A 57,671-nucleotide genomic window follows, 5' to 3' on the forward strand; every position below is an offset into this window, starting at 1 on the left:
CAAAGAAAATAGTACTTCGTCAAAATTTGCCTCCTTTTTCATCTGATTTCTCCTTTCACTTATACAACGTTTCAACTAGGGAAAAAGTGGACAGTCCTTCGTTCATTATTTTTATGTATTTTTTCTCTCAATAAAAAATACTCCTGCTTAGGCAGAAGCATTTTTTGTTTTTGCTTATTTATCATTTTCCAATGACTAATCTTCGTGTATAAACGGCTTGCCCAGAATGCATCACTGCATCATCAATCACTGAAACTAAACGCACTTGTCTAGTCACCGGCGGGGTCCAATTTTTATCAATCACGTCTGACAATTGTTCTTCTTTGATTTGGTCTAAATAGCTTTTGGTAAGTGCCACACTAGCAGCCAAATAGTCACTAAGCAATTGCTTTTCTGCCACCACGACTTTCGCCGCTTCTTCTGGTGTGTGATGCCAGTCTTCTGTCTCATCTGGCAAATCCAAGGCAAATTTTTCTGTCCAGTGTTGGCTAAGCCATAACGGTTCACTATGATTAAGTGCGGAAATTTGTAGGTCTAATTCTCTGGCTGTGTGCCACATCAGCCAAGTAACAGACTTGATTAATGGTGCGGGCATCGTGTTTGCTTCGGCAACGGTCATTTGCGCAAGTGTTTCTTCAAAACGTTCGTGCGCTCGGTCAAGGGTTTCACTAGAAAGTTGAGTGACTTTCATAAAAATACCTCCTTTGTGTTGGTGCCTGTTCTTTCGTTTCTATTTTCTATTATACTGCAAAAGAATCCGTTGTAGTTCTTTTTTGGCTGCGGTATCTGCGGAAAGGGTAAATGTTTGAATAGGCCTTCCATTTTCTTGCCGATTGCCTTTATCATCCATCTCATAAAAACCATCTGTAAAAGAACCACTACTGTGATATTCATAAATTTCACCATCATCACCAAGTAAATATTTTATAATTGGTTTTCCTAAATCAGCAACTTCATTATAGCCTGCTGCTAAAGCCGAAGTCATTACTTTATCAGACCGGCCCAAGGTGCCATCTTTCGAAGTATAAAATGTTACCCCACCCAAGGCTTGAATAGGGTAGCTATTTTGTCTAGATGAATCTTGCCGCTGAACTAAAATAGCTTGCCAATCTGGTGTTAATGCATACCAATCACCTTTACCACTAGCTCCATGATCAAAAAATCTAGTGGTAACAGCCATTCCACCAATTTCTGCTCGCTTACTAGCCCAGAGCAGAAATTCATTAGTTATTGCTCGCTTCTCTGACTCCGTATAATTCCTTTCGTTTAATCTTGTTGAACTATTTTGCTGTGAACTCATTGTTTGAGGTATGGTTTTCAAGCTCTCTTTACTAATTTTTGTTGTTTGGGTTGTTTTGCTGGAACTTTTTGTTTGTTTTTCAGAATTTGTCCCACCAGTAACAATAATAAAAATAAGTAAGCCAATAATGACTAGTAGCAGTATAATCACAACAAAGAAGTATTTATTTTTTTGGTGACGATGATTAAACATACGCTTTAACTCCTTTTCTAAATCAGTGCTCTATTACTTTATGACAATCTGATCCGCCACTCGATTCATACTACTTAAATCACCCACATCAAAAAAATTTTTCCAAATTTTATTCATATTAGCTTGTCCCAAGTTTATCGCTGTTGGTTGAGCGGATGAATTATCCAGTTTCGTTTTAACAACATAATAGTAAATCATTTCCCCATCACGTCCGAACGCATAGATTTGCGAAGGAACACCGCCAGCACCTTGTATATTTTTTCCAGTTGCAAAAAACATTTGATCATTTTCACTAGTATTATCACTTAACTTACTACTTACTTTGGTTAACGTTATAGTATTCATATTGGATAAAGCAATCTCTTGAACTGATTGATTCGAATTTTCTTGAGCTGGATAGCCATTAAACCGCCATCCTGAAGGCGCACCCAAAATAACTAACGCCGCACGTTGGCTAGTGGAGAGTTTTTTTACTGCTTCTGCAGCCACATTTTCTTCATCTGAAATAGTAGTAACTGCTGAACTACTTTCACTTTCTTTCACCACTGAGGTACTTGAATAACTGCTAACGGTCTTTGTAGAGGAAGATGGTGTTGCATCTACTTCTTCTACCGTCTTTCTTTTTAAATTTGTTTGCCCATTCACTAAGATGAATACTAATAATCCAATAATAACAATTAATAATCCAATCACTATTCCTAAATACTTGTTATTATGATGTCGATCACTTCTCATTAAAAATACTCTCCTATCATATAGAAAGGTAATATTTCCTTTCACTTATTCTACTAATGATTATTTTAACACAATCATTAAACAAAAAATGAAAAACGTCTGTTTCTTTCCTTTCATTTCTTCAAAAATAACACCCCCCTAAGTAAAAAAGAATTGACAATTCTCGTAGTTTCCCTTAGTATGTGGAAAAGTACCTTTAAGATAGTCCGAGAGGCTAACAAGGCAAAGTTCTGTAAAATTCTGTATTTTTGTATAGTGAATGATACGAGATGTCTTGCCCTTTTTTTGTGTGCAAGGCTTTTTTTGCGCGGTGCTTAATCAATTTATTTGGGAGGCAACAAAGTGGAAAAGAAAAAACGTGAAGTGAAAGGTATCTCATTTACCAAAAAAATGGTGATTTCATTGGTGGGAGGTTTAATCGTTGGGCTCGGCTTTTTATTTTTAAGAGAGCACCTTATTCGCAGCAATCAAGGCGCTGTGTGGCAGACAATCAATCAGATTCTTTTCCAAGATATTTCAGATCCTGAAAAAGGACAATCTGCGATTGGGCTTTTCTATATTATTGGTCAACTATTTATCAACGGCCTACAATTAGTGATTGTGCCGATGGTCTTTACTTCAATTACTTTAGCCATTTGTCATATTACCGATACGCAAAAATTAGGACGAATTTCTTATAAAACAATTTTTGGCTTTTTATCGATGTCACTGATTGCTCTATTAACGGCAGGAATTGTGGGCTATAGCGTATATTTAACTGGCGCTTTTAATGTGTCGTTATCTGAAACGCTAGCTCCTGTCGAAGTAAGTACAAGCGGCAACCCATTAATGGTGATAGTCAATGCTGTCACGAAAAATATCGGTTCTGCATTTAGCGACAATGGTGCGATTTTAGCTGTTGTTGTGTTGGCAGTGATTACTGGTTTATGTATTAATGCATTAGGGGATAAAATTCGTGTTTTCAAAAAATTAATTGAAGAAGTCAATGCGATGGTCACGTTATTTTTAACCTTTGTAATTACTAAATTTGCTCCTATCGCCGTCTTTATGTTGTTAGTTCGGACGTTTGCTTCTTACGGGATTGATTATTTAAAACCAGCGTTAGTCTACGTCGTAACAACGACAGCGACGCTCTTAGCCTTTTTGATGATCGGTTACCCATTATTTATCTTATTTGCGACAAAATTAAATCCTGTTCCTTTTATTAAAAAGATTATGAAAGTTGTGGTCTTTGGATTTTCTACTTCTTCTTCGGCAGCCACTTTACCGTTAAATACAAAAACAACGGTTGAAGAGTTAGGTGTCGACAGCGATGTTGCCGCCTTTGTCTTGCCGTTAGGAATGACTATTAATATGAACGGCACAGCGATTATGCAAGTAATTGCGGCTATTTTTGTGGCGGGCGTAGCTGGTTATGAAGTGACACCAGCTAATATTGCCTTGATTGCCATTTTAGCTTTAATGTCATCCATTGGTACACCGGCGGCACCTGGCGCTGGCGGGATTATCCTTTTCACTATTTTAACTGGTTTAAACTATAACAATGAGATTGCGATTGCGACGTATTCATTGATTTTAGCCATTAATCGTCCAATCGAAATGCTCGTTACTAGCCTAAACGTGGTTGGTGATAGCGCCACTGCGATTTATGTTGCACATTCGGAAGATTTGTTGGATGAAGCCACTTATCTGACTGATGTCGCTGACTTGCAAAATGCGGAAGCGGAGTAATTAATGAAAAAGCAGACTTCTTGTATGGAAGTCTGCTTTTTTATTATGTTTTTAGTGAATCCGTAATTTTTTACTTCTTCGATTTACTTTTACGAAAAACTAAAAGACACCCACTGGCGATAACTAGAAGACCAATAATCACAAGCGCGATCGATTTCTTTTCTCCTGTGCTCGGTAAAAATTGGCTAGCTTTTCTGAAACCACCTTGGCTTGATGGCTTAACTTGTTTCGTACCAGTTTGATCAACTCCTGTACTAGTATTTAAGTGTCCATTATTCCCCCCCATTTTTTTGCTCCTTTTTATTTTCCCCACTATTTTTCAATGTTAATTGCTTCACTGCCGAGCGTAGCTCTGCTTCTGCTTGATCTACTTCTGCTTGCGTTGCTGTTGTTTGATCTGCCACAGTTTGTGCTTGTTTCAACGCTTCACTGTAGACTTTCCAACTGCTTGCGGTGTAGTCTTTTTCTTGGTGTTTCTCGTTTTCTTTGATGATTTTCAACAAGTTGGTTTTATCTACTTCTTTAGTTGGCACTTTTGCCAATTGCTTCACTGCCGAGCGTAGCTCTGCTTCTGCTTGGTCTACTTCTGCTTGCGTTGCTGTTGTTTGATCTGCCACAGTTTGTGCTTGTTTCAATGCTTCGCTGTAGACTTTCCAGCTACTTGCGGTGTAGTCTTTTTCTTGGTGTTCTTTTTGTTCCTGAATTAATTTTTCTAACGATTCTTTCGTTACTTCAGGAGTTGTTTTAACTGTGATTGAACGCGAGCTGCCATTTAACCCCGCACTATTTAAAGTGATAATATTTTGGTCAACAGAAATTTCTGGGTCCGCTGCGACTACTTCAAGAATGCCCTTATCAAATTCAATAGAAACGGATGCATTATTTTGTAAAGGATTCGCAAGAGTTAAGCGATAAACACCGTTATCAATTTTTTCTGAAATAATCGACATTGGATCATACGCATACAGTCCTGCAATTTCTTGGTCATTATTCCATGTATTCATCATGACATAATTACCTGCTTCAATGGCTTGTAAGCTTGCTGTATTTTCTAGAACAGTATAGCCTTTGTTTTTAGAAAGAGCTGCGATTTCTTCATTCGTTTTCCCAACCACTGTTAAATATTCGTAAGTACCATTTTCAACAGTCTTGCCATAATTTTTACTAATTTTAGCAAATGTATTTGTATAGGTTTTATCATTAACAAAGTATTCGTTAATATCTCCGTAGCGACCAGAGCGTTCTTCTATTTGAACATCAAGCGTATTCATTGAATTAGGAAAAACATAGCCAATGTTATTCAATGGATTCGCTGCGCTTAAACTAATCCAAGAATTATCTTTGTCTGAACCTTGGTTAAGCTTCACTTCCTGTGGATGAATCATCCGATTATCGAGGATTGTTTCAATCGAAGCATCTGTCGTACCAGTAATGCCACTTCCCAAATTAATGATTTGACCATCTAATAAGAACCAAGATTTTTTAGCAACTAAGTTCATTCCTTCATTACTTTTATCTAAAAACATTCCTATAGAGGCAACCTGTCCATTATTTGAGCCACCTACCCATGACTGGGGACTGCGTTTCCCTGTATAAGCACCATTTGCCAATTCTCTTGTGTCAACTGTCGTTCCTGGTAATCGATATGGATCGATCGTTGCCCAGTATCCTTCATCAAACTGAGCAAAGTCTTGATTGTATAAATAAAGCATGCCGTCTGCTGTATGCCAGCCTTTTTTATTTTCCGTATTCCCAAATTCATAGTTTCCGACACGTTGTGAATACATACTGATACCCACCGCATATTCGTTATTTTTCTGTAGGACTCGATCCATCGAACCATATACATTTAAAGATTGCATTGGTGTCGCTTGGGCAGGTGACGCACTATTCACCACATTTTTCAAGTCAATTAACGCTTCAAAATCTCTTGGTTTTTTAAAGAAATGATAGTATGACCCACTTTGTTGAAGCCATGTTTGGATAGATGTGTAAATGTCATTTCTTAAATTTTCTGGGGCAAATTTTGCAATTAAGGTTAAATTAGCTATTGTTTCTTTACCCGATTCAAACTCTGTAGTAAAAGGATTCGTTTCTGGCGCTCTGGAAATACTTCTACCAGAAACCATCGATGGCATTTTTCCATTCACCATCAATTGTAAGTAACCTTTATCAACAACATTAAATAAATTACTAATGTTAGGGTCATTCATCTCCCAGTCGGAACCTTGTAAAATAGTCTGAATTCGTCCAAACCCCTTTAGCAACTCATTCCCGTAACTGCCGTTGTACGGAAAATAACCATGTTGAATCAAGGAACCATCAGGATATAAGCCATCACCAGAGGAAACACTTTTTAAAACGGACGGAACAGCTTCTTGTACTTGTACTAGGCGTTGATTATCTTCTAACAAAAGTCCAGTACCTAAAACGGTGATTGAAATATCTGTTAAGTTAGCCCCTGTTGCACGATAAATTGGCCATTGTATGTTTGGATCTTTTGCATATAGCATCAGCGGAGCAGTAAATTTATTTAATTTTTCTGCATCTGTATTCAATAGGTCATCATGTAATAAAATCAATGTATCTGTTAGCGGCTGCGCGGAACCAATTTGCCAATCCCACCAGTTACCTGTGTAATACGTTCCATTGTATTTTTTTGTATCAATCATAAATTCAATGCCTTTAACAATCGCATCATAAACTTCCGGTTTTTCAAAAAGCTCACTTGATGGTTCATAGTAGCCTAACGCTAGTTTTTTAATATTGGTAAATTGAGTCGTGTAATCAGCAGACACTGTATCCGATGGTTTTCGTTCCCACAGATACCCACGATCTGCTGCTTGATTAAGCGTTTGCCATAATGCTAAACTCTCCGTAGCAATCTGGGCACGATACTGTTGCACATCTGCATCGTTATCATACTGCGTTGTACCTAACAATCGCATTTTCCATTTTGCTCGCATTTCCGCATATTGTTTATTTTCTGCTACAACAGTCACAGGAATTGTATCACTAATTTCTGTTCCTTTAATTTTGACTGTTACCTTCGCTTCACCACTCTTAACTGCTGTTAAATTACCCGTTTGGTCAACCGTCACAATGGTAGGATCACTACTCGACCACTCAATCTGATCCTCTGTGATATCTACTCCAGCTGGTGACACTTCAAAGGCTAGCTGTTGCTTTCTTTTTTCACTAATAGTCAGGTTCTCTGTTAAAAGTTTAATCGCTTCTGGCAGTCGTTTTTTTCATATGCTTCAAACGAAATAATACTTGAACTGTAAAATTGCTTATTTGTGTGTTGCCACATTTTCATCTGCTGATATTTTACAAAACGTGCTTGTACATTATTGCCATCAATATATTTTTTAGTAGGTTGGCCACCTTCCCCATTCTCTTCTTTAAAGATAGATTGATAGCTTTCACCATCTGTTGAAACTAAGATTTCATACACAGGACTTTCTGCATGCAACTGTAAAACGAGTTCGCCAATGTTTTTTACTTCACCCAAATCAACAATTAACCATTGTTCATCTTGCTTATCAGCGGACCAGCGTGTTGTTTCATCGCCATCAACAGCTTTTTCGCCAACAAATTGAGGGTATTTCCAATTCTCTCCAATTTTTCCTCCTTCTACACCAGAATATGTCACTTCTTTTTGTAAAAATAAATCAGTTATTTCTTCTGCAGATGCACTCATCGCAGTTAGCGAGAAGCCTGTAAGCATGAAAGCAACAACGACTATTATTTTTTTAATCATATTTTTCCCCATATCTTTCTATTTTTAAGCAACCAATCCGACTTTTCCAAACACTTTTTTCTGATAATTTAATCAACTTCCTCCTCTACTAAGTATTCTATATAAAAATTAGGCATGAAAAGACAACCTAAAGTAATTACTTCAGACAGACTTTTCATGCCTAGTTTTCCCTAGTCACATGAAATATTATACATGTTTACGCTTTCACTTTAAGGTAGTTTTTGGTTACTGTCAATAGCGTTTTCTTCATTGAAGAGCTTATTCAACTTTTCACGTTAAAAATATTGATTTTTATGATAATCCCTTAATTTTTTCTCATTTTAAAATAATAATCATGGGTGCTGAACCTGTTTCTGAGGCACAACAATTGGACAATTTTTTTGAAAAAACGAGAGGAATGAGCATTGTTTTTTGCCATTCCTCTCATTTTTATTTATTGTTTGAACGGTAACGTTGCTCTCAAACCAGTTTGATTGAATTTTTTTATTTTCTATCAGACAAACAGACTAAAGATATTTTACTTCATATATTTTTCAAGCAATGACTTGATTCATAGAAATTACTGAGCAACCAGCCTACTTCCTATTTATGATACGGTTCCCCTTTCATAATCCGAAAACCGCGATAAATTTGTTCCACTAATACCAAACGCATTAACTGATGTGGATAAGTTAAGCGGCCAAAAGAAATTTGTTTGTTACTTCGCTGAAGGACTGAATCACTGAGACCTAAGGAGCCACCAATGACAAAGGTTAGATTACTTTTACCACTAATCCCTAATTGTTCAATTTCTTTTGAAAATTCTTCACTAGATAATTGTTTGCCATTAATGGCTAAAACAAAGACGTATTCGTTGTCATTAATTTTCCCCAAAATACGTTGGCCTTCTTTTTCTTTGACTTGAAGCATTTCAGCGTCACTGAGTTTTTCCGGGGCTTTTTCATCTGGAACTTCAATGATTTCCATCTTGGCATAGCTATTTAAACGTTTCAGATATTCATTAATGCCTTGAATCAAGTATTTTTCTTTCAGTTTTCCGACTGTTACTAGTTTAATTTTCACCTATTCCACTACTTTCTCGTTTTCTCTTCTTTCTTATTTTAGCACGAAGTTTAACTACTTTCCACAACGTTTCCACATACTTATACACATATACACAGAGTTATCCACAGAAGAAACTAAAAAATTACTTTATTTAACAGCTTTTTCAATACAAACACATATTCGCCACTGATTTGTCCACATTATCCACATTCTGTGGATAACTTTCCTGAAAACTGTACACAGAGTTATTCCCGATTTGTTCACATTTTTCTGTGTATAACTTTTTCATTCGTATTTTTTCTGTAATTTTTCCCTAAGTTGTTCATAAAAAATTCAAAGCTATTCGATAGACTAAAGGAGTAGGAAACAGATATACTTAATATAGAAAATTCAGATGCACTTATTGGGAGGTTATTTTATGCAACGAAAAGATGTTACACCTAATTCAGATAAAAAAAGTTTATTGCAAAAATTTGGGATTGGTTTAGCTGGCGGCTTACTTGGTGGCGCCCTTATTCTAGGAGGCGCTTATTCTGGGATTATTCCCACACCCAACGGCGGAAATAATGCGGCGACGACGACGTCCACTAATCATGGCGACACAAAAGTCAGCAATGTGAGTTACAATGTTTCTAGCGATGTCACAAAAGCCGTGAAAAAAGTTCAAAATTCTGTGGTTTCTGTCATTAATATGCAAAGTGCTAGCAACAATTCTTCGGCAGATGATCCTTTTGGGGGATTGTTCGGTGGGAATGAAAGTACTCAAGACTCTTCCGGCAACAATGGTAACGATTTAGAAGCAGCCAGTGAAGGTAGTGGGGTTATTTATAAGAAAGATGGTAAAACGGCTTATGTCGTGACAAATAACCACGTCGTGGATAAAGCACAAGGATTGGAAGTTGTTTTATCTGATGGTACCAAAGTGAAAGGCGAGTTAGTCGGAACCGATGCTTACACGGATTTAGCCGTGATTAAAATTTCTTCCGACAAAGTTGATCAAGTCGCTGAGTTTGGGAATTCTAGTAAAATCACAGTCGGTGAGCCTGCGATTGCGATTGGTTCCCCTCTAGGTTCTGATTATGCTAACTCTGTCACACAAGGAATCATCTCTTCTGTGAATAGAAATATTACCAATAAAAACGAGTCTGGTGAAACCATCAATATTAATGCCATTCAAACCGATGCTGCTATTAATCCAGGAAACTCTGGTGGTCCACTAATCAATATTGAAGGACAAGTCATTGGAATTAACTCAGTAAAAATTGTGCAATCAACTAGTCAAGTGAGTGTTGAAGGGATGGGCTTTGCCATTCCAAGTAATGACGTAGTCAACATTATCAACCAATTAGAAAAAGATGGTAAAGTGACGCGGCCAGCTCTCGGGATTACGATGTCTGATTTAACAGGCATCTCTTCACAACAACAAGAACAAATTTTAAAAATTCCAGCTTCTGTAAAAACTGGCGTAGTGGTTCGTGGCGTTGAAGCAGCGACCCCTGCTGAAAAGGCTGGATTGGAAAAATACGATGTTATCACGAAAGTTGACGGCCAAGACGTAAGCTCTACTACAGATTTACAAAGCGCGCTTTACAAGAAAAAAGTTGGCGACAAAATGGAAGTGACTTATTATCGTGGTTCTAAAGAAATGAAAGCAACCATCGATTTAACCATTGATAAGTCAGCTTTAACACAACAACATAATCGCAGCAATCAATAAAAGAAAGAAACGACCTGTTGTCTGAACAACAGGTCGTTTCTTTCTTTTATTCTCCTACCGCAAATGCAGAACCAACTTCTGCATCAAAAGGCAATTCTAAGATTCCTTTTTTAGCAGGTGCATTTGGTAAACGTAATTCTTTTGCTGAACAAATCATTCCAAAACTTTCTTCCCCACGTAAAACCCCTGGCCAAATCATTAAACCATCAGGCATCATTGCGCCTGGTTTGGCCACAACTACTTTTTGTCCTGCTTTGATATTCGGTGCGCCACAAACAATTTGTAAGATTTCGCCGTTGTCTACTTCTGTTTGTGTGATAGATAAATGATCTGAATCTGGGTGTTTTTTACATGATTTGACAAAGCCGACCACAATTTTAGGGGTGTCGTCTTTTTCAAGGGTTTCTGAAAATCCCGCATCTTTAATCGCTGTATTGACTTTTTTGATTTGCTCGTCTGTTAAAGTCACTTGGCCGGTGCCATTAATGTCACCTAGAAGCGCTGAAGCATTGAAAATATTCCAAGCTACCACTGTTTCTGGCGCCTCAACTAAACTTACACGTGCCACATCCCCGACACGTTTTACTTGGTTTTCCGCACCTTGATCGTCCGCAACGATGACAAGTAAGACATCGCCAACGTATTCTTTGTTATATGCAAAAATCATTTCTGTTCCTCCTCTGTCGTTTTCCTGTCTTATCTTATCAAAAATTGACCCCTTGTGCATACTTTTTTGTCGAAAAACTAAAAGACTTGGAAAATATGTCGCTACGACTTATTCTCCAAGTCCTCAATTTTGAGTGACAAGCCGCTGATCCTTTGAAAAAACAAAAGAAACGTTAGGTCAACTCTCTATTCAATCAATAACTTTTTTTGCTTATTTTTCTTCAGAGTGAACAATTAAGACATCGCAAGGGGCTTGACGAATAATGTAGCTACTGACGCTTCCCATGACCACACGTTCGACTGCGTTTAATCCTGATTGTCCCACCATAATTAAATCAACATTGTATTTTTCAGGTAATTCATGACTCATGACTTCTTTGGGTGAACCAAACATGGTAACTGTTTCAACATTATGAAAATCAACGCTTTCAGCATACTTTTTACAATCGGCCATTAATTCTTCCGCAGCGGCTGTTTCTTGATCAATTAATTGATCATTTAACGTCGAATACCCCATCATTGTATACACTTGATTTTCTAAAATATTTGCAACAATGACTCGGCTTCCGTTTCGACGAGCAACCTCAATTGCACGTTCATAAGCTAAATTGGCTTGATCACTACCGTCTACGCCGACAAGAATATTTTTATACATTTGTTCTTCCATTTTCGTCACCTTCCCGATGGAGGCTGATCTAAAAGGCTTCTTTGACTAAGAAACTAGAGTCAAAAATGAATTTAGGACCCTTGCGCAGAACGCCCTTTTGTCCAGCTGATTCTCTCTTAATTTAATGGTTCCTCTGGTTCATGAAAATTAGCCTAAGCTAGTTAAAAATGCACTGATTTCTTCTTTTGTTTTTCGATCTTTATTTACTAAGCGTCCTAACTCTTGACCGTTTTCAATTACGACAAAACTCGGAATACCAAAAATATTCCACTCGGCAGCCACGTCAATAAACTGATCACGGTCGACTTCGATAAATTGAAAAGCTGGAAATGCTTCTTCAATTTCAGGCATGACTGGTTTAATGAAACGACAGTCTCCGCACCAATCAGCAGTAAAGAAGAAAACATTTTTACCTTTTTCAACATAAGTTGCTAGTTCTTCTAATGAATTGGGATAAATCATTTAAACATCCTCTACTTTCCGTAAACAATTGTATTAACTGTTGATTTATCCAAGCCACGTAATGCTTGTAACAACATTTCCCGCGCTGCTTCATAATCCGCAATACTAAACATTGTTTGATGCGTATGGATGTAACGACCACAAACGCCGATGACTGTACTTGGTACACCATTATTAGTTGTGTGCGCTGCCCCAGCATCCGTTCCGCCTTTAGAAACAAAATATTGATACGGAATATTGTGTGTCGCAGCTGTATCTAATAAATATTCACGTAAGCGAGGCAATGTGATCAAACCTGGGTCGAAAATCCGTAATAACGTTCCTTCACCTAAATGACCATACGTCCCTTTTTTCGTATGAATATCATCTGCCGCTGAACAATCCACCGCAAAGAAAATATCTGGATTAAATTTATGAACAGATGGTTTAGAACCACGTAAACCAACTTCTTCTTGTACGTTTGCTCCAGCAATTAATGTGTGGCCTAATTCTTCATTTTGTAACGTTTCCAATGCATCTAATACCAACGTACAACCATAGCGGTTATCCCATGATTTACTGATAATATTTTTGCCATTGGCTGTTTTAATCGTTTCTGTTTGTGGAACAATGGAATCCCCTGGACGAACGCCAAAGCTTTCAGCTTCTTCTTTTGAAGAGAATCCTGCATCAAATAACACATCAGAGACTTCTAATTGTTTTTGACCACTCGTACCACGCAACAAGTGTGGCGGAATAGATGAAGAAATACATGGATAGTTCCCTTTACTTGTTTTTAACGTAAAACGTTGTGCTGAAACAACATAGGGATTCCAGCCACCTAAAGGAACCACTTGGAATAAACCATTATCGTTAATTTGAGTTAACATGAAGCCAACTTCGTCCATATGGGCTGCTACCATTACGCGTGGCGCTGCTTCCACTTTTGAACGTTTAATCCCAAAAATACCACCTAAACCATCATATTGGACATCGTCCACTAATGGGGTGATATGTTCTTTCATGTACGCGCGAATGTCGTCTTCAAATCCGCTGGTTCCTTGTAATTCAGTTAATTCCTTGATTCGTTGAAATGTTTTTTCTTCCATAGATGTATGTCCTATTGCTTTTGATTTGTTGGAAATTACGCCAACCAAGCGTCACTTTTTCTCTAAAAAGTCACTTTATCCTGTCGATAAAAATAGGTACTCCTTTCATATGATTTCACTCTTATTATAACGCAAATACTAGAAAATGCACATCGCTTTCTCTTTTTAAACGTGACAACGAGAATGCCCTAAAAGAATGATTGAAAAACTTTTTTTATTTCTCAGCGGCCCCTTCTCTATGGTAAAATAAGAGTGATACTGACAAAAGTAATAGTAAGCAGAAACCGACCAAGGGAGGTCATACAAATGAACGAAGAAAATGAGTTGACATACTTTAAAGGCGGCTTAGCGCTAGGCGTTGGTCTTGGTTTAGTAGGCGGCATTGCCTCAACCTTGTTCTACCATAAGAAAAAAACAATCTCCGCTGATCTCGTCTTAGAAAATGTAAAAGCTGCTTTTTTAAAAGAAGGACCGATTGAAGGTTCGTGGATTGAGTTTGAGAAAAAGCCCTTGCGGAAATTCGCCATCCACTCCAAAACATATACTGGAGGAATTTGCCGCATTGAAGACGACGGCATTGTTCAATACGAATTCACTGCAGATGCCTACACAGGAACTGTCATTGACATTCAACGATTAAAAGATTAAAAAGATTGTTACAAAAGCACTTATTTGCTTTTGTAACAATCTTTTTTTCTTCTCATTTGTTTTTTGTAAAAGGGATGTTTATTTTATGTCAAAAAAATCAAATCAATGATGAATAAATACTCAAAAATCGAATGCTTTCTGCATGGAAATCAGCTTAAATCTTTACTTATCAACGTTTGTCCACTTTTTTCATAAAAAAGATTAGACATTTTTTAAAAATTGATAAAAGAATAATCATTTCTAACGATTTTTTAATTTCTCCTTTTCATTTTTACATTATACTGAGAGTATTGCTAAAAATGAAAAGGAGCGTGTCAAATGAAGAAATCTGTTTTATTTACTTCATTACTTGTATTATCAAGCTTAGCTTTAGCGGCCTGCGGCGGTGGCAGTGACGATAAAGGAGCAAGCAACGGCGGCAGCGACAACCAAGTATACACAATGGTTGAATCCCAAGAAATGCCTAGTGCCGATCCGTCCCTTGCGACAGATGAAGTGAGTTTTACCACTTTAAATAATGTCTACGAAGGAATCTATCGTTTAGATAAAGACAACAAACCCGCGCCTGCTGGTGCAGCCGAAAAAGCGACTGTTTCAGAAGACGGTTTAGTTTACAAAGTTAAATTACGTGAAGAATCAAAATGGTCTGATGGCAAACCAGTTACTGCTGCAGATTACGTTTACGGTTGGCAACGAACAGTGGATCCTGCCACTGCTTCAGAATATGCCTACATGTTTGAACCAGTAAAAAATGCTGAAAAAATTTCTAAAGGGGAACTACCTAAAGAAGAATTGGGCATTAAAGCAATCAATGATCATGAATTAGAAATCACCTTAGAAACAGCAACACCATATTTTGACGATTTATTGGCTTTCCCTTCTTTCTTGCCGCAACGTCAAGATATCGTTGAACGTTTTGGTAAAGATTATACAAAGAGTAGCGATAAAGCAGTCTACAATGGTCCGTTTACGCTAACTGAGTTTGATGGTCCTGGAACAGATACTAAATGGTCTCTAACTAAAAATGAAGAATATTGGGATAAAGAGACTGTCAAGTTAGATAAAGTCGCTATCAACGTGGTGAAAGAAGCCCCAACTGCCTTAAATCTTTATGAAACCGGTGAAGTGGATGATACGTATTTATCTGGCGAACTGGCCCAACAAATGCAAAACTCGCCTGACTTGGTCCAATTAAAAGCCGCTTCTTCTTTCTATTTAGAAATGAATCAAGCAGATGAAAAATCACCATTGACCAACGCAAACTTACGTCGTGCTATGTCTTATGCCATCGATCGCGATTCATTAGCTAAAAACATTTTAGCCAATGGCTCTCTTCCTTCACAAGGCTTCGTCCCTGTGGATGTCGCGAAATCACCAAAAACGGGTGAAGACTTTGTTAAAGAAGCCGGCAGCGACAAATTAGTCAAATACGACAAGAAAAAAGCTGTGGAATACTGGAACAAAGCGAAACAAGAACTTGGTGTTTCCAACTTAACGGTTGATTTAATGGTAGACGACTCTGAAGGCGCTAAAAAAATGGGCGAATATCTTCAAGGATCACTGTCTGATACTTTGGAAGGCTTAAAAGTAACTGTGACGCCTGTCCCTATGGCTGTTCGCTTAGATCGTACCTTAAAAGGGGATTTCCAAATCGCTGTTCGTGGTTGGAGTGCCGACTATTCAGACCCAATTAACTTCTTAGATTTATTAGAAAGCTCAACTTCTAATAACCGTGGACGTTACAGCAATCCTGAATACGATAAATTCATTGCTGCGTCCAAAACCACAGATGTTAACGATCCTGAAAAACGCTGGGAAGATCTAATCAACGCTGAAAAAACAGTAATTGCTGATATGGGTGTTGTGCCAATTTACCAAAAAGCAGAATCACACTTACGTGCACCAAACGTGAAAGAAATTATTTATCATCCAACAGGTGCTAAATACGACTTCAAGTGGGCGTATAAAGAATAATCACTCGATTAAATTTAGAAAAAGATTTGGAACAATAGCGATTTTGGCTATCATTCCAAATCTTTTTTATATAATTCCGACTAAAGAACCTAACAACCCAAAAATCACAGTAAAAATAATTAAAGCAATCGGCGTGCGTCCTTTTTTCAACATAATAAAACAAAACAGCGTAAACACTAAAGGTAATAAATTGGGCATGATTGTATCAAACAATTGTGTTTGAAGGTCTAACTTAGTATCTTTCAAGCGAAAAACAAAAGTTGTCGTTAATTGTACACTCTTCGGAATCAACGCGCCCACCACGGAAATTCCTACAATTGTTGCTGAACGAGATAATTTTTTAGTACTTTCGCTTAAAACTGAAATTGCTTTGACACCCATTTTATAGCCTAGATTAATTAACCCAATTTTGGCAGCCATATACGGAATATTAAATAACAACAAGAAAACAATTGGTCCTAAGATATTGCCTTCTAATGATAGTTGTGAACCAATCGCTGCTGCAATCGGCAAAACGGTTAAATAAAATAACGCATCCCCAATTCCGCCTAACGGGCCCATCAACGCTGTTTTAATCGCTTGAATGGATTTTGGTGATTCTTTTGACTCTTCCATTGCAATAATCACACCATGCATGAACGTCACCAATTGTGGATTCGTGTTCATAAATTGTAAATGATTTTCCAAAGAAAGAGCTAAATCTTCTTTATCACGATGGATCTTTTTCAATCCTGGAATTAATGAGTAGGTCCAGCCGCCTGCTTGCATTCTTTCATAATTAAATGAAGATTGTAGCAGATACGAACGGAACATTATTTTTTTTAACTCTTTTTTTGTTATTACTTTTTCGGATATCGTATCATTATATGTTTCTTCAGATGCCATCTTCTTCAAACCCTCCATTATTATTTGATGCAGTGACTGTATTATTTCTTTGTGCGTAAAATTCATATAAAGCAATTGCGACAGCTAAACCTGCAACCGCTAATGTATCTAATCCTAAATAGGCAGCCATAACAAAACCAAAAATAAAGAACGGTACGTAGGATGTTTCCCACATCGTTTTTAATAACATGGCGAAACCTACTGCTGGCATCATACCACCTGCAACGCTCAAGCCATGAATACTCCATTCAGGTAGAATAGAAATGAAACTAGATGCTTTATCAGCACCAAAGAAAATACATAAAAACACTACAAAAAAATAACAAATGAATAAAACGATTGGGACAAAACTAGACAATCTTTCGATCCCTCTTGTATCTGCTTTTTTTGCATAAGCATCAAATTTATGCATAATTGGTGACATCGCTGTATATAACAAGGTAATTAACGCTTGCGCTGCAACTGCGAAAGGAACAGCCAACCCTACGGTTACTTGTGGGTCAGATTTTGTGATAATTGCTAACGCTGTTCCAATAACTCCTCCAATTACTACGTTGGGTGGTTGCGCACCGCCGATTGCTACTGCACCAATCCAAACTAACTCTAGCGTTGCTCCAGTGATTAACCCTGTGTTGACATCTCCCAATATTAAACCAACAATCAGCCCTGTAACAATCGGACGATGAATATGTGTCTGTAAGACAAGCTTATCAACCCCTGCTATCCCAGCCCAAATTCCTACCAAAATTGCCTGTACTAACATTTTTTTCCTCCTATTAGACTTCGTCTACTTTTTATAAACTGTTTCACCATTTACTAAGGTTTCTAACACTTCGTATTTCTCATCAATAATTGTAAAATTACCTAAAAGCCCTAGTTTGATTTCTCCCATAGATTCGTTCACATTCAACAAACGAGCTGGATTTTTCGTGACTGAATTAATAGCAATCACTTCTGGAAGTAATGCTTTTTCAACAAGGTTGCGAACCATATTATTTAAATGGTTCGTACTTCCAGCTAACTTGCCATTCGCTAAACGGACCACATTTTGTTCATCAATAACCATTTCGATCCCTTTTTCTGGTTTTGGATAAACGCCTGGTTGACACCCTTTGGCCCAGATAGAATCTGTCACAGCAATTAAATAGTCCTTGCCTTTTAGTTTGGCTAACACACGTACTAATGAATAATCAACATGTACCCCATCAGCAATAATTTCAGCAAACGTTTCTTCACTATCCAAAGCAGCAACTACTGCGGTTGGTTTCCGGTGACTGATATCTTCCATTCCATTAAACGTATGGGTAAAACTTTTTGCACCTGCTTCGACAGCTGCCATTGCTTGTTCATAGGTCGCAGCCGTATGGCCAATTGAAATGACTACATCATGTTCATGACAATATGTAGTTAAGGCATTCTCTACATCATTTTCTGGTGCCAACGTCATTAATTTTATGTGCCCTTTTGCTAACTCTTGCCATTTTTTAAATGTCTCAACGGATGGTTTTACTAATAACTCTGGATTATGAGAGCCACGAAATTCTTCAGAAATCATTGGTCCTTCCGCATGAATCCCTATGATTTGTGCCCCGTTGGTTCCTTGGTCTTCCTCAATAAATGAACCAATCACTTCAAATGAATGTTCCAAGTCTTTTGGAAATGTGGTTGACGTTGTTGGTAAAAAAGCTGTAATCCCTTCTTCTGGAAGGTAAGCTTGCCACTCTTTGATAAATTCATGATTGGCATGATTGGCATCCCCACCATGCCAACCATGATCATGAATATCAATAAATCCTGGAAGAATGCGATTTTCTCCGTATTCTTTGTCGACAGCTTTTTCATTGTACGGTAGAATTGCAACAATTCGTTGTTCTGACACTTCCACTTGAGCTGGTTGAAATTGTTCGTTAATCCATACGTTTTTACTTTGAATAATCATTCTTCCCACTTCTTCTCTTCAAAATTATTGTCCAACATTACTTTTTTATGAAAATAATGCATCTAAACTTTCTTCTGGCGTTGACGGGACACGTTGAATCGAAAGTTTAACACCTAATTCTTGTAGCTTTTTAAAGGCGTCTACATCTGTTTTATTAACCGCAACAGCGGTAGCTACTTGTTTTTTGCCTTCTTCCATATGCATATTACCAATGTTTAATTTTTCGATTGGCACACCACCTTCTACCAAGCGCAATGCATCAACAGGATTATCAACTAACAGAAAAATCTTTTGTCTTTCTGAGGCTTTATGAATGACCTCAATCGTTTTCTTAATGGAGAAAAAACGGGTTTGTACTTCTGCAGGGGCCGCCATGTTTAACAATTGTTGGCGCATTGTATCCTCAGAAATTGCATCATTTGCGACTAAAATTAAGTTGGCGCCTAAAGAACCGTTCCATTGTGTTGCGACTTGACCATGAATCAAGCGGTTATCAATTCTTGTTAATAAAATATTCGGCATAGTGCTTCCTCCTCTTTTCTAATTGGTTAGATTCCGTCTGCTTCTTCTTGAGTAGTTGCTTGTGGTTGTTCTAGTTTTTTATGAACAATCCCGTCTCTGGCTGAATCTGTGACCATTGAAACAAAATCTTCTACGTTCGTGCTGATTGTGCGTAATGCAAGCCCTTCAAGAACCATCGGTAAATTTGTTCCTGCTAACACTTCAACATTTTGATAATTACTTGCGACAGTCATTGAAATTCTAAACGGTGTACCCCCTAAAAGATCAGTTAAAATGACCACTGCTGGACACGTCTCCAGCATAGAGTCAACGGCTTTACGAATGTTTGACTCTAATACATCAAGCCCTGTATCATTGAAAAAAGGGACCGCCTGAATATTTGGTTGTTCTCCTGCAATCATACTAACTGATTGATGCATTCCAGTTGAAAATACCCCATGTCCCGTTAAAATAAGACCTATCATTTATTCTTTCTCCCCTAACTATTTACTGAGCTTACTATTTAATTGGATAAGCAGAACTTATTCCTCAAAGAGTGTAACAATTCTTGTAACAATTGAGTATGCTTTCCCATGATTTTGGACGATGATTTCTATTTAAGAACATGTCCCTATACAGATACAAAGCGTCCCAACTTAAAGATGCTTTTGAAAAAATGCTCGATTACAACCGTTAACCCAAACGAGCCAACAAATGTACCCATATACAACACAAGAATAACCAAGCTGACTGGTTGATTGGTTAAAAACGGATGGACCAGTTTCAAGACCAATTGAAAAACAAAAACATTCGCTAAATAACTACGATACGCATAAGTGGCTATCCATTTAACCATTGGTAAAAGACGAATCTTTTTGGCTATTCCTTGTGTTCCCAAATAAAAAACCAACCCGATAATCAGTAAACTATAGGCACTTTGAAGAAGATCCAAATAAGGTAGATCGTTCGGTGTCATCTGTGTTCCATCAAATAAATTCCCTTGGACTGCCTGCCAAAAAATAAAAAGAAACAACAGAAATAGCGCCACTCTCGTCTTTTTCAAGAAAGTAAAAATTTCCCCTTGATACTTCGCTGTGATGACCCCGAAAATACCATAAATGAGATAACTAAGCCCTGAACGATCTATTAAGTACCAAAGAGAAGTTTCTGCATATGGAAAAATCATTTTCTGGTACCAGAAGCACCAAAGGATATGCGCACCGATTGTAAAAAAGACAATTGGTAAAATCACTTTTTTGTTTTTTGTAATTCTTGTTGCCAACCAAATAAAATACGGCATAAATAATTGGAATTGCAACATCATTACGGCATACCATAGATGTGCCGCGCCATCACCACTGAGAACTTTTCCTAGAAATCCTAGGGGCGTTTCATAGGGCATTCGTTGTTGTAAACTAGGAAAAGCATATAGATAGAGACTGGACCAGACCACATAAGGAAGCACCAATTCATAAAATTTTTCCTTTAAAAATTCAAGATACGATTTAGCTTGACTCTTTAACACCATGTTGTAAATAATTGCAAAAATAAACATGGGTGCCGAATATTTAGACATTCGGTAAAAACTACCGATTGAATTCATTGCTTCCGTTTGCGGAGAATGTATCAACACATATGATAAAACCGTTTGTAAAATAACTGATGCTACAGCGAAAACTTTTAAAAAATCGCTGATATTCAGATTTATTGGTTGTCCTTTACTCATGTACGTCCTCTTTCTTTCAATAATTTAGCGTGTAAGTAGGCGCTCTGATTAAGAACTTACTCACACGCTATTCACGCTTCTTTGATTTACATTGCTAGCGATTCATAATTGGCTAACAAGATGCCGCGTTCTTCAATCGCTTCTTTGACTTCTTGGGACGTTAATATTTCCACTTCACGAATTCGAGGCATACAATACCCTGATTGATTTTGTAAAATAGTATCGATAAACGCAGGATGACAATTGATTTCAAAGACCTCTCCTTCACTAAAAACAACCATATCAAGCAATTGCAAGATGGTTTCAGTTGAAATCGCCTTGTCATAAAATTGGTACAACATTTCATCTGGCGTGCGAACATCCTGATATAACTCTAAATAGTCTTTTGTTTCAATACTTCTTGAAGCGTTACGTAAAGGTAATTGATATTTGCGAGCAAGTGCCAAAGCTACGCCTAATAACTTTTTATTTTTTCCGTGAACGTTATGATGAGAATCAATATGATCAGGGCGTCTGCCACTTTTCATAAATGAAATAATTTGAGCATCCCATTCGTTATAAACCTCTTCTAAATTGACTTTTTCTTCAAAAATCGATTGATGCCAAAAATAACCAGCTTCATCTACTAAGGAAGGAACCATTTCTCGAGGTAAAATAGGTTTTGCTTGGTTCAATGTCAATGTTAAATGGACACCAATAGCTAAAGTCGGTGCACTGATTCGAGCACTCTCCATGGCCTCTAAAAAATAAGGAGAAGTTGGTAATGCGGTTGTTGAAGTAACCACGCCACGTTTGTGTGCTTCAATGATTCCTTGCGTTACCGCTGGCGTGTAACCAAAATCATCAGCGTTGATAATTAATTTTTTATTGCTCATTTTTCCCCACTCTCTCTTCTGTTTCATGAATTTTTAGTTGTTTCTCTATTGATTGTAGCTAAGTGACGCCTTTTTTTATAGCTAGTTTTCTGATTGAGTGCTATAATCTACAAATAAGACCATGTCCCTAAAAAAGGACATTACGTTCACAAATGACAGGAGGGATCAGCATGATGTTTTTAACCTATGATCCACAATTAAATCCAACAGAATTAGAGATTTACAAGTATATTAGCCACAATATTGAAAAAGTTCCTTATATGACAATTCGAGAATTAGCAGATGAAATTCATTTCAGTAAAACGGCAATCTGGCGTTTTTGTCAAAAATTCGAGTGTGAAGGCTATACAGATTTTAAATTTAAATTGAAGAATTATCTAAGCGAACGAAAAAAAACAGCCCAACCAAAATCTTTAGATGAAACAATGCTGATTCATTTTTTGCAACGCTCATCAGAAGAATTATTAGAAGGACGGATTGTTCAAGCTGCGGAATTGCTGGCAAAAAAAGAATTTGTTCTTTTTATTGGCGAAGGAACGTCCAAAGTCCTAGCTGAATTTGGTGAAATTTATTTTTCCAGTATCTACAATTTATCTGCTTCTGTATCCCACCTTTTTTCCCATCCCGTTAGCAAATTATCCGAAGAAACGGCTAAAAAAGTGGGTGTTATCGCCTTATCAGTTTCGGGTGAAACACAAAAAGTTCGGCAAAATATTGATTATTTTATCGAAATGGGGATTGATGTAATTGCTATTACAAATAGTGAAAAAAGCACGATTGCTCAACTTTCAACAGTCACGATCCCCTACTATATAACAACCGAGAAAAGTTCCATTGCAGACGTAACGTCCCAACTACCTGCACTATTCTTAATAGAAAAGTTGGCGAAAACTGTTTCAACGATGTTAAATGAGTGTCCATAATCACTGCAAAAAAAGGAAGGAACTAGCCATTCGTTTTGCTAGTTCCTTCCTTTTTAATTCTTCTATACTTATTTATACTGACACGTTTCTAAATGATCATTCACCAAACCCGCCGCCTGTAAAAAGGAATAGACTGTCGTGGCACCTAAAAATTTAAATCCTCGTTTTTTTAACGCTCGACTAATCTGTTGCGATAATTCCGTGGAGGCTGGAACCTCTTCTGGGTGCTGCCAGTGATTAACGATTGGTTGCTGATCGACAAAGTTCCAGAGGTAGCGATCAAAGGACCCAAATTCTGCCTGAACTTCTTGAAAAACTTGCGCATTCGTGATGGTCGCTTGAATTTTTAAACGATGACGAATCACACCAGGATTTGCTAGTAAAGCTAAAATTTTTTCCTCATCATATCGCGCAATTTTCCGATAATCAAACGCATCATAAGCTGCTCTGAGCGTTTCTCGTTTATTCAAAATAATCGCCCAGCTTAAGCCCGCTTGCATACTTTCCAAGGTCAATAACTCAAATAACTGTTGCTCTTCATGAACTGGACGTCCCCATTCATCATCATGATAGGCTTGCATCTCTTCAGTTGTATTCGTTGCCCAAGTACATCGCTCCATTGTCCTGCCTCCTTTTATTTGCTAAAAAAGATGCGAACAAAGGGTACTGCCTGTTGTTCCACACCTTTTCTTATTCCTAATAAAATGCCCAGAAGTTTAACGCTTCATTCATCACTTCTTCGGCTGTAAATGTCCGTTTTGAATGGCCCTTTTCTTCTGAATCGTTTGGATCATTAATCCAGAAATCGCCTTTTTCATCCACACCACTCATCACCATAATGTGACCAGTTGTAGTGAAATAGCCCGGTTTTACAGAAATAATGACTGGATGACCTTCCTTCAAGAAAGCTGCCACTGTTTCAATATCCCCAATTTCTTGACAGTTATAGCCTTTCATTTCAGCATATGCACTAAAAATAGACCACGCCGTTCCTTGCCCTTCCATAAAGAAGTCATTTTTTGCCCAAGCTAATACATCTAGTGGGGTAACTTCTTGGTGATCCATGTATGAACCAACCATTGCAAGCGACACAATCGCACAGCCATTAATTTCGATTGTATTCGGCTTATCTACATTGCCAAATCCGTACGCGGTGTCTTTCCATTTAGCATCTGTCTGCAATTCTAACGGCAAATCCAGATGTCCATCATATTGCTTCTTTTCAATTTCTTGATTGACCTGTTGTCCATAGCTTAAAGGTTTGACTTTTTTCTCAATTTTAACTGGTGCTGGTTCTTTTGTTTTACTTGATTCAGCACTAGCTTTGACATATGAATCATCAAACCAACTTGAAAACCCACCTGATTTCATCGGCGAAAACTGCGCTAACAACCCGCCAAAGCCAAACGATACCAACAACACCGTGAGAACTTTTTTTTGGTAACCTGATGGTTTTTTTGACATACTATTCATCCTTTTCTATCTATTGACTACATCCGATAATCTTATGTATTTCTTATATGCTCACACATTATACTACTTTCTTTTTCGAAAAACAGAAACGTTGGTAAATTCTCATAATTATTGAAGGCGAACATATTTTCTTGAATTTTATCACAAAATTAGGTAAAATACAGGTAATTAGTCATTTGAGTTTTATTCTATTTTATTCGTAAAGGAGGCAGAAGAATGGATCAACATAAAGCTACCATCAAGAGCATTTCTAAACTGATTACGCTCTCTTCCCAACATTTCTTTTCGGCATTTTTAGAAGATTCTCAAGATCAAAAGAATAAAGAAAAGGAACGCAGTGCGCTTTTACAAGAGCTCCAAGTCGCTGCCGCCCAAAAATCCTTAGTGGTCTTACAATTGAAAGAAGTCCCTACAGCGCATAAATTCGAAACGGTGATCGGCTGGATTGTCTCAAAAAATATTTCGGACAATATCGTCGTTCGTTTACAAACGGATGAACAACAGTTGCGCATGATTCCTGTTGCTTCTGTCATGAAAGTCAGCACGTTAGCCAATCGTCACCAACGTCAAATTCACTAGAATATTGAAGTCTTTATAAAATAAATGGAAACCACCAACCCTGGCGATTGCAGGTTGGTGGTTTCTTTTATTTATGACTTTAGTCAAAATCCCATGAAACTTCTGACTTAGGACTCAACTTATTTCTTAGGAACAAATAATTGCGGTGCTACTTTTGCCAATAAGCCTAGAACTAGACTTACATATAAACAATTGACGACGGTACTTGTACCGTTTAGAACAAAGGAATAGAGATATGGGCTCATTCCTTCTGGTGCATACATGCCCCAAACCAATACACCCGCCCAAAAATGCCAAAACCAGCGGGCGAAGACTGCGACAACACTTCCTAAAATAATCGTACGAATGGCTGATTTTAAACGATTCGCTTGAAAATACAGTTGAATTTTTCTAGCGAATACGCCACCCATTCCTCCAAACGCAAAAGCAAAGGGATATTCAAAAATAATCTGTGGAACGGACAAGAAATTTTTCATGGCTGTACCGAGAATAATATTTAACATGCCCCAAACAAAGCCTGCTGCAACTCCAGGAAGCAACCCACGACGAAACGAATAAAGAACTAATGGAACCATTCCCAACGATAGGTCCAAGCCACTATTGGCAAATTCAATCGGTAAAAAAGAGAGGGCCATTGCCATTGCTGCGACGACTGTTCCTTCTACCCAAATACGTAAATCCATTTTTCTAGCCAAACAAATTTCCTCCTATGTTCTGACGCTCTCAACCACTAATACATCGTTATTTTACCATAGAGACTTTAGAAAAACACGTTTGTCGAACAAGCAAAAAATAGCTGGACCAACGTTTAAGGGAATCAGCTCCTACTCAAACGCATGCCAGCTACTGTTTATCCATTAATCGTCCCGCTCAGTTGTCAAAATTTTACCAGAATGAGCATCGATTTTTACCTCTATTTTTTGTTGGCCCTCTTTCACTTTCACTTCCCAATAGGTGATTCCTAATTCTTTCTCTAACTTCCAATCTGTTGCCTGGCCGACTTTCGCTTCTTTTTCAGCCAAGGTTGTGGCTTGTTCTCTGGAAATGATCTTTGTTAAATCAAGTGCCTCTTCTTGCATTTTAACGCCATTTTGTTCATCGGCATCCAAGGTTTCGACTTTTTCTTTTGTGAATTCGCCTGTCTCTGCGTTCACTTCAACTTGATATTCTTTTTGCTGATCCACGCCTTCTATTTCATAAAAATAACGTCCAAAATCTGTATCTAACTGCAGACTTGTTATTTTAGCTTCTGGATATTTTTTCTCAAATGCTGTCGTTACTTTTTCTAAAGAGACAGCTACCGCGCTTGTCTTCTCTGATGTCGTCGTTGCTTCTTGTTGTACGGATGAACTTGTTTCACTAGTTGATATTGCTGTTTCTTTTTGTTCATTTGTTGATGAAACAGCAGTAGGCGTTTTGGGTGTACAGCCAGCTACCAAAAAGAGTGCCAAGCCAGTCAGAGCGCCATAGAGTATTTTTTTCATTAAACAACCTTCTTTCCTTTTTATCATTTTATTATACTTGATTTCTCATTCAAATCATAGCTACAAAAAGAGCCCTACTTTAGTTGATAAAGTTAGAGCTCTCTCAGCCTTCATGGGCTAACATAAAAATTTCACCGAAATCATTCTCTTGTTCAATGTGCCAAATGCGTTTTTCACTATTATAGACAAGCGTTGCCAAAATTTCTTCTTTTTGGTATGACGTATTTTTCATCTTGCTAAGTGAATCTTCCACCAAGTAAATAGGAATCCGATATTCTTCTTTATCCACTTCTGTTTGTTGGAAGCAAAAAATAACACCTTCTTGCAAGATACCTTTCATATTTTTAAGTAATTCAGGACTTAATTTTTCGACAGGCGTATTTCGTTTAAAGAAGGCCTTTTTCTGATTCACTTTCTCTAAAACAACACGTGTAATTTTATCAGCAAAGATTCTATAAAATTCATCAATATAACGATAATAGACACGCGTCATCTGATCTGCAAATTCAAAAAAGACAAAATCATTTTGTAGCTTATAAAAGAAAGGCGAATGCAAACTATTCTTCATGTGTCCAAAATAAAGAAGTTCCGAAATTTCTAATGGCGTTAGCTCTTTTAGCATCGTCACATCGGAAAAGTCAATCCATTTAATCTCTTCAGTCATCCAACGACGTTGTAGCGATTGAAAATAGCGATTGACGCTTTCTTCTCCACGAATAATTTTCAAGCCTGAATGCATATCGTATTCGCCAGCTTCGGCAGAAGGATCTAATAATAGTAAGTTCTGTGGATGATGCACAATTGAACGAACAAAATCGGAATGGGTAATTCCTTTAGATAAAACCGCATTGCTGGTTACATCTATATGTACATAAATTAAATCAAGCAAATTCCCATCTCCCCTCTACTAGCCTCCTTACCATTTTACAATATTTTCAAAAGAAAAGCTTGTTTCTTTTACTTTAAAATTCCATTACAAAATGAGGATTTTTTTGAAAAATCAATCGATTCAGTTGTTTTTTATTAAATCAAGGTCCGGTCTGCTTACCTATTCCCCAAAGAAAATAAATAGGTTTTTCAAATAAATTGTGGTAAACTTGATACATTAAAAGGAGGGAGAATATGCGCCCAAAAGAGAAAAAAAGAGGAAAAAATTGGTTAATCAACAGCTTATTAGTTTTACTATTTATCATTGGCTTGGCCTTAATTTTTAACAATCAGATACGTAGTTGGGTGGTTCAACAAAATAGCCGCTCGTACGCCGTTAGCAAGTTGAAACCAGCTGATGTGAAGAAAAATATGGCTCGTGAAACAACGTTTGACTTTGATTCAGTTGAGTCCTTGAGCACAGAAGCGGTGATGAAAGCCCAATTTGAAAACAAAAACTTACCTGTGATTGGTGCCATTGCGATACCAAGTGTCGAAATTAATTTGCCTATTTTTAAAGGATTGTCAAATGTCGCTTTATTAACTGGTGCCGGGACCATGAAAGAAGATCAAGTCATGGGGAAAAACAATTATGCCTTGGCTAGTCATCGAACGGAAGATGGCGTTTCCTTATTTTCACCTTTAGAAAGAACCAAAAAAGACGAACTCATTTATATCACTGATTTATCTACTGTTTATACATACAAAATAACTTCTGTAGAAAAAATCGAACCAACCCGTGTTGAGTTAATTGATGACGTTCCTGGTCAAAATATGATTACCTTAATTACCTGTGGCGATTTACAAGCAACGACGCGAATTGCTGTTCAAGGAACATTAGCAGCAACGACGCCTATTAAAGACGCCAACGACGATATGTTGAAGGCTTTCCAATTGGAGCAAAAAACCTTAGCCGATTGGGTGGCTTAATAAAAAAATCCTTGAAAAGTTTTGACACTTTTCAAGGATTTTTTGCTTTATTTCATCGCTTGACGTTCTTGCTGTTTCAGACGAGCAAAACCATAACGGATACCTGCAAACAATAAAACTAACGGAGATAAGAAGACAGAGATCATTAACCATTCACTTGTATACATACTACTAAAAGATAAATGATACGTGACAGCATACACTAGCGGCAGACTCATTATCAACAATAAATAATACAAACTCAATTCAAAAACATAGGATAAATAACTACTGTTCATCTTACTTCCCTCCTGTCTCTTTTTCCCTGAACAATTTGTTAACACTATTGTACCAAGGGGAAACAGAAAGTACTATCGGACTATAGTCCTAATCTTTCAGCTGTGCTTTTATTTTTTTCAACCATTCTGAGGTACCTGCTTCCACTAAGCGGTAAGTTTCCTCAAAATCACCAGTATAATAAGGATCAGGTACGTCCATGGTTTCTTTACCAGCCACAACTTCCATAAATAAATGAATCCGCCGTTGCTCTTCTTGAGGAGCTAATGCTTTTAAATCTGCCACATTATTCGCATCCATCCCAATGATATAGTCATATTTTTTAAAATCACTTGGCTGGATTTGTGTTGCCCGCATTCCTTGATAGGAAATTCCTTGTTGCTCCAAAATTTTTCTGGTTCCCTTATGTGGCTGACTGCCAACTTCCCAGTGACTAGTAGCTGCTGAAAATACTTGAATAGTCGATTCTAAACCAGCTTGTTGGACTTTCTGACGAAAAATCGCTTCTGCCATTGGCGAGCGACAAATATTGCCTAAACAAACAAATAACACAGTTACCACAACGTTTCACTCCTTCATAAAACTTTTTATCCTTCACACATTACTCATTGGCTTCTTGTTCATACAAATGATAAGCCATAAATTCTGTATCTTTCGCTAAACGGAATAATTGCGTCGCCATTTCCAAAGGAGTCTGAGGATATTCCTCAAGAATCCATTTCGTTAAGACGCCGCTACATCCATAAGAAAAGAAATTCGCATAAAATTGTTTGTCTTTATCTGTTAAATGGTTCTCAACATCGACTTGTTCAAATAATGAAATAAATAAGCGATTGGTCGAAGCGGAAAAAACATTAAGAAGAACTTCTGAATCTGAGGTCACTGTTGTATAGTAAAAATGACTCTTCTCTTTAATCGCTTTTAATAACTTCAGGGCTTGTTCCTCCCAGTTTTCCAAACAAATATCTGTTTCCAAGTAAATCAATGCATCGTGACGATAAATCCAACGTAATAAATCATATTTATCTGTAAAGTGATAATAAAATGTTTGGCGATTCAAGCCCACTTTTTTAGTAATATCTTGGACACTTATTTTACGAAAATCCTTTTGTTCACATAATTCTATTAAAGCTGAAGCGATTGCTTGTTTTGTATCGTGCGTTCCGCTCATGCTGATTCCTCCGCTCCTAATATGTATATACCTCTATAATTGCAAAAAAATGGCCAGATTACAATATTTTCAGATACATTTTATGCATATATTTAAAATTAAATGAATAAAAAAAGCGGCAACTAACGATTTTTGTTAGTTACCACTCCTTGTTATCAATTATTAATAGGTGACTATTTAGCCTGGAAAACGCCATACAACAGCGCGGAATCCTGCTGGTGGTGCTGGTGACCAGTTAGAGTTAGAAGAAACATAACCAGAACCTCCTGGGTTGTTCGCTTCAACGATTTGGACACTTCCACCACTTACACCTGTAACTAAGACAGTATGCACGCCACCAATCCAGCTATCTGGACTATAGGCACTTTCATATTGAACAACATCGCCTGGTTGTACGTTACTCCAGCTAACTTGTGTTGCGCCAGAAGCAACATAGCCACTGTTTGGACCACCATAACCGAAGTTAATACCGCCTGCCGCTAACCAGCGACGAACGGATACTAAACATTCGCCTGGCTGATTCCAACCTGTTGCATAAGAATTACCAACATCTGCTAAAGCTGCATTAATTGCGGCTTGTTTTCCTGAAGTCACGCCACCATTCCCTGGTTTTGCTTCATTGCCTTTTTCAGGAGTCGTTGGGTTAGTTACAGGAACTTCTTTTTCTTTTTCAGGTGCTGCTGCCACAGGTGTTGTTACAACACTTTCTGTTTCAGTACTTGAAGTTGTTGTTTCTTGCGTTGTGGTACTTTCAGTAGTTGCTGATGATTCTACTACTGGTGTTGCGGCTTTTTCTTCAGCGGCTGATGCTGCTGCCTCATTGGCTGCTTTTGTTGCTTTCGCTTGCTCAGCTGCCGCTTTTTGTGCTGCGGCTTGTGCTTGCGCTGCCGCTTGTTCTTCTGCTTTTTTAGCAGCTGCACGTTGGCGTGCTTGCTCTTCTGCTAAACGTTTTTCCGCTTCTTTTTTCTGTTTAATGAAGCTGTCTTTTTTCCCTTGTTCTTCAGAACGTTGTGCTTCTAAATCATTTTTAGCCACTTCTTGTTGAATCTTCAATGTTTTTAATGATTCTGTTTTGTCATTTAATTCTTTTGTTGCTGCTTCTAATTCAGCAATTTGTTTTTCAACATTCTTTGTTTTCTTTTCAACAGTCGCTTTGTCTTCTTTTTGTTGTTCTAGTAATTCATTGTTGGCGCTCATCATTGTTGAGACCGCTTGAACACGACCAATTGCATCTGCTACTGAATCTGCATCTAAGACCGCATCAATAATTGAATCACTTTGACCATTCACTTGGACATCGCGCGCTTGTTTTGTCATTTGTACTTCACGTTTTTGAATACGGACATTCAAATCAGAAATTTCACTATATAATTTAGATACTTCTGATGATAGCTTGTTCTTTTTAGCTGTTAATGTATCGATTTGTTTGGCCGTTTCAACCATATCATTTTCAATAGCGGCAACTTTTGCTTCTGCATCTGACATTTGGCTAGTTAACGCATTAATTTTTTGATCTTGTTGTTGAATCTTTGTATCGTATTCATCTGCAAATGCTGCGGATGGTAACGCTACGCTTGTTAAGGTAATGGAACATACCATTAGAGCCGATAATACACTTTTCTTCAATCTGTTGTCCTCCGAAAATCCTTTTTTGTTAAGCTTTTTTATTATTTATTAAAATTTGAATAAATTTCTCTTTTTCAACGATAGAGCAATTGTAGCATAGCTGTATGTCACTGAGATAATATGGATGTTACAGTAATATTTCAATTTTCTTCTTGTAAATGACAAAAAAAAGCTTCACTTTTTTCACAACTTTCTTCATGGCTCCAGGGTAAGCTTCTCATTGTTTTGTTATTTAAAGAAAATAAAAAAAGCGAAAAATGCTAACAAATGAGCATTTTTCGCAAACGAACAAAATTTCCAATTTTTATTTTACGGAAAACAGTTTTTTCAGTGGATAAGATAAAATAACATACCACACCATGTTCAATAGCAATGTAGGGCCCAACACACGCGTAATAAATAAAATTGGGCTGACATCCGCTAAATGAAAGGCCACTTGAATCAGTACCGCAATCAGTTCATACAACGTGGTAAAAATAACGATCCCAAAAAAACCAGTTAGTAAATTTGTTTGAATTACTTCTTTAAATGTATACATCAACATAACCGAAATCGTCAGTGCAACTGTATAAATCCCGATAATGCCAATGTAGTAGCTATCGCAAATAAAGCCTAAAATTAACGAAGTAATTAATAGATAACGTTTAGAAAAATTAGGAACGGCAAACATAAACGCAAGTAATAACAGATGAGAACTGGCAAAGTAAACATTACTTGTCCACGTTTCAAAAGACTTTGTTAAATGAGCATCAATTAACATTAAGAAAAACAAGAGAATAGGTGTGACGTATTTTAAATACTCTTTCCGAATCATTCGCTTTCCCCTGCCGATCTTTTCACGACCGTCACAACAGAGATACCATAGACATCCGCATAAGGTTTCACATACACTTCACGATCTAAACCAAAACTATCTGGTTTCACTTTAATAACTGTCCCTACCGCTAAATCGGCTGGGGAATTACCACCTAAGCCAGAAGTCTGAACGACATCGCCTTCTTTCAGAGTGGCATCGCCAGTTAATTGTGACACAATTAATGCATTTGTCTTATTGTCGTAATTTTTAAGTAAACCAAACGATTCGCCATTTGCGGAAGTTACTCGCACAGGGAAATGGTTTGAGTTAACATTTTTAGACGTTAGTAGTTCCACTTTTGCAGTCGTTGCATTGACTTCAATAACACGCCCCACTAACCCTTTTTGCGCCATGACCGCCATGCCCGCTTCAATGCCGTCATTGGTTCCTTTATCGATAATTAATAAGTCTTGCCAAGTATCCGGCGAACGCGTAATGACATTCGCAGTTACTTTTTCATAGTTGGCCAACGTTTCGTTCAGATTCAATTCTTGTTTTAAACTATCAATTTCACGTTTATAGTTATTGTTTTGGACAGCTAATTCATTATAGCTATCAATTTTTTCTTTTAGACGTTCGTTTTCTTTAAACGTGTTAATTAAATTGCCCATTGAAGACAAGCCATTTTCCACCACACGAGCTGGAAAAGAAATCACACGATCCACCATACTAACGCTATTGTTGACACCACCTTGAACGACATTGGTTTTGCCTTTTTCAGAACGTTGCGCAGCAGTTAAACTAATAATGGTTACTAAAATAATGACTAAAATTAAGGTAATGATTATATTTTTATTTGGATTAAATTTTTTCACAAAGACACCCCAGATATTCTTCAGACTGATAGTATTAATTTTACCACTAATTGACTATAAACAAAAGAGTTGGCGATCGTCTTTAGCTTTTTTTATCATTTCTTTTTTAGGGCTTGTTTTCAACGAAAAAACCAACGAAAAGAAAGGAAGCTTCCTTGGTTTTCGTTGGTTTAAAAAGAAATTATTTTTCTTTGTTTTCTTCGTTTAATAATGCTTTTCTTGACACGTTGACACGGCCTTGTTTGTCAATTTCAGTTACTTTGACAAGGACTTCGTCGCCTAATTTCACGACATCTTCAACGTTGTTCACACGTTCGTTTGCTAATTGAGAAATATGGATCAAGCCATCTTTGCCTTTAATTAGGTTAACAAACGCACCAAATTTTTCAATGCGGACAACTTTTGCTAAGTAAACTTGACCGACTTCAACTTCTTTGGTTAATTCTTCAATAATCTTGATGGCTTTTTTAATCATTTCAGCATCTGATGAAGCAATACTTACGTTACCGTCTTGATCGATATCAATCTTAACACCAGTTTCATCAATGATGCTGTTGATTGTTTCGCCACCTTTACCAATGACATCTTTAATTTTCGCTGGTTTAATTTGAATCATTTCAATTTTCGGTGCATATTGACTTAATTCTTCACGAGGGGCAGCAATCGTTGTTGTTAATTCTTCTAGAATTTCCATCCGTGCTTTCTTCGCTTGGTCTAATGCTTCCGTTAAAATTTGTTCTGTAATTCCTTGGATTTTGATGTCCATTTGTAAAGCAGTGATTCCGTCTTTCGTTCCCGCTACTTTAAAGTCCATATCGCCAAGGTGGTCTTCTAAACCTTGAATATCTGTTAAGATTGTATAGTTTTCACCATCACTAACAAGACCCATTGCAATACCTGCAACTGGCGCTTTAATTGGCACACCCGCATCCATTAATGCTAATGTTCCCGCGCAAATACTTGCTTGTGAAGAAGAACCATTTGATTCTAACACTTCTGCTACTAAGCGGATTGTGTAAGGGAAGTCTTCTTCTGATGGAATAATTTGTGCTAAGGCACGTTCACCTAACGCACCGTGACCGATTTCACGACGACCTGGTGAGCCCGCGCGTCCTGTTGAACCAACAGAGAATTGTGGGAAGTTATAATGATGGATGAAACGTTTGCTATCTTGGACACCCAACCCATCGATAATTTGATGTTCCCCTAAAGGCGCTAATGTACAAACGGATAAAGCTTGTGTTTGACCCCGAGTAAATAAGCCAGAACCATGCACACGTGGTAAAATACTTACTTCTGATGATAAATGACGAATTTCGTCTAATTTACGGCCATCCGGGCGAATCTTATCGATCGTGATTAACTCACGTACAACATCTTTTTCAAGATCTTCCGCAATTTGTTTCACTTCTTTTAGTAATTGTGCTTCTTCTTCGTGTTCCGCAAATTTTTCAGCGTAAACTTCTTTGACTGTATCTTTTACTTTGTCAATTTCAACTTCACGTGCTAATTTTTCTTCCGTCATTACGGCTGTTTTCATTGTATTGTAGTACGCATCAAAAATTTCTTTTTTAAGATCAGCGTCCACTTGTAATAAGTCCACGTCCATTTTTGGTTTACCTACAGCGGCAACGATTTCTTCTTGGAACGCCACTAGTTCTTTGATGGCATCAAAACCGAAAAGTAAGGCACCTAACATATCTTCTTCTGATACTTCTTTGGCACCACTTTCAACCATGTTGATGGCTTCTTTTGTTCCAGCAACAGTTAATTCAATATCTGTTTGTTCTGCTTGTTCTACCGTTGGGTTTAAGACATATTCGCCATTAATACGACCAACGTCAACGCCAGCAATTGGTCCGTCAAACGGAATATCTGAAATTGCTAACGCTAAGGAAGACCCAAACATTGCAGCCATTTCTGGTGTACAGTCTTGCTCCACACTCATAACGATGTTCGTAATTTGGACTTCGTTACGGAAGCCTTCTGAGAACATTGGACGAATAGGACGGTCGATTAAACGAGCGGTTAATGTCGCACGTTCACTTGGACGACCTTCACGTTTAATGAAGCCGCCAGGAATTTTTCCTACCGCATACATTTTTTCTTCATAGTTTACAGTTAATGGGAAAAAGTCTACATCTTTTGCTTCTTTAGAGGCAACAGCAGCACTTAAAACGACCGTATCGCCGTAACGTACTAAGACAGCTCCATTGGCTTGTTTGGCTAATTGGCCGATTTCTACTTCTAGTGGGCGGCCGCCCCAAGTTGTTTTAAAGACTTGTTTTTCTGTCATAATTCTTCTCCTTTACTCTTGCTCTTTGGAAAAGTCAGACGGCTACTAAACAAATGAAAAAGTAACAAGTCGTTGCTGCTCTTTCATTTGGTTAGTAGTTCCTAAAAACTTTCCAAAGAGGACCTTCAATAGTGACAATAAGATAAAAAGCGAGATTCTGATTGAACCTCGCTTTATACGTAATGATTAACGACGTAATCCTAAACGTTGGATCAATTCGCGGTAACGTTGGATGTCAGTTTTACGTAAGTAAGCTAACAAGTTACGACGGTGACCGATTTTTTTCATTAAACCACGGTAAGAATGGTGATCTTTTTTGTGTGTACGCGCATGTTCGTTCAATTGGTTAATGTCTTCAGTTAAGACAGCAATTTGTACTTCTGGAGAACCAGTATCTCCTTCATGACGTGCGTATTCTTTAATGATTTCGTTTTTTCTTTCTTGTGAAATTGCCATTTGTTCCACCTCTTTCTCTATTATTCGTCTGATCACTGAGTGAAGCGTTGGTGACTCGCTAAACCAAGTGATAGATGGTGTGTTTCCACACAAGCTTACTTTACAGGAAACACCGCTAAAATGCAAGCTTAATCTCTATTATTCGATAGTTTTTTTAAACAATCTAGCCCCTTTTTTGGTGATTTTGTGATACACTAAATGGTGGTAAACAACTGATTATTTCAGCGCATGAATAAATAAAAGAAGAATTTTTTTATGTTTCAAAGGAGGAACCATTGAATGATTACAATGAAAGATATTATTCGTGAAGGGAATCCCACACTTCGTGCTGTGGCAGAAGAAGTGCCTGTCCCTATCACTGAGGAAGACCGACAATTAGGCGAAGACATGTTGACTTTCTTAAAAAATAGTCAAGATCCAGTCAAAGCCGAAGAATTACAATTACGTGGTGGCGTTGGTTTAGCTGCACCACAATTAGATATTTCTAAACGAATTATTGCTGTCCATGTTCCTAGTAACGACCCAGAAAACGAAACGCCTTCATTAAGTACGGTAATGTACAACCCTAAAATTTTGAGCCATTCTGTGCAAGATGTATGTTTAGGTGAAGGGGAAGGCTGTTTATCTGTCGATCGAGATGTGCCTGGGTATGTCGTTCGCCATAACAAAATTACCGTCAGTTATTTTGACATGGCTGGCGAAAAACACAAAGTTCGTTTAAAAAACTACGAAGCGATTGTGGTTCAACATGAAATTGATCATATTAATGGCATCATGTTCTACGATCATATTAACAAAGAAAATCCATTTGCTTTAAAAGAGGGCGTTTTAGTCATCGAATAAAGGAGCGTGGGACAAAAATCACTTTGGATTTTTGCTCCACGCTCAAAAACTAATAAACGGCGGGAACAGAAGCAACTCCTTCGGAAATAAGCCGAAATTCTCCAAAAATTAAAGAACAATTTTCGGAAATTCCTTCTTATTTCTCGGAGTTAAACACTTCTGTCCCGACCTCAAATGGCCTTCATTTCTTTTAAGGCTTTCCAAATGCCATCATTATCATTTGTATCTGTGACCATCGTAGCCACTTTTTGAATGGAAGGACTCGCATTGCCCATTGCAACGCCAATTCCTGCATGGCTTAGCATTTCTCGATCATTTTCGCCGTCCCCAAAGGCAATGATATTTTTTGCATCAATGCCCACACGTTTAGCTAAATACGTTAACGTAGCTGATTTTGAGCCATCTTTAGGCACAACATCTACGCTATGTTGATGCCAGCGAATAAAGCGAAATTCTGGGTATTCTTCTTCAAACGTACACTGATCTTCTGCGTCATAAAAAGCTAGCGCTTGGTAAATATCATTTTGACGATAAAAGTGTTCATCATAAGCAGGTGAATGAAAATGAAAAGAGTTCATCGCAATTTCCACTTTTTCAGCACGGTGCTGGTTGCTCTTCTTAATATCATCTAAGCCCACACAAGCAAATCCTAAGCCGCGTTGATCACTGTCTTGTGCCAAACGTTCCAACGCTTCAGCATGCAATAAATTTTGATAATATTGCTCATGATCCACAAAAGCCGCGGCGCCATTACATAATACGTAATTGGTAAAATCTAAATCCCAAATCACCTCTTGCGCCATATAACGACTTCTGCCAGTTGCCAGCGTAACTAAGTGTCCTTGCTCCCGCAATTTTGCTAGCGCTTCTCTCGTGCTATCCAATGCTTTCTTCTCCGAATTTAACAACGTCCCATCAATATCAAATGCAAAAAGTTTTCTTTCCATCATTTCTCCTTATTCGCTCGCTTTCGCTAAATATTTACTGCCTTCTCGTTGTGCTAAAGGACTCAACACTAATTCATTCATCAATTCCTCGACCCATTGCGGATTCGTTTTACTATATTGGCGTAAGGACCAGCCAATCGCTTTTTGAATGAAGAACTCCTCTGTAGTTCTATCATAAATAATCGCCTTTTTCAACAGGTCCTGATTGGTCTTTTCTTTCAACATCAACTGTAAATTCAGCGCAACACGCCGATTCCAGAAATTTTCAGCGCCATAAAAAAGGGCAAAAATCGTTGGCAATTCAGTCAGATGCAACGCCACCCACGACCCAAAAAATTTTCGCCAAGCATCCACACTATCCCACCACGCTTTTTGTGGAACATAGGCTTTAAACGCTACGACCTCTTCTAATGAAAATCTCCGAACATTTTGAAGGGCTAAATCAATAGCGACATACTGATATTCTCGTTCTGTTTTTTGATAGTAAGCCTCAATCTCTTGGCATAATTTTTCCTTTGGCCACGTATGACTTTCTTTTAAAAGTTGTTTACTTAACGCTTGACGTTCTGGGGCGGGGATGCCTGCAAAAACAAATTGGTGTTTCATATAAGCAGACATTTTTGCTGCTGTTTCTGGGTTCTTCTGAAATTGAAGTGTGTCCATTCCTTCGCTCCTCATAATAAAAAAACTATACTAAAACAGTGTACCATGTTTTAGTATAGTTGGTTGGTCAATTAATCAAAATACGTTAAGTTTTTGTTGTCTTTATCTAACCAAGCATAGCCGAGACCCATAATTAAGCCACCACCGATAAAGTTACCGATAAAGGCCCAGAAAAGATTATGAATAACATTACCAGCTGTGAAAGCTTCAATTGCGCCGTTTGAAGCAAAGTAAGCTAAACTGAAGGCTGGGAAGTTGGCAATCACGTGTTCAAAACCAAGGAAAGCAAAGATAAAGATAATGAAAATAATGGCCGCGACTTTGCCGGCGTCATCTTTCATTCGCATACTCACTAATACGGCTGTATTAACCACAATATTGGCGAACATAGCTTCAACTAAAATTTGCAGGGTGGTTTTTTCTAATTTTCCAGCAATCGACGTAAAGAAGAAACTATCTTTTGGTAAATCTTGGAACGGCACCGTAAGTGATACCAAGAAACCAAATAAGACACCACCAATTAAATTGAATAAGATACAGGTAAATAAAATTTTTGCAGCTAAGGAAAAGTTGACTTTTTTACGATAGACGCCAACAGTCATGTACAACATATTCGAGGTACCAAGTTCGGCATTCATATATAAAATCATCACAAGTGACCAACTGAACATGAAGGCGTAAAGCATTTTCCCTAAACCATGAGAAATTCCTTCTCCTTTAATTGCGATTGCAAAAGCAACGGCTGTTCCCAACGTTAAAAATAGACAAGCAAGCATTGCACGAACAGCGTAGCGGGAAAAGCTGTTTGAGAATAAATTCACTTTCTTGTCGATGGATTTATCAATTTGTTCAAACAATGGTGAACCAGACTTCATTGTAAACTCCCTTTCATTCCGTTTTCAACTTATATTTTCAAAACATCTCCCCTTATTCTAATGAGGAAAAGTGTTTTTGTCTACCTTTTTTTCATATTTCACTTTAAAACCTTGACGTTTCCTATCCTATTAAGTATACTAGATTTTGTGTAAAATAATTGCAGCAGAAGAATAATAACTCGTCAACAGTTCATTGCCAAACTTGGTTCAACTGCGTAACCGCGGCTGCAAAGGCGAAGGTTGAAGAATGAACTGAACGAATATGAATTTTTCATCTAATTATTTTACTCCAAAAAAACATTTATTTATTGGAGGAATTTTTAATGTCTCGTTATACTGGACCATCATGGAAAGTATCTCGTCGTCTAGGTATCTCTTTATCAGGTACTGGTAAAGAACTAGCTCGTCGCCCTTACAAACCAGGACAACACGGACCTAACAGCCGTGGTAAAGTTTCTGAATACGGAATGCAATTAACTGAAAAACAAAAATTACGTCATATGTATGGCATGAACGAACGTCAATTCCGTACGTTGTTCATTAAAGCAAGCAAAATCAAAGAAGGTAAACACGGTGTTAACTTCATGGTTTTACTAGAACAACGCTTAGATAACGTTGTTTACCGTTTAGGTCTTGCAACTACTCGTCGTCAAGCACGTCAATTAGTTAACCATGGCCACATCACTGTAGACGGCAAACGTGTTGATATTCCATCATACCACGTTGAAGTTGGTCAAGTGATCGGTGTTCGTGAAAAATCTCAAAACATCTCAACAATTAAAGAAGCGGTTGAAGCAACTGTTGGACGTCCAGCATTCGTAAGCTTTGACACTGAAAAATTAGAAGGTAGCTTCACTCGTTTACCAGAACGTGATGAACTTTACCCAGAAATCGACGAAGCACTTGTCGTTGAATACTACAACCAAAAACTTTAAGATTTCAAAAGGTCGAACTTCGGTTCTTACCTTCTTTCAAAACCTTGCCTTTCTTGGCAAGGTTTTTTTCTTTGCCCTCTTTACAAAATTGTTTACTTCCGCTAAACTATTGTTAACCAAACAAAAATAATTGGTTAACAATAGAAAGTGAGGCTTCTTATGAATAAAGCATCGTTACGCTCTTTAATTTTAGCAGCAGAATTCGCTGTGATTATTGCTGTACTTTCACAATTTACAATTCCATTGGGGATTGTCCCCTTGACTGGACAAACGTTCGCCATCGGCTTAACCGCTACCGTTTTGGGCAAACGAACAGGGACCTACGCTATTTTAATTTACTTCTTATTAGGATTAATTGGTTTACCCGTTTACGCTGGGATGTCTAGCGGGTTCGGTGTACTCTTTGGACCAACTGGCGGCTATTTAATCGGCTTTATCTTTAACGGCTTATTAACTGGTTATATTTTAGAAAAAACAACCTTTAACTATACTTGGGCCATTATCGCAAATATTGCCGGCGCCTTAGTTACCTTAGTTTTCGGTATGATTTGGTTGAAATATTCCGCAAATCTACCGTGGCCAAATGCTTTCGCGGGCGGGTTTGCTCCGTTTATTATTCCTGGTATCATCAAGGCTGTCGCAGCTGCTTATGTTGTTATTTTAATTCGCCAACGCTTTATGAAACGTTTTTTAGCACACCTTTCTTAAGGGGAAAACTTTTTTCTTTTCCTTGTCTGTAGTACACTAAAAGGACAAAGGAGTGAAGTCCATGTCCTCATTATTAAAACGATTGGTTCAGTTGGTTTTGCTAGTCGGCGCTGTCTTGCTGATTCGACACTATGTGTTCTCCCCTGCTGCGGTGAATGGCTCTTCAATGGAACCAACACTTCATAACAACGACCGTTTATGGGTGACCTCGATTAAAAAGCCACAACGCTTTGATATTATCGCTTTTCCTAGCCCGCGCAACGGCCAACGAGTAGCCAAACGTTTAATTGGTTTACCTGGCGAAACAGTCGAGTATCGCGATGATACCCTCTATATTAATGGTGTATCACTCAGTGAAGATTACTTAGCAAGTGCTAAACGAAATGTCTCTAAAAATGAAAATTATACCCAAGATTTTACCTTAGAGACCTTAGAAGCCACCCAATCCCTGACCGTTCCAGAAGGCATGTATTTTGTCTTGGGGGATAATCGCCCGCGCTCAGATGACAGTCGTTACTTTGGCTTTGTTAAACAAGAGAGTGTGGAAGGTGTTTTGACTTTTCGTTATTATCCGTTAGATAAAATTGGCTTTCCATAAAAATAATAAACCGCCCTCAAAAAGTTAGACTTTTTGAGGGCGGTTTAGCTTTTATTCACGTATTCTTGTTAAGGTCCAGTCACAAGATTCCACGTAACCGCGGCCTTGTATTGTTGCCCTTTAATACCTTGATTGGCTGGCACTTCAAGTTTGACATTATTGAAGGTGAAGTCCAACTGGTAAACATTACTACCTGTGAATTGCTTGTTGGCAATAATACTCGTCGCCGTGTTGTTGGCTGTTAAGCTAATGGCACTCGTGGTACCGACCGCATTTTTCAACTCGGTTGGTTGATTGTAATTGGTGAAGCTAGAGACAGGTGCCGCCCCTAATAATAAGCGGGTCGCTGTAGGCAAGCTGTCTGTCGCTGATTTCGGTTGCGACAGTTGCGCCGTTAAGCTCCAATTTGGTTGAGTCTTCTTAATTCGGACATACGGATTCCGTGTACCATTACCGTAGTAATCCGCGGCTTGTTTCAAGCTGTGTTGTTGCTTACTTCCTGCAACGCCCACTTGGCCGAAGTCGAAGGTTGGCACACTGATGAAGCCTTCGGTCGTTGGTGTAACTACTTCTTGATCATTTGGACGAATTCTCACGAAGTTGTCCACTGTACTGTCTTTAATACCACCAAACACTACAACTTCTGCTTTCAAAACAGTGTTTGGTCTCCCTGTTGCGCGAGTTGTGAACGCAATTGAAACTTTTTTGCCAACAGGAACGGCATTCGGTACAGGAACCCCCTCTGTCCAAAGTGTATTAGTTACTGGGATTGATTTTGTCGTTCCTCCTTCTGGTGTCACTTCCATAAAGGACGGGATTGTCAGACCAGCTGACCAATTGGGACCTTTTTTCAAGGTGAGATTTTGTAAGGGTGCTTTGCTGGTATTCGTGATCGTTGTTGTCCAAATTACATTGGTATTCGTATCGATCACTTCTTTTGGTCGAGTTAATGTGACACTAGCCATCGGTATTTCTTCCTTATACATGGCGGTCATATCATCATTGCCATCAAAAGTCGCATTGAACGTTGGTGTTGTTGTTTTGTTCAACGTACTTGGCTTGGTTTTCCCTTTATACCACCCTTGGAACGTATAGGTCTTGCCACCTGCAGTATACGTCGTTGGTAAAGCTTGTGCCGCTGTGTACTTGAAGGTGTTACTGTTCATTGGTACTTGGTTGCCTTGGGTGAAGCCTGTTGGTGCAGTGATTTTGGCACCGTTGGCATCGACAAAGTTTTCGGTGACTTGTTTCCGTGTGACTTTATAGTTCATGGTTTGTTTGAAGTCTTGTGTCCCATCAAAACCATGTAAAACGATCTTATTCTCTGGATTTCCTGTCGCACGAGCTACAAGTAATAATCTTGGAACAGTGTTTACTGAGCTACCGACACCAAATGTTGCTTTTATTGAAAATTTATTATCTATCCCTTTTTTAAAGGATTTATCTATCTCATTTAATTGGCCCGGACCACTATTGTTAAACACTGGATCAGTCCCGACAAAGCCCACTGGATACACAGAAACAGGTAATGTGGTATTCATTGTTTCAATTTTGTCCACATATTTTAGTTCCGTTGTAATATTCCAGTCGTTGATTGCATAACTACGAATATCATAAATATCGCTAGGAACTTCATCAAAGTTTGCTGGAATATTAACTCTTGATTGGGTCGTAATAGTATAGACATTGGCTTCATTCGTATTTTTAATACTTACCAGTGGATTCATGGCGCCCGTTGTCACATATGTCTGGTCTACCGCTTTTCTTAGTGTCTGTGTGTAGTTTCCAGAAAACGTTAACGGTTCATTGAAAGCTTGTCCTTTTTCATCGACAAAATCTGCATGGAAACCTGGATAAACCCACGTATCTTTGGGAATCATTTCCTCATACACCACATTTAAATCATCATTATCATCATACGTCACCGCATAACTTGGTGTCTTCGTTGTTTTTAAAGTCGCTGGTTTGGTTTTACCTTTGTACCAGCCTTTGAACTTGTAGGTTTTTGTGCCGACTTTGTAGGTATCTGGCAAGGTACCTGCTTGTTTGAACGTATAATCATCACTTGTGATCACCGTTTGTTTTCCTTGGGTGAAACCTGTGGGCGGTGTGATTTTGGCACCGCTTGTGGCTACGAAGTTTTCGGTAACACGGCGGTTTTCTAAATAATAATAAACAGTTTTATCTGGGGTAGCTAAATTGTAAGTCGCTCCTACGTTACCAGAGTAAACACCCATTGCATAAAGTGTCTCAGTCGTATCCCAGTTCCAATAATATTGTTTGGTGTTATATGATGTATTACTGGTTTTACCTAATTCATATGCATTTGTACCAGGACTTGAACTAACAACCGTACTTGGATTTACAATATCTTTTCTGACCTCATTCGCAAGTGGATATTTCGTTTTATCCCCTGTATAAGTTGCCGTTGGTGAGATTGAAATGGTGCGATAGTATTTCGGAATTTCATGTGTAACACTTCGTGTACCATATGTGGTACCTTCCACAGACTCTGGTAAGGTATAGACTTTTTGTGGAATCGTTAATTTTTTAAGATTCGTTGTCGTTACATTGGTTCCTGTAATCGTTGAAAAAGGTGTTGTTGTACCACTTTTCGTTGTTTCAGACATCGTTGCTTTCAATGTGAAATTAGCAGGATTGATTAAATTACCTTTTTCGTCTACATAGCCAAAAGTAATTTCTTTGCTAGGTAATGTATAGGTTTTGGTGACTACTTCCTCATACACCACATTCAAGTCATCATTCCCATCATACGTCACCGCATAGCTTGGTGCTTTGGTAGTTGTCAAGGTACTTGGCTTTGTTTTACCTTTGTACCAACCTTTGAACTTGTAGGTTTTACCACCTGTTGTGTAGGTGTCTGGTAAGGTGCCTGCTTGTTTGAAAGTGTACGCTTCACTATTTATAACTGTTTTCTTACCCTGAGTGAATCCCGGGGGTGGTGCGATTTTTTGTCCACTACTATTAACAAAATTCTCATAAAGTTTTTTGTAATAAATATAGTAGGTAATCGTTGCACTATTATTTCCTGCATTAAATTGTCCTGTTGTTCCCACAAGATTGTCACTAAACATAATATTAGTACTTACTCCGCTATGAGGATTAAGATTAGTTATGCGCCACGTCTTACCAGTCGCTTTAGTAAAGTTATATGCTGAAATATCATAGTTGCTTCTCGTATAAGTTGTTGATGTATATGCTCTGGAAGTCATCACACCTGTTCGGCTATCTGGAAATGTTGTTTTAGGCGGCGTTAACACAATTTTATCAATTCTATTGGTGGTAGCTGTAGCAAAATTAATCGCAATGTCGTTACTAAAGAAAAGCCACGAACCCCCATTACTAGTGCCTACAGTTTTTAGTCCTGTATTAAAACTATAAAGTCCATTGCCAGCGTTTGTCATAGTTAAAGGATATCTTAACAGTGTTCCTTCAACTTTAGAGTTGGTTGATTTAAATAGTACTGGATTCATGGAAAGGCTCATTTGTTCCTTACTAGACTGTCCATCCTCATCGTAAAATTTTAAACTCCCTTTTAAACCTAAGTTACCAGCAAATTTATCCACATATGTCATTTCATTTCGTCTATTGACTGCACCAAAACCATTAAATCGAATCGTGGAATCGATATATTTTTTTTCATTGTGTATACCAGAAGTAATTCTTGTCTGAAAATACAACGTTTTGATATACCCAGTATTTCCAGAAGTTCTCCCGTGTAGACGATTAATAAATGCAGTGACCGTCCTAGTGGACTCTGTCCAAACAAAATATTCGCCACCACTATTGGCATTATGAGAGCCTTCCCCTAGAACTACATTTTGTTCCTCGGGGCCAACTTTAATAATAACTGAAGTGGGTCTAGTCATTCCTGCTGCCAATTTTGATTCAATTCGAATCGGACCAACAATATCTGAATTTGTGTCATCTGTTGTAATATTTTCAAATTTCAACCGATAATCAACTACATCATTGAGACGAACCGTAGTTTTATTCGTTGCCCCTGTAGCTGCCCAGACAAATGCCCTAGGCATAATTTTCGCTTGAACACTGGATGGTTCAAGTATATTTTCTTCTTGAACGATTTCCGTTTTTTCTTTTTGTTCCGCTTCTTTCGTTTCTTCTTCCTGACTCGTGTCAGTCGTTACTTGACTATTTTCCGTACTGGCTTTCGTTGTTTCTTCCTTCACGCTACTGGCTTGCGTCTCTTCCTTGGCACTACTTTCGGCGGTTGGACTACTTTCAATCGTCACGGTTTCCGCAACTGCCGTCACACCAGAAAAGGCGTTAATTACTAAAGAACTACACAAGCCAATGGTTGCTAATCGTTGCCACTTAGTTTGCTTCATGTCGTCCCTTCTTTCTATGTACGATTCCCGCCAAGCCAATTAAGACTAAGCCGAGAATGCTCAAATTTGCCTGACTCTTGCTCCCTGTACGAGGGAGCGTTGAGCCAGTTGTGGTGGTCTGTGTCGAACCACCACTTCGTTGATCTCCTTGCAGAGGACCAGCTGGTTCCTTGGGATCAGCAGCTGGCGCATCTGTTTTCGGTGGGGGATCTTTAGGAGCGGGTGTTCTCGGATTTTGGTAAAATTCAATCCCCACCGAACTAGAACCACCATCAGACGCTTCAACATTTATAAAAAAACTAGGAGAAGATAGTAGACACACAATCATTAAATAACGCTTTTTTTTCATTGAAAAACCTCCTTTTGAATTTAAGTATCTCTCACAACCTTTTATATACCACTATGATAGCAAAGAAAAGGCTCTTCAAAACAACAGTTTTTTCCAGTTGATACCCCTTATTTCAACAAGTTCCTTATATATCGTGTCTTTTAAGCTACGTTATTTAAAGGAAACAAGGGAAAACAGTAAAGACTATCCCCTTTTTCAAAAAAATCATCTTTAATTTCTTAAATTTCCATCACCTAAACTAAAGAAAAGCTCACAATGTTAGTGTTTAAAACTAACATTGTGAGCTTTTCTCATTTTTGACGATTAGATAATTCGATAAAATAACACTAAAACACAAAATAACTGTCTGTTTCTCTTATTGGGCAACAGCTAATTGATACAATGGCAGGAGTTGTTGATAGGTTGACAACATATAAGCGCGTGCTTTTTCAGGGTTTTGCCACAAGGCACTATCTTTGGGAATGATGCGCCCAATTTCAAACTCACCTTTTTTTACATCTCTAAAACGAGTTAAGGCTTTTTCTAAATCCGTTTCTGGCAGCGGAGTAATTTGAGGAACCGTGTGATCCAAGGAAACATACGTATCTTCTGGTAATGCTTGGAATAATTGCTGATTCTCTAAAAAGGCTTGCGCAATCTGCTTTTCATTTTTAGGATTATCAATGAATGACAACCACATAAACACATAGTCGCCCCAAATGCCTAATTGAAAATGCGGCTGCATTTTATACCCGCGCTTATTCGGACTAAGTGCTGACCAAGTATTTTCTGGTGGATACACGGTGCGACGGCGATGTTGCGCAATATGGACAAACAACTCCGTTCCTAGTTCAGGCGCTAGTTGTTCGGCAAAATACGTATCTAATTCTTGAAAAATAGGTTGAATTTGCGCACGGATAACCGCCATTCGTTCATCTAATCCAGCAACTTCAAAGGCTGCGAATTCTTTTTCTGTAAACATCAACATTTCTCTAATTCCTCTCTTAACTTGTCTTCCGCTTCTATTTTTGTCGATTTTGCCATGTTTCCAGTGTCATCCCACGATAAACATCTGTGACAATTTTCCCTTTACTAATTCGAGCATTGGGCAGTGTTCCTTCGTAGGTAAAACCAATTTTCTCCATGACACGACCAGAAGCTGGATTGTCTTGATCATGTAAAGCAAAGATTCTCATGAGTTTCATTTTTGCAAAACCCAGTTCAACTAACGCCGTCGCGGCTTCAGGCATGTAGCCTTTGCCCCAAAAGGCACGGTTCAAGACATAGCCTAATTCTCCAATATTATTGGTTTCATTGACCCGCAAATCAATCGTGCCAATCATTTTGCCCGTTTCTTTCACTTCAATCCCATATTTTCCTAAAGGTTCTCCCATAAAATATTTAGCAATGTTTTGTCGTGTTTCAGCGATTGTTTGGTTTTTCAAAAACACATAGCGGACCGTTTCCTCATCTGAAGCATATTCGTACATATCTTCTGCATCGGCTAATGTGACAGGTCTTAAAATCAAGCGTTCGGTTTCAATTCGTTGGTTTTCTGCAAAAATCAATGGATAATTCATGAGCAAAACTCCCTACTTTTCTACATACTTTACCGAAAAACAGCGAAACACGCAAGGAAAATCGGCATTTCCCTTGCGTGTTTCTTTAATTAGCGTTTAAGCGAATGATGGCAATGATCGTCTGAACAGCTTTGGCCATTGATTCAACGGTAATGAATTCATATTGCCCGTGAAAATTCTCGCCACCTGTAAATAGATTAGGCGTGGGAATGCCCATGAAAGAAATCTTAGAACCATCTGTCCCGCCACGAAATTGTGTGATGATTGGTTCAATGTCACAACTTTCCATTGCTTGGACGGCCAATTCTACAGGCGTCCAATCTTTTTCGATGATTTCCTTCATATTATAGTATTGGTCTTGGAAAGTAATTGTTAGTCTGGGTTTATCCGCCAGCGCATTTAAACGTTGGACTTGTTTTTCCAAAAATTGCTTTCTCGCTTGAAAGTTTTCTCGATCATGATCCCGAATGATATAGACAAGTTCTGCTTTTTCAATACTTCCTGTAAATTTATTGAGTAAATAAAATCCTTCATTTCCACGTGTTTGTTCTGGCACTTCCTTTTGCGGTAGTGATTGATCAAGTTGTTCGCCTAATTTAATGGCATTTACTAACGAACCATAGGCCGTTCCCGGATGGACACTGGTTCCCTCAATTGTTATCACAGCTTGAGCAGCGTTAAACGTTTCATACTCGAAATGCCCCACACGGCCACTGTCGATCGTATACGCAAAAGCGACTGGGAAGTTCGGTGCATCAAATTGATCGGCCCCGCGTCCAATTTCTTCATCTGGACCGAAGGCGAGCCAAACATCCCCCCGCGCTACTTCTGGATGTGTCAAAAAATACTCAACAGCAGCTAAAATCTCGACAATTCCCGCTTTGTCATCTGCTCCTAAAAGTGTGGTTCCGTCTGTAGTAATCAACGTTTCCCCTTGATACTCTTTTAAATTGGGAAATTCAGCAACCGATAAAACGATGCCTTGTTCTTGATTCAAGAGGACATCTTGGCCATCATAATTAGTGATGACTTGGGGACGGATATTTTCTGCTGAAAAATCCGCCGTATCCAGATGTGCAATCAAGCCGATGCTCTTCGCTGCAGGTTGGTTACCCGGCAACCGTGCCGTTAAAAAACCGTTTTGTTCGTTATAATGCACATCGGCCAAACCTAATTCATGAAGTTCTGTTTCAATCATTTTGGCTAAAACCACTTGACCGACCGTCGTCGGTGTGGTTTGACTGTTGGCATCTGAACGGGTGTTAACTTTCACGTAAGTTAAAAATCGTTCGACTAATTTTTCCATTTTTTACTCCTTCTTCCTGAATCATTCTGTTAAATAGGCATTGCGCAAGTGGAAATAATCCCCATACAAGTGATAACTAATGCCTTTCAATTTAGGATTGATTAGATAATTTGAGGCACTTTGATACAGCGGTACTTGGGCAGCATCTTGGTTCAACAAGATGTCTTCCGCTTCTTTGTATTCTGCAAACTGTTTCTCTGGATTATTGGCATTAATTGTTCGCGCATCTTCTACCAGTTGGTCGTATTTGGCATTATGATAATTGCCATAATTGTAACTTGATTCTCCTGCATATAAGTTAAAGTAAGAGTCTAATTCACTACTGCCGGCAATCCAACCTGAAAGAGACAACTCATAATTTTTTTCACGTCGCGATTGGTTCACATTATTACTTGGTTGCGCTGAAATGGTAATTTCTAAACCTGGCAGATTTTCTTGCAACTGACTTTGAACATATTCAGCAATTCGTTTTCCTTGATCTGTGTCTGCCGCCAGCAATGAAAGTTTCACTTTTTTACCGACATCCGCTTGGGCTTTCGTCCATTCTGCTTGGGCTTTTTTGACGTCATTTTTCAAATATTCGCCACTGTAAGCTCGGAAATCTTCATCTGTTTCTGGATTCGCATAAAGTTTACTTGGAATCAATCCGTTGAGGGGTTTTGACCCATCGTTTAAGACACTTTGTGTTAAGGCTTCTTTATCAATTGCTTGGCCAATCGCTTTTCGTAAATGAACATTCGCTAATGGCGTTCCTTCTTTTTTGTTGAAATCTAAGAAGTAGTTGGCCACATCTGGATGACTGACATAGCCTGGATCCTCTTGATATTGTTGAACATATTGTCCGTTAATGCGAACTAAGTCTAGTTCATTCGCTTGATATAAGTTAATCCCAGTATTATCTTCTTTGATTGTACTAACCGCAACTTCTTCCAGTTTCACTTGATCCGCATCATAGTATTCTGGATTTTTTTTCAATGTCCAAGTATCTGAAGTCGCATCCCAATTGGCTAGCGTAAATGGCCCGCTATAAAGTAAATGTTCACTATCCAAGGCGTAATCTTTGCCTTGCGCTTCGACAAATTTTTGATTTTGTGGCGCTAACCAAGCAATCGAAACGACTGCTAAGAAGGAAGGTTGGGCCTGTTTTAATTCAACAATGAATTCTTTGTCATTAGGGGCTGAAATCCCTAATTCATCGACTGACTTTTCACCGTTGCGTATTTCAAAACTATTTTTAACACTGTCTAGTAAATAGGCATTCGGTCCAATCGTCGCTGGTGTCACCAGTTTTTTCCAAGAATAAACAAAATCTTGGGCCGTGATTGGCTCGCCGTTGCTCCACTTAATCCCCTCCCGCAAGGTAAAGTGGTACTTGCGCCCATCGTCACTAATCTTGACATCTTTAGCTAGAGCTGGCACCGTGGCACTATCATCATCAAACCGATAAAGGCCTTCAAATAAATGTTGTGCCATTGTAAAGGTATTTTTATCTGTTGTTTGTGTTGTATCCAATGTTGAGATTGGTGCAGGTGAACTAATACTGATTTTTTGTTCAGCTGCTAAATTTCCCGAATCTACTTTCTCTGCCGCTTCTTTGGTTCCGCCACATGCGGCTAAAAGAAACCCTGTTGCAATCAAACCTACTACTTTTTTCCCCAATTTCATGTTGTTGCCCCCTCATATTTTTTAAACAAATAAAAAAAGCATTCGTCCTAAAAAGGACGAATGCTTATGCAATCGCGGTACCACCTTTGTTGATCTCTTCGCTAAAAAAGATCCGCTCGTTTCCAGTACAATCATACTGTAGCGCTATAACAGGCGCACCTGAATTGGTTTAAGCAAACGGCTTCAACCAACCTGTTCAAAGGCCATTTCCCCTTTAACGTCACTACCTCTTCTCACCAAACGAGGCTCTCTGCAAGCTATTTTAAAAAGTACTTTCCTTCTCATCACATTTTGTTCTTTTATTTGTTTCATCAATCATACTGATTTACGGATAGTTTAGCAAACATTTTCGAGGCCGTCAACCACATTTTTAATTTAAAACTTTTTTGTTTTTCATCAAGAAGGTCGGGACAGAAGTGTTTAGCTCCGAGAAATAAGAAGAAATTTCCGAAAATTGTTCTTTAATTTTTGGAGAATTTCAGCTTATTTCCGAAGGAGTTGCTTTTGTTCCCGCCGTTTATCAGCTTTTAAGCCTAGGAAAAAAATCCAAAGTGATTTTTGTCCTAGGCTTTTTTTTACTCTAATCCTTTTTTAACATCTTCTATCATCAAATGCATTGATTCTAATCCACCACCGCTTAGATACCAAACATCTGGTTGAAGCATAATGACTTTATCATTTTTACCAGCATCGGTTTTTTGAATCAATTCGTTTGCAGCGACGTTATCTTTTGAATCGTCGCCACCAATTGCTTTGGTGCGATCTACCACAAAGAGAATCCCAGGATTTTTTTCTAAAACATATTCGTAAGAAACACTTTGCCCATGAGTGGAAGCTTCAATCTTATCGTCTGCTGCTTTGAAGCCAAATGTATCATGAATTAAACCGAAACGAGAGCCTTTTCCGTAAGCGGAAAGTTGTCCTTCGTTAACTAACACAACAAGCGCATTATTCGCGCTAGCTTCTGCTTGTTTTTTTACGTCAGCAATTTCTTTTTCTAAGCCAGTTATTTTTTCTTTAGCTACCTCTTCTTTATCAAAAATAGTGCCTAACGTTTCGATATTTTGTTTCGTTGATGCCCAAGGATTTTTGGCATCTACAGCTAAGTAAATGGTTGGCGCAATGGCTTTTAATTGTTCTTGATAATCTTGTTGACGACCAGAAATAATAATCAAGTCTGGTTTTAGTTGATTGATTTTTTCTAAATCTGGTTCTTTAATGCCGCCTGCTGATTCAACTTTTTGGTATTTTTCTAAATACGCAGGGATATTTTTGGTTGGCGCACCTACTACGCGGTCACCGACACCTAGTGCGTCCATTGTATCCAAGGAACCATTATCAAAAACAACGACTTTCTGAGGATTTTTGGGAACGGTTAATTGACCATTGGTGTCTTTGACTGTAACTTCCGTTTTGGCTGTTGTTTCCGTTGTTGCAGAATCTGCTGTTTTTTTATTTGTTTGACAAGCACTTAACATTAACAGTCCCATCATTGAAACTGCCATCATTGCTAAAAATTTCTTTTTCATTCTTTTCCTCCAAAAACGTTATTTTTAAATTGCCCGATTTAGTGATAAAGACAAAAGCGTTTTCCTTCAATTTCACAAATCCGGATATTCATTTCATAAAGATCATTTAAAATACTTGTTTGAATAACTTCCTCTGTTGCGCCATGCGTATAGAGCTTGCCGCCTTTCATGGCGACAATTTCATCTGCATAGCTTGCGGCAAAATTAATATCATGTAGAACAATCAGAATTGTTTTTCCTAGTTCATCCACTAAGCGTTTAAGAATCTGCATCATTTGAACCGCATAATTCATGTCGAGGTTATTTAAGGGCTCATCCAATAAAATATAATCGGTATCTTGGGCTAAAATCATGGCAATATACGCCCGTTGTAATTGCCCTCCAGAAAGGGTATCAATGTATTCTTCCGCCATTTCAGTTAAGCCCAATTGTTCCAGTGCTTCTGTTACTTTTTCATGGTCAGCGCTTTTTAAGCGACCTTTGGAATAAGGAAAGCGGCCAAAATTGACCAGTTCTCGCACAGTTAATTTAAGTTGTACACCGTTGGCTTGTTTTAAAAGGGCAATTTTTTGTGAAAAAGCCGATTGCTTCCAGGTTTTTACTTCTTGCTTGTCCAGATAAATTTCCCCGGTATCTTTGGGAATTAAGCGACTCATCATGGCTAGCAGCGTGCTTTTCCCAGCGCCATTTGGCCCAATAAAGGCCGTTAATTTGCCTTCAGAAATAGGTAAATCAATGTCTGAAACGACAAATTTATCGCCATATTTTTTTGATACATCACTCATCTGGATCATGTGCGTTGCTTCCTTTCTGCAATAATTTTCCATATAAAATAAACGCCCCCAACAAATTGAATCACGACACTGAGCGGGGTATTCAAATGAAAGACCTGTTCAACCATCAATTGGCCGAACACCAGTAAAAAGACTGCTATTAAACTCCCTGCCACAAACAGTTCTCGGTGGCGATAGGTTTTCATGAATTGATAACTCATATTGGCCACGATAAAACCTAAAAATGTAATCGGTCCCACTAATGCTGTTGATAAGCCGACCAGACTACTGATCAAACACAACAACACTAATTGAAACTGATTCACAGCAATCCCCAAATTCTGGGCTTGATGGTTCCCTAAATGTAAAACGTCTAAACGGTAACTTTCCCGCCAAAGTATCCCACAAATTATGAGTACCGCCACACCAACGAAAACGAGATACTGACTATTGACGTTACCAAAACTGGCAAACAACTTTCCTTGGAGTAAATCGTATTCGTTAGGATCCATAATCACTTGTAAAAACGTACTAATACTACTGAAAAAAGTACCTAAAATCATGCCAATCATCAATAATAAAAATAAATCGGATTGATTTTTGCGTAATAGAAAATACGATAAACTAGTACTTAAAAACACCATTAAAAAGACGTTCATCAAAAACGACCCAAGACTTACTTGACCTAACGCTTGTGCGCCTCCTAAAAGAAAAAATAACACCGTCTGCACAAAGACGTACAAGGAATCCATCCCTAAAATATTTGGCGTTAGGAAATGATTTTGCGTGACTGTTTGAAAACTAATAGTTGAAAAAGCCGCAGCGATTCCGACAAAAATAAAAGCCAATAACTTTTTGCCTCGTAACGCCAAAGCAAAGGACCAATTGCCATACGTGTTATAAGTTAAATAACAAAGACTCACAATTACTACGGCAGCTAAAAGCAAAAGTAATGAAAGCCATTTTTTTAAAGGCCGTTTCATTGTTTGCGCCCCCTTAGTAATAATAAAATGAACAAAATGCTCCCTAATGTTCCGACAACCACGCTGACAGGAATTTCATAGGGGGCAATCAATACTCGTGCTAAAATATCACAGATTAACAAGAACAAACTCCCGCAAATCCCAGTTAACCACAAGGTATTTTTCATATGATCGCCATAACGTAAAGACACGAGATTAGGAATCACAACCCCTAAAAACGGAATATTCCCCACCATCAATAAAACGATGGCACTTGCTAAAGCAACCAGCGTCAAACCTAAAAACTGAATTCGCTGGTAATGGACGCCAAGACTATTTGCAAATGCTTCACCCATACCAACGACAGTGAAATGATAAGCAAATAAATAAATAACAAACCACAAAGGAATCATTAAGAATAACCATTCATAATTCCCTTTCATAACTGTGGAAAAATTTCCTTGTAACCAAGCAGACATATTTTGAACCAATTGGTATTGATAGGCAAAAAATGTGGCAATTGAACCTAGAATGTTACCAAACATCACGCCCACCAAAGGGACCATCACTTGATTCTTACTTGGTAATAATCGAATGAGCGCTAAGAATAATAAGGTCCCGCTTAGCGCAAAAATAAAAGCAATTGCCGTTCGATAGAGAAACGGAGCTGTTGGGAAAAATAACATTGCAATTAAAATACCCAACCTTGCACTATCGGTTGTTCCAGCGACACTAGGAGCGACAAATTTATTTTGTGTGAGTTGCTGCATAATCAAGCCAGAAATACTCATCGTACTACCAGCAATGATTAAACTCAACGTGCGGGGAACACGGGTGGTAAATAAAACAAATTGTTGCTGCGCATCTAATTGAAACAACTGAGAAAGTGCAATGTCCTTCACCCCTATCACTAATGACAATAAGCTGAAAAGTAATAGTAGAACAAACAAACCAATCTTTTTCATGAGAAAACTCCATTTTTATTTAATTGAGAATGATTCTCATTCTTAGTTACAGTGTATGAGAAAACCATCACAAATGCAACCACTTTTTTTCCTTTATTAAAAACTTCTTCTCAAGCCGACTGACCAACGACTTATCTAAGATATGCTATAATGGAGGGAAATGTTAGGAAAGGAGTGTTACTGAATGGCGAATGATGACTTACAACAACGTCTGGATAAAGGAATGTACGGTACGCCCCTCGTTAATCCTGAAGAACAACACAAATACATGGGCACATTTCGTGAACGCTGCCGTCTCTCCATGACCGTCGCTGAAATGAAAGATGCACAGAATCAACAACATTTATTAGAAGAATTAGCGAAGCATCCTGAAGTTACAGTACTTTTAAATGGCGAAATCTCTTCTGACCTGCAAAGTACCTATATTAAATTATTAAATCAGCATGGCGCAACCTTTAAGATTGTTAACAATTTTGTGGAGAACAACCCTGACTCTCTCGGCTTACTGTTAGCTGAAAAACACGCAGTCGATGAACCTGTGATTGACGTTACAGAAAAATATCCTCAAGCAACAGAAACGCCAAAAGAAGAGCCAACAGCTAAAAAAGGCTTTTGGCAAAAACTATTTCACTCATAAAAAGCTCAAGGAAAGTTATGAGCGCTTCCATTTATAATAGAATTATGCTATTATAAAGATGAAAAAGAGAGGTATGCGGGTACATACCTCTCCTTTATACCAACACCAGTTATAAGAACTGGTGGCTTACGGAGTTAAGTTTTTATTACTGTTTAACCGTTCGGCCTGTCAAGCTTATGAACGGTTATTTTTTATCGTTTTTCGTTGCTTCAAGGATACCGAAAATCAGTAGTGCAACAAACGCTAATCAGCTGAACAAAAGCAACTCCTTCGGAAATAAGCCGAAATTCTCCAAAAATTGAAGAACTATTTTCGGAAATTCCTTCTTATTTCTCGGAGCTAAACGCTTTCGCCTTAGCCTCAGAGCAAAACTAATCATCAATTCCAATGCCGCTTCGATTGACAAAAAAATGCTCCTTTCGTTAAAGTGCATCGGATACACATAGGCATCACCTGCCTCTCTAACTCAGAGCCACCGTCATACAACTTTCATTGGTAATAGTTTTAGTATAACCTATTGGGTTCACCAAGAAAACGTTTTTATAAAGAATACCGCCAAAAAATCTATTATGAATTTTTTGGCGGTATTCTTTTTTTATTGAACCACTTCTGGGTATAAAAGTTTTAAAACGTCCATTGTTAAACGGCGTCCTTTTCCAGCGTAAGGATACACATGCATGTGCATGGCTGGATTAAAGTTTGCTTCGATAATCCCGTACGTTAAGCTATCACGTGTGCCTTTTACGTCTTTGTCAGGAATGATTAAATCAATGCCACAAATTTTGGCTCCTAAAGCAGCTACGGCCTCAATGGCGATTTGTTTATAACTATCATCAATGACATCGGTCATATCAATCGAATCCCCGCCCGTGCTAACATTAGAATTTTCTCGCAAGTACACGATTTGCTCTTTTTCTGGCACAGAATAGATAGTTAAACCTTGTTCTTTCAACATTAGTTTTTCTAAATCATTTAACTGGATTAACTCTAGTGGTGCACGGTGATTGGTCCCCCGCAATGGATCACTATTTTTAGCGGCCACCAATTCTTCTACAGTGTGTTTGCCATCTCCGGTAACATTGGCTGGCACGCGCAACATGATGGCTTTTACATCATTATCTAACACAAAGAACCGATATTCTGTTCCAGGTAAAAATTCTTCAATTAAAACCGCTGTGTCCTCTTTAAAAGCAATCCGTAACGCTTCCGTAAAGTCTTCCAACGAAGCTCCTTCTTTAAAAATCGTAATTCCTAAACCGTAATTCGTTGATTTTGGTTTCACGACAAACGCTTTATTGGCGTAGCGTAAATGTGCTTCTTGTGCCTCAATAAAAGATGAAAATTCTTCACCGCCAGGCACATGGAAACCTGCTGCAGACAAAATTTTCTTTGTCACGGTTTTGTTTTCCATAATCAATGGTACCACGTAGTTATCTTTGCTAGTCATGTTGGCATTTTTGACGTATTCAATGTGCTCGCCATGTTGCAGTTTCAAAAATTGTTCTTGTTCATCTAAAATTTCGATTTCCAAACCTTTTTGAATCGCATCAAATAAGAAAATTTGTGTGGATAATTCCATCTCACGGAAACCAGCTAATTGATAAGGGCGTTCAAAGGCCATACTTTGATATTGGTTTCCAAAAATATTTCCCAGTTCACTGTTGGAGTTTTCTTGAATAATCGTCCACATTTTGCCAGAAACGGTGTCTTGTGGATTCCGCAGTTGTTGATAATACTTACCGACAACTTCTTTGCCTTTGCGAATGCCTAGAGCATCTAACATATCAATCATTTCTGAAAAAATCCGATCGCCTTCTGCAATTAACTTAATCGTTTCATGAGGATGACCAAGAGCCACTTGTTCATTAAAAATATCGCCAGTTTTTACCCATTCATCCGCTTCTTCTTTTTCATCTGTCCACAATAAATACAACATGAAATAATGTAAGAAATCCACGGTATCTTCCACAATGCCTAAACGTGAAAAAGGATTTAAGTCTAAATTACGCAACTCGATATAGCGAATACCTGTTTTAGGCAGATCAGACATTTGTTTCCCGCCACGTAAGCGCACAGGCGCATAAAATTCTTTTTCTTCAGAAAGTAAACCATTTTCCACCATGCGATGAATATCTTCTAAATAGCGTTCCAATGAGGCATACGATACTTTCACATTGTCATGATTTCTGTAGCCATACGTACTATTCCGAATACTGCGAATGGGTTCTTGCGGTTGGTCGTCATAGACTCTAAAGTAGCCGT

At 38.2% G+C, this 57,671-nt stretch carries 56 protein-coding genes, 1 pseudogene and 1 other annotated feature (2 of these 58 running past the window's edge); of the genes and pseudogenes, 12 read left to right on the top strand and 45 right to left on the bottom strand.

Annotated features, from left to right (window positions below):
• The 4 genes from IGJ03_RS11145 to IGJ03_RS11160 form a co-directional block, all read right to left on the bottom strand.
• Positions 1-42: the 5' portion of an RNA polymerase sigma factor gene (locus tag IGJ03_RS11145; protein WP_002355030.1), read on the bottom strand. It extends 423 nt beyond the left edge of the window; only the first 42 of its 465 coding nucleotides appear in the window; its start codon is at positions 40-42; its stop codon lies off the left edge, out of view.
• A 139-nt stretch (positions 43-181) separates the two neighbouring features.
• The gene (gene gst / locus IGJ03_RS11150) at positions 182-691 is read right to left on the bottom strand and encodes a DinB family glutathione transferase (RefSeq protein WP_002370068.1); all 510 of its coding nucleotides are present in this window, start codon (positions 689-691) and stop codon (positions 182-184) included.
• Between the two features lie 39 nt (positions 692-730).
• Positions 731-1,492, bottom strand: coding sequence for a hypothetical protein (locus tag IGJ03_RS11155; protein WP_375804857.1), 762 nt, complete (start codon positions 1,490-1,492; stop codon positions 731-733).
• A gap of 33 nt (positions 1,493-1,525) precedes the next feature.
• Complete coding sequence (locus IGJ03_RS11160) at positions 1,526-2,227, bottom strand: hypothetical protein (protein ID WP_375804856.1); 702 nt, start codon at positions 2,225-2,227, stop codon at positions 1,526-1,528.
• Positions 2,228-2,554: 327 nt separating this feature from the next.
• On the opposite strand from IGJ03_RS11160, the gene IGJ03_RS11165 reads away from it, so the two are divergent.
• Positions 2,555-3,958 carry a dicarboxylate/amino acid:cation symporter gene (locus tag IGJ03_RS11165; RefSeq protein ID WP_002387350.1) on the top strand — a complete coding sequence of 468 codons (1,404 nt, stop codon included), beginning with the start codon at positions 2,555-2,557 and terminating at the stop codon, positions 3,956-3,958.
• 70 nt (positions 3,959-4,028) lie between these two features.
• On the opposite strand, the pseudogene IGJ03_RS11170 reads toward IGJ03_RS11165, so the two are convergent.
• A pseudogene (locus IGJ03_RS11170) lies at positions 4,029-7,721 on the bottom strand (polysaccharide lyase family 8 super-sandwich domain-containing protein).
• A gap of 582 nt (positions 7,722-8,303) precedes the next feature.
• Complete coding sequence (gene rlmH, locus IGJ03_RS11175) at positions 8,304-8,783, bottom strand: 23S rRNA (pseudouridine(1915)-N(3))-methyltransferase RlmH (RefSeq protein ID WP_375804855.1); 480 nt, start codon at positions 8,781-8,783, stop codon at positions 8,304-8,306.
• A 400-nt stretch (positions 8,784-9,183) separates the two neighbouring features.
• On the opposite strand from rlmH, the gene IGJ03_RS11180 reads away from it, so the two are divergent.
• On the top strand, positions 9,184-10,482 hold the full coding sequence (locus IGJ03_RS11180; RefSeq protein WP_438711134.1) for a S1C family serine protease: 1,299 nt from the start codon (positions 9,184-9,186) through the stop codon (positions 10,480-10,482).
• Positions 10,483-10,528: 46 nt separating this feature from the next.
• On the opposite strand, the gene ytpR is transcribed toward IGJ03_RS11180, so the two are convergent.
• From ytpR to pepA, 4 genes are all read right to left on the bottom strand, one after another.
• Positions 10,529-11,149: a YtpR family tRNA-binding protein gene (ytpR, locus tag IGJ03_RS11185; RefSeq protein WP_375804854.1), complete on the bottom strand. Its 621-nt coding sequence runs from the start codon at positions 11,147-11,149 to the stop codon at positions 10,529-10,531.
• 210 nt (positions 11,150-11,359) lie between these two features.
• A complete protein-coding gene (locus IGJ03_RS11190) occupies positions 11,360-11,815 on the bottom strand; it encodes a universal stress protein (RefSeq protein ID WP_002385249.1) in 456 nt (151 codons plus the stop codon).
• 147 nt (positions 11,816-11,962) lie between these two features.
• Complete coding sequence (locus IGJ03_RS11195; RefSeq protein ID WP_002355015.1) at positions 11,963-12,277, bottom strand: thioredoxin family protein; 315 nt, start codon at positions 12,275-12,277, stop codon at positions 11,963-11,965.
• Positions 12,278-12,288: 11 nt separating this feature from the next.
• Entirely contained in the window at positions 12,289-13,365 is a 1,077-nt protein-coding gene (gene pepA / locus IGJ03_RS11200; protein WP_002355013.1) for a glutamyl aminopeptidase, read from the bottom strand.
• Positions 13,366-13,671: 306 nt separating this feature from the next.
• Here pepA and IGJ03_RS11205 point away from each other — a divergent pair, with 306 nt between their 5' ends.
• Together IGJ03_RS11205 and IGJ03_RS11210 are read left to right on the top strand one after the other, a co-directional pair.
• Positions 13,672-14,013, top strand: a complete 342-nt coding sequence (locus tag IGJ03_RS11205; protein WP_002355012.1) for a PepSY domain-containing protein — start codon at positions 13,672-13,674, stop codon at positions 14,011-14,013.
• Between the two features lie 318 nt (positions 14,014-14,331).
• Positions 14,332-15,987 carry a peptide ABC transporter substrate-binding protein gene (locus IGJ03_RS11210; protein WP_002355011.1) on the top strand — a complete coding sequence of 552 codons (1,656 nt, stop codon included), beginning with the start codon at positions 14,332-14,334 and terminating at the stop codon, positions 15,985-15,987.
• A 66-nt stretch (positions 15,988-16,053) separates the two neighbouring features.
• Here the strand turns inward: IGJ03_RS11210 and IGJ03_RS11215 are convergent, their stop codons facing one another.
• From IGJ03_RS11215 to IGJ03_RS11245, 7 genes are all read right to left on the bottom strand, one after another.
• Complete coding sequence (locus IGJ03_RS11215; protein ID WP_002395657.1) at positions 16,054-16,890, bottom strand: PTS system mannose/fructose/sorbose family transporter subunit IID; 837 nt, start codon at positions 16,888-16,890, stop codon at positions 16,054-16,056.
• Positions 16,862-17,635 (bottom strand): PTS N-acetylgalactosamine transporter subunit IIC, encoded by a 774-nt coding sequence (gene agaW, locus IGJ03_RS11220; protein WP_002355009.1) that lies wholly within the window; start codon positions 17,633-17,635, stop codon positions 16,862-16,864. The genes IGJ03_RS11215 and agaW overlap by 29 nt, the downstream gene beginning before the upstream one ends.
• Before the next feature lie 24 nt (positions 17,636-17,659).
• Positions 17,660-18,811, bottom strand: coding sequence for an N-acetylglucosamine-6-phosphate deacetylase (gene nagA, locus IGJ03_RS11225; protein ID WP_049095584.1), 1,152 nt, complete (start codon positions 18,809-18,811; stop codon positions 17,660-17,662).
• Between the two features lie 45 nt (positions 18,812-18,856).
• Complete coding sequence (gene agaV, locus IGJ03_RS11230; protein ID WP_002355007.1) at positions 18,857-19,333, bottom strand: PTS N-acetylgalactosamine transporter subunit IIB; 477 nt, start codon at positions 19,331-19,333, stop codon at positions 18,857-18,859.
• 26 nt (positions 19,334-19,359) lie between these two features.
• Positions 19,360-19,797, bottom strand: coding sequence for a PTS sugar transporter subunit IIA (locus tag IGJ03_RS11235; protein ID WP_010823988.1), 438 nt, complete (start codon positions 19,795-19,797; stop codon positions 19,360-19,362).
• Between the two features lie 146 nt (positions 19,798-19,943).
• The gene (locus tag IGJ03_RS11240) at positions 19,944-21,038 is read right to left on the bottom strand and encodes an acyltransferase family protein (protein WP_438711136.1); all 1,095 of its coding nucleotides are present in this window, start codon (positions 21,036-21,038) and stop codon (positions 19,944-19,946) included.
• A gap of 86 nt (positions 21,039-21,124) precedes the next feature.
• On the bottom strand, positions 21,125-21,940 hold the full coding sequence (locus tag IGJ03_RS11245; RefSeq protein WP_025190594.1) for a carbohydrate deacetylase: 816 nt from the start codon (positions 21,938-21,940) through the stop codon (positions 21,125-21,127).
• Between the two features lie 143 nt (positions 21,941-22,083).
• Here IGJ03_RS11245 and IGJ03_RS11250 point away from each other — a divergent pair, with 143 nt between their 5' ends.
• The gene (locus IGJ03_RS11250) at positions 22,084-22,836 is read left to right on the top strand and encodes a MurR/RpiR family transcriptional regulator (RefSeq protein WP_438711138.1); all 753 of its coding nucleotides are present in this window, start codon (positions 22,084-22,086) and stop codon (positions 22,834-22,836) included.
• Between the two features lie 68 nt (positions 22,837-22,904).
• On the opposite strand, the gene IGJ03_RS11255 is transcribed toward IGJ03_RS11250, so the two are convergent.
• Together IGJ03_RS11255 and IGJ03_RS11260 are read right to left on the bottom strand one after the other, a co-directional pair.
• Positions 22,905-23,456: a DNA-3-methyladenine glycosylase I gene (locus IGJ03_RS11255; protein WP_002378947.1), complete on the bottom strand. Its 552-nt coding sequence runs from the start codon at positions 23,454-23,456 to the stop codon at positions 22,905-22,907.
• A 76-nt stretch (positions 23,457-23,532) separates the two neighbouring features.
• Positions 23,533-24,309, bottom strand: a complete 777-nt coding sequence (locus IGJ03_RS11260) for a peptidase C39 family protein (RefSeq protein ID WP_002372856.1) — start codon at positions 24,307-24,309, stop codon at positions 23,533-23,535.
• Positions 24,310-24,525: 216 nt separating this feature from the next.
• Between IGJ03_RS11260 and IGJ03_RS11265 the strand changes: the two genes are divergently transcribed.
• A complete protein-coding gene (locus tag IGJ03_RS11265) occupies positions 24,526-24,888 on the top strand; it encodes a hypothetical protein (RefSeq protein ID WP_002354999.1) in 363 nt (120 codons plus the stop codon).
• A gap of 119 nt (positions 24,889-25,007) precedes the next feature.
• Here the strand turns inward: IGJ03_RS11265 and thiT are convergent, their stop codons facing one another.
• The 3 genes from thiT to IGJ03_RS11280 all read right to left on the bottom strand — a co-directional run bounded on the left by thiT (position 25,008) and on the right by IGJ03_RS11280 (position 27,261).
• The gene (thiT, locus tag IGJ03_RS11270) at positions 25,008-25,583 is read right to left on the bottom strand and encodes an energy-coupled thiamine transporter ThiT (RefSeq protein ID WP_002354998.1); all 576 of its coding nucleotides are present in this window, start codon (positions 25,581-25,583) and stop codon (positions 25,008-25,010) included.
• 162 nt (positions 25,584-25,745) lie between these two features.
• Positions 25,746-26,399: a PepSY domain-containing protein gene (locus tag IGJ03_RS11275; RefSeq protein ID WP_368023287.1), complete on the bottom strand. Its 654-nt coding sequence runs from the start codon at positions 26,397-26,399 to the stop codon at positions 25,746-25,748.
• Positions 26,400-26,475: 76 nt separating this feature from the next.
• On the bottom strand, positions 26,476-27,261 hold the full coding sequence (locus tag IGJ03_RS11280) for a hypothetical protein (RefSeq protein ID WP_002354996.1): 786 nt from the start codon (positions 27,259-27,261) through the stop codon (positions 26,476-26,478).
• 233 nt (positions 27,262-27,494) lie between these two features.
• Here IGJ03_RS11280 and IGJ03_RS11285 point away from each other — a divergent pair, with 233 nt between their 5' ends.
• Positions 27,495-28,229, top strand: a complete 735-nt coding sequence (locus IGJ03_RS11285; RefSeq protein WP_002354994.1) for a class A sortase — start codon at positions 27,495-27,497, stop codon at positions 28,227-28,229.
• 47 nt (positions 28,230-28,276) lie between these two features.
• Here IGJ03_RS11285 and IGJ03_RS11290 read toward each other — a convergent pair whose 3' ends face one another.
• The 8 genes from IGJ03_RS11290 to rpsO form a co-directional block, all read right to left on the bottom strand.
• Positions 28,277-28,507, bottom strand: coding sequence for a hypothetical protein (locus IGJ03_RS11290; RefSeq protein ID WP_002383277.1), 231 nt, complete (start codon positions 28,505-28,507; stop codon positions 28,277-28,279).
• 88 nt (positions 28,508-28,595) lie between these two features.
• Entirely contained in the window at positions 28,596-29,066 is a 471-nt protein-coding gene (locus IGJ03_RS11295) for a low molecular weight protein-tyrosine-phosphatase (protein ID WP_002378799.1), read from the bottom strand.
• Between the two features lie 40 nt (positions 29,067-29,106).
• Entirely contained in the window at positions 29,107-29,676 is a 570-nt protein-coding gene (locus tag IGJ03_RS11300; RefSeq protein ID WP_002354991.1) for a TetR/AcrR family transcriptional regulator, read from the bottom strand.
• A 177-nt stretch (positions 29,677-29,853) separates the two neighbouring features.
• Positions 29,854-31,275, bottom strand: a complete 1,422-nt coding sequence (locus IGJ03_RS11305; RefSeq protein WP_016617014.1) for a CHAP domain-containing protein — start codon at positions 31,273-31,275, stop codon at positions 29,854-29,856.
• A gap of 331 nt (positions 31,276-31,606) precedes the next feature.
• Positions 31,607-32,116 carry a rod shape-determining protein MreD gene (gene mreD / locus IGJ03_RS11310; RefSeq protein WP_002359075.1) on the bottom strand — a complete coding sequence of 170 codons (510 nt, stop codon included), beginning with the start codon at positions 32,114-32,116 and terminating at the stop codon, positions 31,607-31,609.
• Positions 32,113-32,973, bottom strand: a complete 861-nt coding sequence (gene mreC / locus IGJ03_RS11315) for a rod shape-determining protein MreC (protein WP_002383273.1) — start codon at positions 32,971-32,973, stop codon at positions 32,113-32,115. The genes mreD and mreC overlap by 4 nt, the downstream gene beginning before the upstream one ends.
• 181 nt (positions 32,974-33,154) lie before the next feature.
• Complete coding sequence (gene pnp / locus IGJ03_RS11320; protein ID WP_002354984.1) at positions 33,155-35,269, bottom strand: polyribonucleotide nucleotidyltransferase; 2,115 nt, start codon at positions 35,267-35,269, stop codon at positions 33,155-33,157.
• A 186-nt stretch (positions 35,270-35,455) separates the two neighbouring features.
• Positions 35,456-35,725 carry a 30S ribosomal protein S15 gene (gene rpsO / locus IGJ03_RS11325; RefSeq protein WP_002354983.1) on the bottom strand — a complete coding sequence of 90 codons (270 nt, stop codon included), beginning with the start codon at positions 35,723-35,725 and terminating at the stop codon, positions 35,456-35,458.
• Positions 35,726-36,004: 279 nt separating this feature from the next.
• Between rpsO and def the strand changes: the two genes are divergently transcribed.
• Complete coding sequence (gene def, locus IGJ03_RS11330) at positions 36,005-36,568, top strand: peptide deformylase (protein WP_002354981.1); 564 nt, start codon at positions 36,005-36,007, stop codon at positions 36,566-36,568.
• Positions 36,569-36,738: 170 nt separating this feature from the next.
• Here the strand turns inward: def and IGJ03_RS11335 are convergent, their stop codons facing one another.
• The 3 genes from IGJ03_RS11335 to IGJ03_RS11345 all read right to left on the bottom strand — a co-directional run bounded on the left by IGJ03_RS11335 (position 36,739) and on the right by IGJ03_RS11345 (position 39,053).
• Positions 36,739-37,515: an HAD family hydrolase gene (locus tag IGJ03_RS11335; protein WP_375804867.1), complete on the bottom strand. Its 777-nt coding sequence runs from the start codon at positions 37,513-37,515 to the stop codon at positions 36,739-36,741.
• A gap of 9 nt (positions 37,516-37,524) precedes the next feature.
• On the bottom strand, positions 37,525-38,178 hold the full coding sequence (locus IGJ03_RS11340) for a DNA alkylation repair protein (RefSeq protein WP_010715463.1): 654 nt from the start codon (positions 38,176-38,178) through the stop codon (positions 37,525-37,527).
• Positions 38,179-38,249: 71 nt separating this feature from the next.
• Positions 38,250-39,053, bottom strand: coding sequence for a formate/nitrite transporter family protein (locus tag IGJ03_RS11345; protein ID WP_002375588.1), 804 nt, complete (start codon positions 39,051-39,053; stop codon positions 38,250-38,252).
• 323 nt (positions 39,054-39,376) lie between these two features.
• Between IGJ03_RS11345 and rpsD the strand changes: the two genes are divergently transcribed.
• From rpsD to lepB, 3 genes are all read left to right on the top strand, one after another.
• A complete protein-coding gene (gene rpsD, locus IGJ03_RS11350; protein ID WP_002365342.1) occupies positions 39,377-39,988 on the top strand; it encodes a 30S ribosomal protein S4 in 612 nt (203 codons plus the stop codon).
• Positions 39,989-40,147: 159 nt separating this feature from the next.
• Positions 40,148-40,696 carry a biotin transporter BioY gene (locus tag IGJ03_RS11355; protein ID WP_438711140.1) on the top strand — a complete coding sequence of 183 codons (549 nt, stop codon included), beginning with the start codon at positions 40,148-40,150 and terminating at the stop codon, positions 40,694-40,696.
• A 61-nt stretch (positions 40,697-40,757) separates the two neighbouring features.
• A complete protein-coding gene (gene lepB / locus IGJ03_RS11360) occupies positions 40,758-41,294 on the top strand; it encodes a signal peptidase I (RefSeq protein ID WP_002383266.1) in 537 nt (178 codons plus the stop codon).
• A 68-nt stretch (positions 41,295-41,362) separates the two neighbouring features.
• On the opposite strand, the gene IGJ03_RS11365 is transcribed toward lepB, so the two are convergent.
• The 10 genes from IGJ03_RS11365 to IGJ03_RS11410 form a co-directional block, all read right to left on the bottom strand.
• A complete protein-coding gene (locus IGJ03_RS11365; protein ID WP_375804853.1) occupies positions 41,363-45,664 on the bottom strand; it encodes a WxL domain-containing protein in 4,302 nt (1,433 codons plus the stop codon).
• Positions 45,651-46,013: an LPXTG cell wall anchor domain-containing protein gene (locus tag IGJ03_RS11370; RefSeq protein ID WP_085443609.1), complete on the bottom strand. Its 363-nt coding sequence runs from the start codon at positions 46,011-46,013 to the stop codon at positions 45,651-45,653. The genes IGJ03_RS11365 and IGJ03_RS11370 overlap by 14 nt, the downstream gene beginning before the upstream one ends.
• A 355-nt stretch (positions 46,014-46,368) precedes the next feature.
• A complete protein-coding gene (locus tag IGJ03_RS11375) occupies positions 46,369-46,980 on the bottom strand; it encodes a YktB family protein (RefSeq protein ID WP_010821902.1) in 612 nt (203 codons plus the stop codon).
• 34 nt (positions 46,981-47,014) lie between these two features.
• Entirely contained in the window at positions 47,015-47,572 is a 558-nt protein-coding gene (locus IGJ03_RS11380; protein WP_002398158.1) for a GNAT family N-acetyltransferase, read from the bottom strand.
• Positions 47,573-47,657: 85 nt separating this feature from the next.
• Positions 47,658-48,878, bottom strand: coding sequence for a peptidase T (gene pepT / locus IGJ03_RS11385; RefSeq protein ID WP_048955710.1), 1,221 nt, complete (start codon positions 48,876-48,878; stop codon positions 47,658-47,660).
• Positions 48,879-48,899: 21 nt separating this feature from the next.
• Positions 48,900-50,543 (bottom strand): peptide ABC transporter substrate-binding protein, encoded by a 1,644-nt coding sequence (locus IGJ03_RS11390; RefSeq protein ID WP_375804767.1) that lies wholly within the window; start codon positions 50,541-50,543, stop codon positions 48,900-48,902.
• Positions 50,544-50,592: 49 nt separating this feature from the next.
• Positions 50,593-50,837: a binding site (T-box leader), on the bottom strand.
• Positions 50,838-51,118: 281 nt separating this feature from the next.
• On the bottom strand, positions 51,119-52,072 hold the full coding sequence (locus IGJ03_RS11395; RefSeq protein ID WP_002408267.1) for a siderophore ABC transporter substrate-binding protein: 954 nt from the start codon (positions 52,070-52,072) through the stop codon (positions 51,119-51,121).
• 38 nt (positions 52,073-52,110) lie between these two features.
• On the bottom strand, positions 52,111-52,866 hold the full coding sequence (locus tag IGJ03_RS11400; protein ID WP_375804768.1) for an iron ABC transporter ATP-binding protein: 756 nt from the start codon (positions 52,864-52,866) through the stop codon (positions 52,111-52,113).
• Positions 52,863-53,828: an iron chelate uptake ABC transporter family permease subunit gene (locus IGJ03_RS11405; protein ID WP_002367415.1), complete on the bottom strand. Its 966-nt coding sequence runs from the start codon at positions 53,826-53,828 to the stop codon at positions 52,863-52,865. The genes IGJ03_RS11400 and IGJ03_RS11405 overlap by 4 nt, the downstream gene beginning before the upstream one ends.
• Positions 53,825-54,772: an ABC transporter permease gene (locus IGJ03_RS11410; protein WP_262122518.1), complete on the bottom strand. Its 948-nt coding sequence runs from the start codon at positions 54,770-54,772 to the stop codon at positions 53,825-53,827. The genes IGJ03_RS11405 and IGJ03_RS11410 overlap by 4 nt, the downstream gene beginning before the upstream one ends.
• A gap of 184 nt (positions 54,773-54,956) precedes the next feature.
• Between IGJ03_RS11410 and IGJ03_RS11415 the strand changes: the two genes are divergently transcribed.
• The gene (locus IGJ03_RS11415) at positions 54,957-55,409 is read left to right on the top strand and encodes a YueI family protein (protein ID WP_002367417.1); all 453 of its coding nucleotides are present in this window, start codon (positions 54,957-54,959) and stop codon (positions 55,407-55,409) included.
• Between the two features lie 247 nt (positions 55,410-55,656).
• Here the strand turns inward: IGJ03_RS11415 and IGJ03_RS11420 are convergent, their stop codons facing one another.
• A complete protein-coding gene (locus tag IGJ03_RS11420; RefSeq protein ID WP_048943525.1) occupies positions 55,657-55,842 on the bottom strand; it encodes a hypothetical protein in 186 nt (61 codons plus the stop codon).
• Positions 55,843-56,004: 162 nt separating this feature from the next.
• Positions 56,005-57,671 carry the 3' portion of a bifunctional glutamate--cysteine ligase/glutathione synthetase gene (gene gshAB, locus IGJ03_RS11425; RefSeq protein ID WP_002368430.1) on the bottom strand. The gene runs 604 nt beyond the window's last position, so 1,667 of the gene's 2,271 nt are visible here — the last part of the coding sequence; its start codon lies off the right edge, out of view — the gene reads right to left on this strand; it ends in the stop codon at positions 56,005-56,007.

It is taken from the genome of Enterococcus sp. DIV1315a, from assembly GCF_051712325.1.
In the GTDB taxonomy this organism is placed as follows: Bacteria; Bacillota; Bacilli; order Lactobacillales; family Enterococcaceae; genus Enterococcus; species Enterococcus faecalis.

What these genes read in the sequence shown, in the direction of transcription:
- gst (WP_002370068.1), bottom strand. Translation starts at nt 691, where the DNA reads ATGAAAGTCACTCAACTTTCTAGTGAAACCCTTGACCGAGCGCACGAA.
- IGJ03_RS11155 (WP_375804857.1), bottom strand. Translation starts at nt 1,492, where the DNA reads ATGTTTAATCATCGTCACCAAAAAAATAAATACTTCTTTGTTGTGATT.
- IGJ03_RS11160 (WP_375804856.1), bottom strand. Translation starts at nt 2,227, where the DNA reads ATGAGAAGTGATCGACATCATAATAACAAGTATTTAGGAATAGTGATT.
- IGJ03_RS11180 (WP_438711134.1), top strand. Translation starts at nt 9,184, where the DNA reads ATGCAACGAAAAGATGTTACACCTAATTCAGATAAAAAAAGTTTATTG.
- ytpR (WP_375804854.1), bottom strand. Translation starts at nt 11,149, where the DNA reads ATGATTTTTGCATATAACAAAGAATACGTTGGCGATGTCTTACTTGTC.
- IGJ03_RS11190 (WP_002385249.1), bottom strand. Translation starts at nt 11,815, where the DNA reads ATGGAAGAACAAATGTATAAAAATATTCTTGTCGGCGTAGACGGTAGT.
- IGJ03_RS11195 (WP_002355015.1), bottom strand. Translation starts at nt 12,277, where the DNA reads ATGATTTATCCCAATTCATTAGAAGAACTAGCAACTTATGTTGAAAAA.
- pepA (WP_002355013.1), bottom strand. Translation starts at nt 13,365, where the DNA reads ATGGAAGAAAAAACATTTCAACGAATCAAGGAATTAACTGAATTACAA.
- IGJ03_RS11205 (WP_002355012.1), top strand. Translation starts at nt 13,672, where the DNA reads ATGAACGAAGAAAATGAGTTGACATACTTTAAAGGCGGCTTAGCGCTA.
- IGJ03_RS11210 (WP_002355011.1), top strand. Translation starts at nt 14,332, where the DNA reads ATGAAGAAATCTGTTTTATTTACTTCATTACTTGTATTATCAAGCTTA.
- IGJ03_RS11215 (WP_002395657.1), bottom strand. Translation starts at nt 16,890, where the DNA reads ATGGAGGGTTTGAAGAAGATGGCATCTGAAGAAACATATAATGATACG.
- agaW (WP_002355009.1), bottom strand. Translation starts at nt 17,635, where the DNA reads ATGTTAGTACAGGCAATTTTGGTAGGAATTTGGGCTGGGATAGCAGGG.
- nagA (WP_049095584.1), bottom strand. Translation starts at nt 18,811, where the DNA reads ATGATTATTCAAAGTAAAAACGTATGGATTAACGAACAATTTCAACCA.
- agaV (WP_002355007.1), bottom strand. Translation starts at nt 19,333, where the DNA reads ATGCCGAATATTTTATTAACAAGAATTGATAACCGCTTGATTCATGGT.
- IGJ03_RS11235 (WP_010823988.1), bottom strand. Translation starts at nt 19,797, where the DNA reads ATGATAGGTCTTATTTTAACGGGACATGGGGTATTTTCAACTGGAATG.
- IGJ03_RS11240 (WP_438711136.1), bottom strand. Translation starts at nt 21,038, where the DNA reads ATGAGTAAAGGACAACCAATAAATCTGAATATCAGCGATTTTTTAAAA.
- IGJ03_RS11245 (WP_025190594.1), bottom strand. Translation starts at nt 21,940, where the DNA reads ATGAAACAGAAGAGAGAGTGGGGAAAAATGAGCAATAAAAAATTAATT.
- IGJ03_RS11250 (WP_438711138.1), top strand. Translation starts at nt 22,084, where the DNA reads ATGATGTTTTTAACCTATGATCCACAATTAAATCCAACAGAATTAGAG.
- IGJ03_RS11255 (WP_002378947.1), bottom strand. Translation starts at nt 23,456, where the DNA reads ATGGAGCGATGTACTTGGGCAACGAATACAACTGAAGAGATGCAAGCC.
- IGJ03_RS11260 (WP_002372856.1), bottom strand. Translation starts at nt 24,309, where the DNA reads ATGAATAGTATGTCAAAAAAACCATCAGGTTACCAAAAAAAAGTTCTC.
- IGJ03_RS11265 (WP_002354999.1), top strand. Translation starts at nt 24,526, where the DNA reads ATGGATCAACATAAAGCTACCATCAAGAGCATTTCTAAACTGATTACG.
- IGJ03_RS11275 (WP_368023287.1), bottom strand. Translation starts at nt 26,399, where the DNA reads ATGATAAAAAGGAAAGAAGGTTGTTTAATGAAAAAAATACTCTATGGC.
- IGJ03_RS11285 (WP_002354994.1), top strand. Translation starts at nt 27,495, where the DNA reads ATGCGCCCAAAAGAGAAAAAAAGAGGAAAAAATTGGTTAATCAACAGC.
- IGJ03_RS11290 (WP_002383277.1), bottom strand. Translation starts at nt 28,507, where the DNA reads ATGAACAGTAGTTATTTATCCTATGTTTTTGAATTGAGTTTGTATTAT.
- IGJ03_RS11300 (WP_002354991.1), bottom strand. Translation starts at nt 29,676, where the DNA reads ATGAGCGGAACGCACGATACAAAACAAGCAATCGCTTCAGCTTTAATA.
- IGJ03_RS11305 (WP_016617014.1), bottom strand. Translation starts at nt 31,275, where the DNA reads ATGGTATGTTCCATTACCTTAACAAGCGTAGCGTTACCATCCGCAGCA.
- mreD (WP_002359075.1), bottom strand. Translation starts at nt 32,116, where the DNA reads ATGATTCGGAAAGAGTATTTAAAATACGTCACACCTATTCTCTTGTTT.
- pnp (WP_002354984.1), bottom strand. Translation starts at nt 35,269, where the DNA reads ATGACAGAAAAACAAGTCTTTAAAACAACTTGGGGCGGCCGCCCACTA.
- rpsO (WP_002354983.1), bottom strand. Translation starts at nt 35,725, where the DNA reads ATGGCAATTTCACAAGAAAGAAAAAACGAAATCATTAAAGAATACGCA.
- def (WP_002354981.1), top strand. Translation starts at nt 36,005, where the DNA reads ATGATTACAATGAAAGATATTATTCGTGAAGGGAATCCCACACTTCGT.
- IGJ03_RS11335 (WP_375804867.1), bottom strand. Translation starts at nt 37,515, where the DNA reads ATGGAAAGAAAACTTTTTGCATTTGATATTGATGGGACGTTGTTAAAT.
- IGJ03_RS11340 (WP_010715463.1), bottom strand. Translation starts at nt 38,178, where the DNA reads ATGGACACACTTCAATTTCAGAAGAACCCAGAAACAGCAGCAAAAATG.
- IGJ03_RS11345 (WP_002375588.1), bottom strand. Translation starts at nt 39,053, where the DNA reads ATGAAGTCTGGTTCACCATTGTTTGAACAAATTGATAAATCCATCGAC.
- rpsD (WP_002365342.1), top strand. Translation starts at nt 39,377, where the DNA reads ATGTCTCGTTATACTGGACCATCATGGAAAGTATCTCGTCGTCTAGGT.
- IGJ03_RS11355 (WP_438711140.1), top strand. Translation starts at nt 40,148, where the DNA reads ATGAATAAAGCATCGTTACGCTCTTTAATTTTAGCAGCAGAATTCGCT.
- lepB (WP_002383266.1), top strand. Translation starts at nt 40,758, where the DNA reads ATGTCCTCATTATTAAAACGATTGGTTCAGTTGGTTTTGCTAGTCGGC.
- IGJ03_RS11365 (WP_375804853.1), bottom strand. Translation starts at nt 45,664, where the DNA reads ATGAAGCAAACTAAGTGGCAACGATTAGCAACCATTGGCTTGTGTAGT.
- IGJ03_RS11370 (WP_085443609.1), bottom strand. Translation starts at nt 46,013, where the DNA reads ATGAAAAAAAAGCGTTATTTAATGATTGTGTGTCTACTATCTTCTCCT.
- IGJ03_RS11375 (WP_010821902.1), bottom strand. Translation starts at nt 46,980, where the DNA reads ATGTTGATGTTTACAGAAAAAGAATTCGCAGCCTTTGAAGTTGCTGGA.
- IGJ03_RS11380 (WP_002398158.1), bottom strand. Translation starts at nt 47,572, where the DNA reads ATGAATTATCCATTGATTTTTGCAGAAAACCAACGAATTGAAACCGAA.
- pepT (WP_048955710.1), bottom strand. Translation starts at nt 48,878, where the DNA reads ATGGAAAAATTAGTCGAACGATTTTTAACTTACGTGAAAGTTAACACC.
- IGJ03_RS11390 (WP_375804767.1), bottom strand. Translation starts at nt 50,543, where the DNA reads ATGAAATTGGGGAAAAAAGTAGTAGGTTTGATTGCAACAGGGTTTCTT.
- IGJ03_RS11395 (WP_002408267.1), bottom strand. Translation starts at nt 52,072, where the DNA reads ATGAAAAAGAAATTTTTAGCAATGATGGCAGTTTCAATGATGGGACTG.
- IGJ03_RS11400 (WP_375804768.1), bottom strand. Translation starts at nt 52,866, where the DNA reads ATGATCCAGATGAGTGATGTATCAAAAAAATATGGCGATAAATTTGTC.
- IGJ03_RS11405 (WP_002367415.1), bottom strand. Translation starts at nt 53,828, where the DNA reads ATGAAACGGCCTTTAAAAAAATGGCTTTCATTACTTTTGCTTTTAGCT.
- IGJ03_RS11410 (WP_262122518.1), bottom strand. Translation starts at nt 54,772, where the DNA reads ATGAAAAAGATTGGTTTGTTTGTTCTACTATTACTTTTCAGCTTATTG.
- IGJ03_RS11415 (WP_002367417.1), top strand. Translation starts at nt 54,957, where the DNA reads ATGGCGAATGATGACTTACAACAACGTCTGGATAAAGGAATGTACGGT.
- IGJ03_RS11420 (WP_048943525.1), bottom strand. Translation starts at nt 55,842, where the DNA reads ATGCACTTTAACGAAAGGAGCATTTTTTTGTCAATCGAAGCGGCATTG.